A 57671-nucleotide genomic window follows, 5' to 3' on the forward strand; every position below is an offset into this window, starting at 1 on the left:
TCGCCGCGGACCTCGGTGCGCGCAAGATCCGCGAGGAGCTCGACGCGATGATGGTGCTGGGCATCGACCCGATCCAGCGCCTCGTCGTGCCCCGGGTGCTGGCCTGCATGCTGATCGCGGTCTTCCTCAACGGCATGGTCAGCGTCGTGGGCGTGGCCGGCGGCTACGTCTTCAACGTCGTGCTGCAAGACGGTACGCCCGGCGCCTACGTCGCGAGCTTCACCGCTCTCGCCCAGCTGCCGGACCTGTGGATCGGCCTGTTCAAGGCCCTGGTCTTCGGGCTGATCGCCGCGGTCGTCGCCTGCTACAAGGGCATGAACGCCGCCGGCGGGCCGAAGGGCGTGGGCGACGCGGTGAACGAGTCGGTGGTCATCACCTTCATGCTCCTGTTCGTCACCAACTTCGTCCTGAGCACGATCTACCTCCAGATCGTCCCGTCGAAGACGGGCTGAGGCGACGACGTGGCCAACCTCCGCAGCATCTACCAGCGGCCGATGGGCTCCCTGGAGTCCCTGGGCGACCAGCTCGCGTTCTACCTGCGCGTCCTCCAGGCGATGCCGCGCTCGCTGGTGCGCTACCCCCGCGAGATCATGCGCATCCTCGCCGAGGTCACCCTCGGCTCCGGCGCGCTGGCGGTCATCGGTGGCACCGTCGGGGTCATCCTCGGCATGACGTTCTTCACCGGCGCCCAGGTCGGCCTCTCCGGCTACGCCTCGCTCAACCAGCTCGGCACCGCGGCGTTCTCCGGGTTCATCTCCGCCTACTTCAACACCCGCGAGATCGCGCCGCTGGTCGCCGGCATCGCGCTGGCGGCCACCGTCGGGTGCGGCTTCACCGCTCAGCTCGGCGCGATGCGCATCTCCGAGGAGGTCGACGCCCTCGAGGTGATGGCGATCCCCTCGATGCCGTTCCTCGTCGCCACCCGCGTGATCGGCGGGATGATCGCGATCGTCCCGCTCTACGTCGTGGGCCTGCTGTCCTCCTACGTCGCCAGCCGGACGGTGGTCACCCAGTTCTACGGGCAGTCGACGGGCACCTACGACCACTACTTCAACACCTTCCTGCCACCCGAGGACGTGCTCTGGTCCTTCGGCAAGGTGCTGGTCTTCGCCGTGGTCGTGATCCTGATCCACTGCTACCACGGCTACAACGCCTCGGGCGGGCCGGCCGGCGTCGGCGTCGCGGTCGGCCGGGCGGTGCGGACCAGCATCGTGGCGGTCAACGTCATCGACCTGATGCTGTCCATGGCCATCTGGGGCACCAGCGCGACCGTGCGGTTGGCGGGGTAGCGGCGATGATCCTGCGTCAGACCAAGCTGCTCGGCGTCATCTTCCTCGCCCTGCTCCTCGTCGCGGTCTATCTGACCTACGCGATCTTCACCAAGAAGTTCGCCGAGTACGACGAGGTCACGCTGCGCACCTCCAGCATCGGCCTGCAGCTCCCGCAGCGCGCCGACGTCAAGATCCGCGGGGTGATCGTGGGGGAGGTGCTCGCCACCGAGGTCACCGCGGACGGCGCCGAGCTCACCTTGGGCCTCCACCCGGACGAGCGCGAGACGATCCCGGCCAACGTCACCGGGTCGATCGTGCCCAAGACCCTGTTCGGCGAGAAGTACGTCGCCCTCGAGGTGCCGCCGCGCCCGGCAGCCGAGCCGATCGCCCCGGCCGCCGTCATCGAGCGCACCGAGGTGGCCACCGAGGTCGAGGAGGTCCTCTCCGACCTCTACCCGCTGCTGCGCACGGTGCAGCCGGCGCGGCTCAACGCCACCCTCAACGCGCTGGCGACCGCTCTCGAGGGGCGCGGCGACCAGGTGGGGCAGAGCCTGGAGACCCTCGACGCCTATCTCACCCGGCTGAACCCGCAGATCCCGGCGCTGATCGAGGACCTGCGCCTCACCGCCGAGGTCTCCGACGTCTACACCGACGTGATTCCGGAGGTGGCGCAGATCCTGGAGGACACGATCACCACCACCGGCACCCTCGAGGACCGCGAGACCGAGGTCGCGCGCTTGTTCACCGAGGTCACGGCGTTCTCCGGCACCGCTCGCACGTTCCTGCAGCAGAACGGCGACAACCTGATCCGGCTCGGGGACGTCAGCAAGGACGTCGTGGGGCTGCTCGCCAAGTACGCACCCGGCTTCCCCTGCCTGATCAACGGCATCGTGGGCGCGGGCGGGCGCCAGGCCGAGGCGTTCCGCGGCTACACCCTGCACATCGTGCTGGAGCTGCTCCCCAACCAGCCGCGGGCCTACACCCCCGAGGACGCGCCGCGCTTCGGGGAGAAACGGGGCCCGTCCTGCCTGAGCCTGCCGGACTCCGACAACAGCCAGGACAACCCGATGCGCAGCCAGCCCGACATGGACGACGGCGTCGACGAGCCGACCGGCAAGGGCACCATGCGCGCCCCGACCGGCTTCGGCGGTGACGGCGTCAGCGGCACTCTCGAGGAGGGCGCCCTGCTGCGCGAGCTGCTCGCCACCACCACCGGCACCACGCCCGAGGACGTCGACGACCTCGGCGTGCTGCTGCTGGCCCCGATGGCGCGGGGCGCGGAGGTGACCCTGCGATGAAGCTGTTGGACCGCCGTACCAGCGGGGACCTGCTCAAGCTGACGGTCTTCATGGTCGTCACCGCGCTGGCCACCTCGGTGCTGATCGTGATGGTCGGCAACCTCTCCTTCGCGGCCACCAAGGAGTACCGCGCGGTGTTCTCCGACGTCACCGGCGTCAACGAGGGCGACGACGTGCGCATCGCCGGGGTCAAGGTCGGCACCGTCAAGGACGTCGCGGTCGAGGACCGCTCGCGCGCCCGGGTCACGTTCACCGTGCAGGAGGACGCCGTCGTCAGCGGGTCGACCCACGCCACTGTCCGCTACCGCAATCTGGTCGGGCAGCGCTACCTGGCCCTCGACGACCGGGTGGGGGACACCGAGCCGCTCGAGGAGGGCGCCACCATCCCCATCGAGCGCACCAGCCCGGCGCTCGACCTCACGGTGCTGTTCAACGGCTTCAAGCCGCTCTTCCAGGCGCTCTCGCCCTCCGACGTGAACACGCTGTCGTATGAGATCGTCCAGGTCTTCCAGGGCGAGGGGGGCACGCTGGAGAGCCTCCTGGGCCACACCGCCTCGGTCACGAGCACGCTCGCCGAGCGCGACGACGTGATCACCTCGCTGATCACCAACCTCAACCAGGTCCTCGACCACCTCGGCGACCGCGACGAGGAGCTCTCGAAGCTCATCGTCAACTTCCGCACCCTCGTCGGCGGCCTCAAGAACGACCGACGCGCGATCCTGGACTCCCTGGACCAGATCTCGGCGCTGTCGGTGGAGACCGCCGGCCTGGTCACCGGCATCGAGGCGCCGCTGGCCGAGGACATCACCCAGCTGCGTCGCCTCACCGGCAACATCACCCGCAACAAGGGCGAGCTCGACCGGGCGCTGCAGGTGATGCCGATCAAGCTGGAGAAGATCGGTCGTACCGCGATCTACGGCTCCTGGTTCAACTTCTACCTGTGCCACCTCGAGGGCCGCGTCCGGCTGCCCGGCGGCATCGCTCCGCACGTCAACTACCACGTCGGCTCGGAGAGGTGTGATCTGGGATGAAGCCGTTCCGTGAGCGCAACCCCGTCGTCATCGGCGCGGTGAGCCTCGTCGTGCTGGCCGCGCTCCTGCTCGGCGCCTTCCGCGCCCAGGACCTCCCCCTGATCGGTGGCGGCACCACCTACTACGCCACGTTCGCGGAGTCCGGCGGGCTCAAGGCGGCCGACGAGGTCCGCATCGCCGGCGTCCGGGTCGGCAAGGTCGAGTCCGTCGAGCTCGACGAGGGTCGGGTCAAGGTCGCCTTCCGCATCGAGGAGAGCGCGGAGTTCGGGCCGCAGACCCGGGCCTCGATCCGGGTGAAGACGCTGCTCGGGGCGATGTACCTCGCCCTCGAGCCGGAGGGGAAGGGCCAGCTCGAGGCCGGCGGGGTGATCCCGGTCGAGCGCACGACCTCGCCGTACGACGTGGTGGACGCCTTCGAGGGACTCGCGGAGACCTCCGCGAAGATCGACACCGACCAGCTCGCGGCCGCGCTGACCACGCTGTCGGACCTGACCCGCAACACCCCCGAGGAGTTCCGGGCCGCGCTCGCGGGCGTCTCGGCCCTGTCGACCAACGTGGCGGCCAAGAACGACCAGATCAACGAGCTGCTCGGCAACCTCAAGCGGGTCTCCTCGGTGCTCGACGACCGTGACGAGGACCTGGTGGCGCTGATGCGCGACGCCGACGTGCTGTTCGCCTCGCTGGTCGGGCGCCGCGAGGCGATCCACGACCTCCTGGTCTCCACCACCGAGCTCTCCCGCTCGCTGAGCAGCCTGGTCCGCAGCACCCGCGCCGACCTCAAGCCGGCCCTCGCGCAGCTGGAGGAGGTCGTGACCGTGCTGACCCGCAACGAGGAGAACATCGACAACAGCCTGCGGCTGATGGCGCCGTTCTACCGGGTCTTCGCCAGCACGCTCGGCACCGGCCCGTGGTTCGACACCTACATCCAGAACCTCCCGCCGATCCCGGACCTGGCCAACGGCGGCGGCGTCGGGGGTGGTCTGCGATGAGCGTGCTGCGCCGCGTGATCGTGCCGCTCGTGGTCGCGGCCCTGGCCCTGGCCTTCGCGCTGACCGTCCTGGACGGCGGGGAGACCCGCACCCTGACCGCGAAGTTCCCCCGCACCGTCTCGGTCTACGAGGGCAGCGACGTGCGGGTGCTCGGGGTGCCGATCGGCAAGGTCGACTCGGTCACGCCCACGGGGACCGAGGTCGAGGTGCGCATGCACTACGACGCCGACGTCTCGCTGCCGAAGAACGCCCAGGCGCTGATCGTCGCGCCCTCGGTGGTGGGCGACCGCTACATCCAGATCACCCCCGTCCACGACGGCGGGCCGGTGCTGGAGGACGGCGCGACCCTGGAGGCCGACCGCACCGGCGTACCGATCGAGCTGGACCAGATCTACGCCAGCATCGACGACCTCACGGTCGCGCTCGGCCCGACCGGGGCCAACTCCGAGGGCGCCCTGAGCGACCTGCTGCGCACCACCGCGGAGAACTTCGGCGGCCAGGGCGCCCAGCTCAACCGCACCATCCGCGACTTCGGCAAGCTCAGCCAGACCCTCGACGACAACAAGGAGGAGCTCTTCGGCTCGGCGGCGGAGCTGGAGTCCTTCATCGGCACCCTGGCCCGCAACGACAAGACCGTACGGCGCTTCAACTCCTCCCTGGGCGAGGTCTCCACGATGCTGGAGGGGGAGCGCGAGGAGCTGGCCGCGGCGCTGGGGAACCTCTCCACCGCCCTCGGCCGGGTCTCGACGTTCGTGAGGGAGAACCGCGAGAGCCTGGGCCGCAACGTGGCCGGGCTCAACCGGGTGGCCAAGGTCCTGGTCAAGCAGCGCGACGCACTCGACGAGGTGCTCCGTGCCGGCCCGCTGGCGCTGAACAACCTGTTCCTCGCCTACAACCCGCAGACCGGCACCCTCGACACCAACGCCAACATCGGCAACCTCGCCAACGAGATCGTCTCCGACCCCGGCCTGCTGCTGTGCAGCTTCGTGGCCCAGATCGACAAGACCGGCACCCTGTGCGACCTGATCGACTCGGTGCTGCCCCGGGCCGGGGCGCTGTCGAAGGGCGCGGCATCCGGCGCCGCCCGCGAGGAGCGCGTCGACCCGAGCTTCGGCGGCCTCGTGGAGGTGACCCGATGACCCGCCTGCTGCGACGGGTCCTGCGCCCGCTGACCGGCGCCGTGCTCGGCGCGCTGCTGCTCACCGGCTGCGACGCCGACATCTACGACCTGCCGCTGCCCGGCGGCACCGACGTCGGGGCGGATCCGATCACGGTGACCATCATGTTCCGCGACGTGCTCGACCTGGTGCCGAAGTCGACGGTGAAGGTCAACGACGTCAGCGTGGGCCAGGTCAAGGAAATCGAGCTCGAGGACTACACCGCGCGCGTGGTCGTGGAGCTGCGCGGTGACACCGAGCTGCCCGACGACACGGTCGCGGAGATCCGCCAGACCAGCCTGCTCGGCGAGAAGTTCGTCTCGCTGCGGGCACCGGAGGGCGGCGGGAGCGACGAGCCGTTGGAGTCCGGCGACACCATCGGCCTGGAGCGCTCGGGACGCAACCCGGAGGTCGAGGAGGTGCTCGGCGCGCTCAGCCTGGTGCTGAACGGCGGCGGGGTCGCCCAGCTCAAGACCATCGCGCAGGAGCTCAACCTCGCCCTCGAGGGACGCGAGGACGCCGCGCGCTCGGTGCTCACTCAGGTCGACGACTTCGCCGGCGAGCTCGACGACAACAAGGCCGAGATCGTGCGCGCCATCGAGTCCCTGGACCGGCTGGCCCGCGAGGTCCGCTCCCAGCAGGACACGATCGACGCGGCCCTGGAGGAGCTGCCGAGCGCGCTCACCTCCATCGACTCCCAGCGCGGCGACCTGGTGCGGATGCTCCGGGCCCTCGACCGGCTCGGCGACGTCGGGGTCGACGTCATCTCGGCGTCGAAGGAGGACACGATCGCGACCGTGCGCCGGTTGCAGCCCGTGCTCACCCAGCTGGCCAACTCCGGTGACGGCCTCGTCGACGCCTTCCACGTGTTCTTGACCTATCCCTTCGTCGACGAGGTGGTCGGGCGCGACCCCCAGGTCGCACGCAACCTGCACCTCGGCGACTACACCAACCTGTCGGTCCAGCTCGACATCGACCTGAGCCTCGGGCTCGACGGCACCGGGACGCCGCCGCCGCTGCTGCCGAGCGATGCGAACCCCGTCAACATCGTCAGCAACGTCGTGAAGTGCATCGCCTCGGGCCGCCTCGACAGCCCGGCGTGCGAGGAGGTCCGCACCAACATCGGTGGCGTCTTGAAGCTCAAGCAGGAGTGCTTGAAGCCGAAGAACGAGAAGACGGTCGTGTGCCGGCTGCTCAACCAGGTGCCGGGCCTGCCCGACACCGGGATCGGCCCGCTCGACGACCTGCTCGGCGCCATCGGCCTGAGCCGCACGGTCACCGGCGACGCAGGATCCGTGGACCCGCGCCGCAGCGACCTCACCGTGGGCGACCTGCGCGGCGCCTTCGACCCCGGGCTGGTGGACCTGCTGGTGCCGGGACTGGTCGCCGACGACCTGGCCGACACCGCCGGCCCGGCCCAGCAGAGGAGCGCACGGTGATCACCCGTCGTACCAAGATCCAGCTGCTGGTCTTCGTGATCATCACGCTGGTCGGCGTCACCTTCGTCGGCGCCCGCTACGCGCGCCTGGACCGGCTGATCATCGACGACACCTACACCGTGGTCGCGCACTTCACGACCTCCGGCGGCATCTTCGCCGGAGCGGAGGTGACCTACCGCGGCGTCCAGGTCGGCTCGGTCGACAAGCTCGAGCTGACCGACGACGGCGTCGAGGTGCACCTCTCGGTGGACAAGGACCAGGACGAGATCCCCGCCGACGCGCTGGCCGTCGTCGGCAACCGCTCCGCGGTCGGCGAGCAGTACGTCGAGCTCCAGCCACAGGTCGACGAGGGCCCCTACCTCACCGAGCAGTCCCGCATCGAGGCCGAGGACACCCGCACCCCGATCGCCACCGAGACGCTGCTCGCCGACCTCTCGCGCACGGTCTCCTCGGTGGACCGCCAGGCGCTGCGCACCACCGTCGACGAGCTGGGCCTCGCCTTCGAGGGCACCGGTCGCGACCTGCAGCGCATCATCGACACGGGCACCTCGTTCATCGAGACCGCCGATGCGAACTTCGAGATCACCACCAATCTCATCCGCGACGCCAACACGGTGCTGCAGGGGCAGGCCGACTCCGAGAGCGCGTTGCGCACCTTCGCCCGCGACCTCTCGAAGTTCAGCGGCACGCTGGCCGGCGCCGACCGCGACCTGCGCGGCGTCATCGACTCCGGCCCGGTCGCGGCCCGCGAGCTGCGCACGTTCTTAGAGGACAACGGCGTGGCGCTGGGGGAGCTGATCAACGACGTGCGGACCACCGGCGACGTGGTCCGGGCCAACCTGCCCGGTATCGAGCAGCTGCTCGTCGTCTACCCCTACGTCGTCGAGGGTGGGTTCACCGTCGTGTCGAAGTCGCCCGACACCGGCCTGTACGACGCCCACTTCGGGCTGGTGCTGACCACCAAGCCGGCCTGTCGCCAGGGCTATGAGAGCACCGACCGGCGCATCCCCCAGGACGGCAGCAACCGCCCGATGAACATGGAGGCGGGCTGCACCGAGCCGGCCACCCGCACCAACGCCCGCGGCCCGCAGAACCTCGCGCCGCGCGCACCGGCGGCGTTCGACCGCGCACCCCTCGCGGCGTACGACCCGGAGACCGGCCGGACCGTCTGGGGTGCGCGTGCCGCACGCCTCGACGGCGGTGGCACGGTAGCGCCCGAATCCCTAGGAGAGGAGTCGTGGAAGTGGCTGTTCCTCCAGCCCCTGACCCGGGACTGACGACTGACCCGAGCCACCCCGCGCACGCCCCGTCGGGGCGCCTGCGGCTCGTGCTGCTCGCGGTGCTCGTCGTGGTCCTGCTCATCGGCGGCGCGCTCAGCGCGTGGCTGCTGGCCGACCGACCCGGTGCCCTGCCGGGGCGCGACAGCGCCGCCGACACGGTGCAGCACGAGCGCGAGCGGGTGATGGCCCAGGCCAGGCAGTTCATGCTGCGGGGGCAGACCTACGGCCCCGACGCCCTCGACGACGACGGCAAGCTGGGTGAGTACCGCGGCCTGGTCGAGGAGGTCGTCACCCCCAAGTTCATGACCGAGTTCGACCAGACCGTCACCGTCGCCGAGCAGCTGGTCTCCCAGCAGGGGGTCTCGCGCAGCGCGGAGGTGCTCGGCGTCGGCGTCGAGACCATCGACGACGACTCCGCGGTCGCCCTGGTGACCGGCCAGATCACCTCCACCCTGCGCAACGCCAAGGGCAAGGAGGTCCCGGCCCGCTCGGACCTGTTCCGGGTGGTCGTCGACCTCGTCGAGGTCGACGGCGACTGGCTGGTCGACGGCTTCGAGCAGGCATCGGAGGCCGCGCAGTGAGCGCCCAGATGAGCACCCCGTCGTGGTACGACCTGCTCGACGTCGACCCCACGGCCAGCACCGCCGAGGTCCGCGCCGCCTGGAAGGCCGCGGTCGCCGACCTCGACCCGACCGATCGTCGCTTCCGCGCCTACAACCAGGCCGCGGAGGTGCTGCTCGACCCCGACCGGCGCGAGGCGTACGACGCCGTGCGGGTCGCCGAGCTGGCCGAGCAGGAGCCGGACACCGCAGACCCCGCCGCGCCCGCGCCCGCGCCCGCGCCGGAGGCTGACGCGCCGCAGGCCCCCGCCACGCGGATCGTGCCCACCTGGCTGCTCGCGGGCGTCGGCGTGCTGGCGGCGCTGGCCGTCGCCATCGCGGCCTGGCTGGCGTTCGTCGTCCCGGCCGACTCCGAGGTCGAGGACGCCACCCGGGCCGCGCGCGCGGCGGCAGAGACCGCGGTCGTGCCGATCCTGTCCTACGACGCCGCGGACCTTGAGGCCTCGCGGGCCGCAGCGACCTCCTACCTGACGTCCGGCTACCGCGCCGAGTACGAGAAGTTCTTCGAGGGCGTGATGGAGAAGAACGCCCCGCGCACCGGCACCGTGGTGGAGACCAGCGTGGTGCGCTCCGGCGTGGTGCGCTCGGGGGAGGACCGCGTGGAGGTCTTCGTCCTGCTCGACCAGGCCACCACCAACGCCCGGCGCAAGCAGCCCTCGACGATCAAGTACTGGGTCACGGTCACGATGGAGCGGACCGACGAGGAGTGGCTGGTAGCGGGCCTGAAGACCCGCGCCTGAGGGCGGCCGGAGCGCGACACGGGACGCGCTTGGGGACAGCCTGCTTGACCTTCGCGACCCAGCCCCGCATGATCTTCGTCAGGATCATGCGACAGGTGGCTGCTGGCGTTGCCGCGAGCCCATTTGTGCGGTAGTGTAGCGCTTTGCGCCTGCCCTCAAATGCTTGTCTCCTGCCCGGTTGGATGACCTAGTGGTGGGTGGCGCGTCTCACCGTGCGATTCCGTCGAAGGACACCTGTTGGCCACGCGCAGCACCTCCGGTAACCCCCGCCGCATCTCTTTCAACAAGATCCAGGACCCCATCGAGGTCCCGCAACTCCTCTCCCTGCAGACCGACAGCTTCGACTGGCTGATCGGCAACGAGCGTCACCAGGCTGCCCTCGAGCGCCGGCGTGCCGAGGGCGAGGACGTGTCGGAGAAGTCCGGCCTGCAGGAGATCTTCGAAGAGATCTCCCCGATCGAGGACTTCTCCGAGACGATGTCGCTCTCGTTCGAGAACCCGGTCTTCTACGACCCCAAGTACACGGTCGCGGAGTGCAAGGAGAAGGACTTCACCTACTCCGCTCCGCTCTACGTCTCGGCGGAGTTCACCAACAACGACACCGGCGAGATCAAGGGCCAGACGGTCTTCATGGGCGACTTCCCGCTCATGAGCGACAAGGGCACCTTCATCATCAACGGCACCGAGCGTGTCGTGGTCAGCCAGCTGGTCCGCAGCCCGGGCGTCTACTTCGAGCGCTCGGTCGACAAGACCTCCGACAAGGACATCTACACCGGCAAGCTCATCCCGAGCCGCGGTGCCTGGCTGGAGTTCGAGATCGACAAGCGCGACCTGGTCGGCGTGCGCCTGGACCGCAAGCGCAAGCAGAACGTCACGGTGCTCCTGAAGGCCCTCGGCTGGACGAACGAGCAGATCCGCGAGGAGTTCGGCCAGTACGAGTCGATGATGCTCACGCTGGAGAAGGACAACACCGAGACCCAGCGTGACGCGCTCCTCGACATCTACCGCAAGCTGCGCCCGGGCGAGCCGCCGACGGAGGAGGCCGCTCAGACGCTGCTGAACAACTACTACTTCAACCCCAAGCGCTACGACCTCGCCAAGGTCGGTCGCTACAAGATCAACAAGAAGCTCGGCCTGCTCGAGGCCTTCGACCAGCAGACGCTGACGATCGACGACATCGTCGCCGCGATCCGCTACATCGTCGCGCTGCACGACGGCCAGAAGCAGCTCGAGACGCCCCAGGGCACCCTCGACATCTCCTCCGACGACATCGACCACTTCGGCAACCGCCGCATGCGCACGGTGGGCGAGCTGATCCAGAACCAGCTGCGTACCGGCCTGGCCCGCATGGAGCGCGTCGTGCGCGAGCGGATGACGACCCAGGACGTCGAGGCGATCACGCCGCAGTCGCTGATCAACATCCGTCCGGTCGTCGCGGCGCTGAAGGAGTTCTTCGGAACCTCCCAGCTCTCGCAGTTCATGGACCAGACCAACCCGATCGCGGGCCTGACGCACAAGCGCCGCCTCTCCGCGCTGGGCCCGGGCGGTCTGTCCCGTGACCGCGCCGGCATGGAGGTCCGTGACGTCCACCCCTCGCACTACGGCCGCATGTGCCCGATCGAGACGCCGGAAGGCCCGAACATCGGTCTGATCGGCTCGCTGGCCTCCTACGGCCGGATCAACCCGTTCGGCTTCGTCGAGACGCCGTACCGCAAGGTCGAGAACGGCCGGGTCACCGACCACATCGACTACCTCACCGCTGACGACGAGGACCGCTACGTCATCGCGCAGGCCAACGCCGCGATGGACGACGACGGCAACTTCGTCGAGGAGCGGGTGCTGGTGCGCCAGCGCGACGGCGAGGTCTCTGAGATCCTGGCCGACGAGGTCGACTACATGGACGTCTCGCCGCGCCAGATGGTCTCCGTCGCGACCGCGCTGATCCCCTTCCTCGAGCACGACGACGCCAACCGCGCGCTCATGGGCGCCAACATGCAGCGTCAGGCCGTCCCGCTGATCAAGTCCGACAGCCCGCTGGTCGGCACCGGCATCGAGTACCGCGCCGCGGTCGACGCCGGCGACGTGGTCACCGCGACGAAGGCCGGTGTGGTCAAGGAGGTGTCCGCCGACGCCGTCGAGGTGATGAACGACGACGGCACCTACTCCACCTACCGCCTGGCGAAGTTCCGCCGCTCCAACCAGGGCACCTGCATCAACCAGCGCCCGCTGGTCGACGAGGGCGCTCGCCTGGAGGTCGGCAGCCCGATCGCCGACGGCCCGTGCACCGACAACGCCGAGATGGCGCTGGGCACCAACCTCCTCGTGGCCTTCATGCCGTGGCAGGGCCACAACTACGAGGACGCCATCATCCTGAGCCAGCGTCTGGTCCAGGAGGACGTCCTCACCTCGATCCACATCGAGGAGCACGAGGTCGACGCCCGCGACACCAAGCTGGGCCCCGAGGAGATCACCCGGGACATCCCGAACGTCTCCGAGGAGATGCTGGCCGACCTCGACGAGCGCGGCATCATCCGCATCGGCGCCGAGGTCACCACCGGTGACATCCTCGTCGGCAAGGTCACGCCCAAGGGCGAGACCGAGCTGACCCCCGAGGAGCGCCTGCTCCGCGCGATCTTCGGTGAGAAGGCGCGCGAGGTGCGCGACACCTCGATGAAGGTCCCGCACGGCGAGTCCGGCACCGTCATCGGCGTCCGGGTCTTCGACCGCGAGGACGGCGACGAGCTGCCCCCGGGCGTCAACCAGCTGGTCCGCGTCTACGTCGCCCAGAAGCGCAAGATCTCCGTCGGTGACAAGCTCGCCGGCCGCCACGGCAACAAGGGCGTCATCGCCAAGATCCTGCCGGTCGAGGACATGCCGTTCATGGAGGACGGCAGCCCGGTCGACGTGATCCTGAACCCGCTCGGTGTGCCGCGACGCATGAACATCGGCCAGATCCTCGAGCTCCACCTCGGCTGGCTGGCCAAGCAGGGCTGGGACATCAACCTCTCCGGTGACCCTGAGGACTCGGCCTGGAAGCAGCGCCTGATCAAGATCCAGGCCGACAAGGCCGAGCCGAACACCAAGGTCGCGACCCCGGTGTTCGACGGTGCGCGCGAGGACGAGATCACCGGCCTGCTGGGCGCGACGATCCCGACGCGTGACGGTGAGCGCCTGATCGACGAGACCGGCAAGGCGCGGCTCTTCGACGGCCGCTCCGGCGAGCCGTTCCCGGAGCCGGTCTCGGTCGGCTACATGTACATCCTCAAGCTGCACCACCTCGTGGACGACAAGATCCACGCGCGCAGCACCGGCCCGTACTCGATGATCACGCAGCAGCCCCTGGGCGGTAAGGCCCAGTTCGGTGGCCAGCGGTTCGGCGAGATGGAGGTCTGGGCGATGGAGGCGTACGGCGCCGCCTACGCCCTGCAGGAGCTGCTCACGATCAAGTCCGACGACGTGCCCGGTCGCGTCAAGGTCTACGAGGCGATCGTCAAGGGCGAGAACATCCCCGACTCGGGTATCCCGGAGTCGTTCAAGGTGCTCGTCAAGGAGATGCAGTCGCTCTGCCTCAACGTGGAGGTGCTCAGCCAGGACGGCTCGCGCATCGAGCTCCGCGACGCGGAGGAGGACGTCTTCCGTGCTGCCGAGGAGCTCGGGATCGACCTGTCTCGCCGCGAGCCCAACAGCGTCGAAGAAGTCTGATCGAGCGCCCGGGCCGGCGGCCACCGCCGCCGGCCCGGGCCGATCAGTCCTCAGCTTTGATTTCGAGAACTAACGAAGGACAACAGCCACCGTGCTCGATGTGAACTTCTTCGACCAGCTTAAGATCGGCCTGGCCACCGCGGACGACATCCGTACCTGGAGCCACGGCGAGGTCAAGAAGCCGGAGACCATCAACTACCGCACGCTCAAGCCCGAGCGTGACGGCCTCTTCTGCGAGAAGATCTTCGGTCCCACCCGGGACTGGGAGTGCTACTGCGGCAAGTACAAGCGCGTGCGCTTCAAGGGCATCATCTGCGAGCGCTGCGGCGTCGAGGTGACCCGTTCCAAGGTGCGTCGTGAGCGCATGGGCCACATCGAGCTGGCCGCGCCTGTCACCCACATCTGGTACTTCAAGGGTGTCCCGAGCCGTCTGGGCTACCTGCTGGACCTGGCGCCGAAGGACCTCGAGAAGGTCATCTACTTCGCCGCCTACATGATCACCTCGGTCGACGAGGACGCCCGCCACAACGACCTGTCCTCCCTCGAGGGCAAGGTCGGCATGGAGCGTGAGCGTCTCGAGAAGCGCCGCGACCAGGCGCTCGAGGACCGCAGCCGCAAGCTGGAGGAGGACCTCGCCCAGCTCGAGGCCGAGGGTGCCAAGGCCGACCAGCGCCGCAAGGTGCGCGACGGCGCCGAGCGCGAGATGAAGCAGCTGCGTGACCGCTCGCAGCGCGAGATCGACCGCCTCGACGAGGTCTGGAACACCTTCAAGAACCTGAAGGTCCAGGACCTCATGGGCGACGAGATGCTGTACCGGGAGATGAAGACCTGGTTCGGCAAGTACTTCGAGGGCCACATGGGCGCGACCGCGATCCAGAAGCGCCTCCAGGACTTCGACATCCCTGCCGAGATCGAGTCGCTGCGCGACACCATCGCCAACGGCAAGGGCCAGAAGAAGGTCCGCGCCCTCAAGCGCCTCAAGGTCGTCGACGCCTTCCGCAAGACCGGCAACAAGCCCGAGGGCATGGTCCTCGACGCCGTCCCGGTCATCCCGCCGGACCTGCGTCCGATGGTGCAGCTCGACGGTGGCCGCTTCGCGACCTCTGACCTCAACGACCTGTACCGCCGCGTGATCAACCGCAACAACCGCCTCAAGCGGCTGCTCGACCTCGGCGCCCCCGAGATCATCGTCAACAACGAGAAGCGGATGCTCCAGGAGGCCGTCGACTCGCTGTTCGACAACGGCCGTCGTGGTCGCCCCGTCACCGGCCCGGGCAACCGGCCGCTGAAGTCGCTCTCCGACATGCTCAAGGGCAAGCAGGGTCGCTTCCGTCAGAACCTGCTCGGCAAGCGCGTGGACTACTCGGGCCGTTCGGTCATCGTGTCGGGTCCGCAGCTGAAGCTGCACCAGTGCGGTCTGCCCAAGCAGATGGCCCTGGAGCTCTTCAAGCCGTTCGTGATGAAGCGCCTGGTGGACCTCAGCCACGCGCAGAACATCAAGTCCGCCAAGCGCATGGTCGAGCGTGCCCGCCCGGTCGTGTGGGACGTCCTCGAAGAGGTCATCACCGAGCACCCGGTGCTGCTGAACCGTGCGCCCACGCTGCACCGTCTCGGCATCCAGGCCTTCGAGCCCCAGCTGATCGAGGGCAAGGCCATCCAGCTGCACCCGCTGGTCTGCACGGCCTTCAACGCCGACTTCGACGGTGACCAGATGGCGGTGCACCTGCCGCTGTCCGCCGAGGCGCAGGCCGAGGCTCGCATCCTGATGCTCTCGACCAACAACATCCTCAAGCCCTCGGACGGCCGTCCGGTGACCATGCCTACCCAGGACATGATCATCGGCCTGTTCTTCCTGACCCAGGACCGCGAGGGCCAGCCCGGCGAGGGCCGTTCCTTCGGCTCGCAGGCCGAGGCGATCATGGCGTTCGACCGCCGCGAGATCACGCTGCAGTCGAAGGTCAACATCCGGCTCGCCGACGTCGTGCCGCCGATCGGCTTCGAGACCCCCGAGGACTGGGAGCCGGGTCAGCCGCTGCTGATCCCGACCACGCTGGGCCGCACGATCTTCAACGACAGCCTCCCGGCCGACTACGCCTACGTGAACAACAAGGTCGGCAAGAAGGAGCTCGGCGCGATCGTCAACGACCTCGCGGAGCGCTACACCAAGGTCGAGGTCGCCGCCTCGCTCGACGCCCTCAAGGACAACGGCTTCCACTGGGCCACCCGCTCGGGTGTCACGGTCTCCATCGACGACGTCACCACGCCGTCGGACAAGAAGGAGATCCTGTCCGGCTACGAGGCCCAGGCCGCGAAGGTGCAGAAGCAGTTCGAGCGCGGTCTGGTCACCGACGACGAGCGTCGCCAGGAGCTCGTCGAGATCTGGACCGAGGCCGGCAAGCGCGTCGGTGAGGCCATGGAGAAGGCGTTCGTCGACACGAACCCGATCCACATGATGGTGAACTCGGGCGCGTCCGGTAACTACAACCAGATCCGCCAGGTCGGCGCCATGCGTGGCCTCGTGGCCAACCCGAAGGGCGAGATCATCCCGCGCCCGATCAAGGCGAACTTCCGTGAGGGCCTCTCGGTCCTGGAGTACTTCATCTCCACCCACGGTGCTCGCAAGGGTCTGGCCGACACCGCGCTGCGTACCGCCGACTCGGGCTACCTGACCCGTCGTCTGGTGGACGTCTCGCAGGACGTCATCATCCGCGAGGACGACTGCGGCACCGAGCGCGGTCTGCCCAAGCGGATCGGTGAGCGCCTCGAGAACGGCACCGTGGTCAAGCACGAGAACGCCGAGACCGCGGCGTACGCCCGTGCCGCCGCCGTCGACGTGGCCCACCCGGAGACCGGCGAGATCCTCGCCGCCGCCGGCGACGACCTCGGCGACGTCAAGATCGCCGAGCTGATCGCGGCCGGCATCGAGGAGGTCAAGGTCCGCTCCGTGCTGACCTGTGACGCCCGCACCGGCACCTGCGCCAAGTGCTACGGCCGCTCGCTGGCGACCGGCAAGCTGGTCGACATCGGTGAGGCGGTCGGCATCATCGCCGCCCAGTCCATCGGTGAGCCCGGCACGCAGCTGACCATGCGTACCTTCCACACCGGTGGTGTGGCCTCCGCGGACGACATCACCCAGGGTCTGCCCCGCGTGGTCGAGCTCTTCGAGGCCCGCTCCCCGAAGGGTCGTACGCCGATCGCCGAGGCCGCTGGTCGCGTCGAGATCGAGGACTCCGACAAGGCCCGCAAGGTCATCCTCACCCCCGACGACGGCTCCGAGGTCCAGGAGTACCCCGTCTCGAAGCGCTCGCGCCTCAACATCGAGGACGGCCAGCACGTCGAGGTCGGTCACCACCTGACCTCGGGTACCCCGGACCCGCAGGACGTCCTGCGGATCCTGGGTGTGCGCAAGGCACAGGAGCACCTCGTGGACGAGGTCCAGGAGGTCTACCGCAGCCAGGGCGTGGCGATCCACGACAAGCACATCGAGATCATCGTCCGGCAGATGCTGCGCCGGGTGACGGTCATCGAGTCGGGTGAGACCAACCTGCTGCCCTCCGACCTCGTGGATCGCGTGATCTTCGAGGAGGAGAACCGCCGCGTGGTCTCCGAGGGCGGCAAGCCGGCCTCGGGTCGTCCGGTGCTCATGGGCATCACCAAGGCCTCGCTGGCCACCGAGTCGTGGCTGTCGGCCGCCTCCTTCCAGGAGACGACCCGCGTCCTCACCGACGCCGCCATCAACGGCAAGTCGGACTCGCTGCGCGGTCTGAAGGAGAACGTGATCATCGGCAAGCTGATCCCGGCGGGTACCGGTCTCGAGCGGTACCGCAACATCCGGGTGGAGCCCACCGAGGAGGCCCGCGCCGCGGCGTACTCCGTCACCGGCTACGACTCCTACGACTACGAGTTCGGCGGCACCGCCGGCGCCGCCGTCGCTCTGGACGACTTCGACTTCGGGTCCTACCAGAACTGACGCACGCGCTCGTCGCAGTCGACGAACGGCCCCGTTCCCTCCTGGGAGCGGGGCCGTTCGGCGTCCCGGGAGCGGGCGGGGCGCGAGCCGGGGCGAGGTGGCTTGGTCGCCCCTGTGGTGCCCTGCGAGAATCGCGGGGTGAGCACCCCTGTCAAGACCGACGTCCTCGTGGTCGGCGCCGGTCCCGCCGGCGCCGCCGCTGCGGCCTGGGCCGCGACCTCCGGCGCGGACGTCGTGCTCGCCGACGCGGCGATCTTCCCCCGCGACAAGACCTGCGGCGACGGCCTCACGCCGCGCGCGATCGCCGAGCTCGACCGGCTCGGCCTCACCGACTGGGTGCGCTCGCACACCGTCAACCGCGGCCTGCGCGCCCATGGGTGGGGCCAGGTGCAGGAGCTGCCCTGGCCGGGCGGTGAGCACCCCAGCTGGGGCTCCGCCGTCGCCCGCACCGAGCTCGACGACCACCTGCGCACCGCGGCGCTCAAGCGGGGCGCCGTCGGCGTCGAGAACGCGCGGGCCGTGGACGTGCGGATGGACGGCGACCGGGTGGCCGCCGTCGTGTTCCGCCGCGCGGGCGAGACCTTCGAGATCGGGTGCGAGCGGCTGGTGGTCGCCGACGGGGTGCGCTCGCCGCTGGGCAAGGTGCTGGGCCGCGAGTGGCACCGCGACACCGTGTACGGCGTCGCCGGTCGCTCCTACATCGCCTCCACGCGCAGCGACGACCCGTGGATCAGCTCCCACCTGGAGCTGCGCGACCAGGAGGGCACCGTGCTCTCCGGCTACGGCTGGATCTTCCCGCTCGGCACCGGCGAGGTGAACATCGGCGTGGGCGCCTTGGCGACCGCCGCGCGTCCGGCCAACATCGCGGTGCGTCCGCTGATGAGCCACTACGCCGACCTGCGCCGCGCGGAGTTCGGGCTCTCCGGTGAGCTGCGCGCCCCGGCCTCCGCGCTGCTGCCGATGGGCGGCGCCGTGAGCGGCGTGGCCGGCGCGAACTGGGCGCTGGTCGGTGACGCGGCTGCCTGTGTGAACCCGCTCAACGGCGAGGGCATCGACTACGGCATGGAGACCGGCCGACTGGTCGCCGAGCTGCTCGCGGACGGCGCCGATCTGGCGACCGCGTGGCCCGCCGTGCTGCGCGAGCACTACGGCGAGGCGTTCTCGATCGCCCGCCGGCTGGCCGGGATCGCGACGCTGCCGCGCCTGGTCGCGACCCTGGGTCCCGCCGGCATGCGCAGCGACCTGCTGATGACTCTCGCGCTGCGCTGGATGGGCAACCTGGTCACCGAGGAGGACCGCGACCGCGCCGCCCGCATCTGGCGCTGGGCCGGTCGCCGCTCGATCGCACGCGACGCCCGACCGCCGTTCTCGTGAGCCGCCAGGCGCAGGTCCAGCGGGTCGCGGCGTACGCCGTCATCGTGCGCGGCGAGCAGATCCTGCTCAGCCGGATCGCGGAGCGGATCGCCCAGGGCGAGATGTGGACCCTGCCCGGCGGTGGCCTGGAGCGCGGGGAGGAGCCGCGCGCAGCGGTGGTCCGCGAGGTGTACGAGGAGACCGGGCTGCCGGTCATCGTGGGCGAGAGCGCCCGCGTCTACACCTTCCACCAGCCCTCCGCCTGGCGCGACGGGCGGCGCGTGGACGTCTGGTCCGTGCGGATGGTCTACGACGCGTGGGTGCCGGTTGACGCGCCCGAGCCGCGGGTGGTCGAGGTCGACGGCTCCACCGTCGAGGCCGCCTGGCAGCCGCTGAGCACGGTGCTCGAGGGCAGGCTCCCGGTGACGGCGCTGGTGCGCGAGGCGCTCGCCGACCACGCGGCCGCCCGGCACCAGCGGGTCGCCGCCTATGCCCTGGCCCGCCGCGGCGACGCGGTGCTGCTGACCCGGATCTCCGCCCGCGGCGCGCACCCGGGCAGCTGGACACTGCCCGGCGGCGGCATCGACCACGGCGAGGAGCCCCGCGCCGCGCTGCGGCGTGAGCTGCTCGAGGAGTGCGGGGTCGTCGCGGAGGTGGGGGAGGTGCTCGAGGTCCACGACGTGCACTTCACCGGCACCGCGCCGACCGGGCGCCGCGAGGACTTCCACGGCGTGCACCTCATCTTCTCGGGCTCGGTGCCGCCCGGGGCGCAGCCCCGTGTCGCGGAGGTGGACGGCACCACCGACGCCGCCGCCTGGGTGCCGCTCGCCGACATCGAGTCCGGCACGGTCCAGGTGCTCGACGTGGTGCGCGCCGCCCTGGCCGCGGCCGAGCGTCGGGCCTGAGCGACGCGCCGGTCGGCGTACGTCTCACCGGTCCCGGGCGGCATGCGCGCCACCGGTGCCGGGTGGGAGACTGGGCCGGTGCGGTTCGCGTTCATCCTGACCACGGCGGCGTACGCCGTGCTGCTGGGCGCGGCCGCGACCCGTCTGCCCGAGCGGGTGCCGGTGCACCTGGGCTTCATGGAGCATCCGGAGAGCTGGGGCTCGCGCGCCGAGGCCGTCGCGCTGTTCGGCGTCGCCGGGCTCGCGCTGGCCCTCGCCACCGCCTGGGTCGCCCGGGTGCTGCCGAGGCAGCCGCTGTCCTCGCCGTGGGTCGACGTCCCGCACCACGAGTGGTGGAGCGCCACGCCCGCGCGTGAGGCAGAGGCCCAGCGCCGCATGGTCGGCGACCTGTACGGCGTCGGCGCGGCGGCGATGCTGCTGCTGGGCGGCGTGCTGGTCTCCGTCATGATCACGGCGCGCGCCGGGGAGCCCACCCTGGGCTCGCCGTTGCTCACCGTGCTCGGCGGGGGAGTCATCGGCCTCATCGTGTGGTCGCTGTGGATGTCGCTGTTCCGTTACCGACCCGAGGAGGGGCGATGAGCGCCGAGACCATCACCGCAGGCGCAGGCGCCGCGGGCGCACCCGCGACCGGGGACCTGAAGGCCGAGCTGCGCCGCCGCGGGCTCACCGACGTCGATGACACCACGCTCACCCGCGCGATGTACTCCACCGACGCCTCGATCTATCGCGTGGTGCCGCAGATCGTGGCCCGCCCGCGCCACGTCGACGAGCTCGACGCCCTGCTCGACGCCGCCCGCACCCTCGGCGTACCGCTGACGATGCGCGGCGCCGGCACCTCGATCGCCGGCAACGCCGTCGGCACCGGCATCGTGGTCGACACCGTGCGCCACCTCAACAAGGTGCTGGAGATCGACCCGGAGACCCGCACCGCGCTGGTCGAGCCGGGCCTGATCCACGCCAACCTGCAGAAGGCCGCGGCCCCGCACGGGCTGCGCTTCGGCCCCGACCCCTCGACCCACCCGCGCTGCACCATCGGCGGGATGATCGGCAACAACGCCTGCGGCTCGCGCGCCCTGGGCTACGGCCGCACCGCCGACAACGTGGTCGACCTCGACGTGGCCTACGCCGCCGACGGCGACGTGCCCGCCCAGCTGGCCGCGCTGGTCGAGGCCCACCTCGGACACGTGCGCACCAGCTTCGGGCGCTTCTCGCGCCAGGTCAGCGGCTACTCCCTGGAGCACCTGCTGCCCGAGCGCCGCTCGCTCGACAAGTTCCTGGTCGGCTCCGAGGGCACCCTCGCGGTGGTCCGCCGCGCCCGGGTGCGGCTGGTCCCGGAGGTGGCGCGCCACCTGGTCGTGCTCGGCTACGCCGACATGTTCGAGGCCGCGGACGCGGTGCCCGGGCTGCTCGCCGCGGTCGGCCAGCAGGACGTCTCCACCGAGGGCTCTGCCCTGGTCGCCTGCGAGGGCATGGACGCCCGGATCGCCGATCTGGTCCGCGCCCGCGGCGGCGCGGTGCCGCAGCTGCCGCGCGGTGCCGGCTGGCTGATGGTCGAGGTCGTCGACCCCGCACTGCTCGCCACCGTGGTCGCGGCCGCCGGCGCCCTGGACCACCGCGTGGTCACCGACGCCGCCGAGGCCGCCGCGCTGTGGCGCATCCGCGAGGACGGCGCCGGACTCGCCAGCCGCAGCCTGCCCACCCCGGCGTACTCCGGCTGGGAGGACGCCGCCGTCCCGCCGGCCCAGCTCGGCTCCTGGCTGCGCGACTTCGACGCGCTGCTGCGCGAGCACGACCTCGACGGGGTGCCCTACGGCCACTTCGGCGACGGCTGCGTGCACGTGCGCATCGACTTCAAGTTCGACGACGGCGGGGCGTCCTTCCGCGACTTCATGACCGCCTCGGCCCACAAGCTCGCCGAGTACGGCGGGTCGCTGTCCGGCGAGCACGGCGACGGCCGGGCCCGCTCGGAGCTGCTGTCGATCATGTATCCCGAGGAGTCGGTGCGGCTCTTCGGCGCGGTCAAGGCGATCTGCGACCCCGCCAACGTGCTCAACCCCGGCGTCCTGGTCGACCCCGCCCCGCTGGACGCCGACCTGCGCCCGGCGCGCCCGCGCACCCGTGAGGGCGTCCCCGCGCTGCGCTTCCTGCACGACGAGGGCTCCTTCGGCAACGCCGTGCACCGCTGCACCGGCGTCGGCAAGTGCGTCGCGGCCACCAGCGCCGGCGTCATGTGCCCGTCGTACCAGGCCACCCGCGAGGAGAAGGACTCCACCCGCGGCCGCGCCCGGGTGCTCCAGGAGGCGCTCGACGGCGCGCTGGTGCAGGGCGTGCAGGACCCGGCCGTGCACGAGGCGCTCGACCTGTGCCTGTCGTGCAAGGGCTGCTCCTCGGACTGCCCGACCGGCATCGACATGGCGACCTACAAGTCCGAGGTGCTGCACCAGACCTACTCCGGCAAGGTGCGCCCGCGCACCCACTACCTGCTCGGCCGGCTGCCGCAGTGGGTGCGGATGAGCGCCCCGGTCGCGCCGCTGGCCAACGCGGTGATGCGGATCAAGCCGCTCGCCTCGCTCGCGCGCGCCACCGCCGGCATCGACCAGCGCCGCTCGATCCCCACGTTCGCCACCACCACGCTGCGCCGCAGCCAGCGCGCCGCGAAGGGCGCCGGCCGGGCCACCGGCGCGGAGCAGGCGCCGGACGTGTGGGTGTGGGCGGACTCCTTCACCGACCACTTCTTCCCGCGCAGCGGGCACGCCGCGATCAAGGTGCTGGAGGCCGCCGGCCTGCGGGTGCGGGTGATCGAGGAGTCCGCGTGCTGCGGGCTGACCTGGGTCACCACCGGCCAGCTGGACCAGGCGCGCTCGATCATGGAGCGCACCGTGCGCACGCTCGCGCCGTACGTCGACTCCGGCGTGCCGGTCATCGGGCTGGAGCCGTCGTGCCTGGCCACCCTGCGCAGCGACGCCACCGAGCTCACCGCCGACCCGGCCGCGGCGCGGGTCGCCGCCGGGGTGCGGACCTTCGCCGAGCTGCTCACCGACCTGGTGCGCGACGGGCGGGTGCGGATGCCCGACCTCACCGGCACCGAGATCGTGGCGCAGCCGCACTGCCACCACTCCTCGGTGCTCGGCTGGTCCGCCGACGAGAAGCTGCTGCGCGACGCCGGGGCCACCCTGACCAAGGTCGCCGGCTGCTGCGGGCTCGCCGGCAACTTCGGCATGGAGAAGGGCCACTACGAGGTGTCGGTGGCGGTCGCGGAGACGCACCTGATGCCGGCCGTCCGGGCCCACCCCGAGGCGGTCGTGCTGGCCGACGGCATGTCGTGCCGGGTGCAGCTCGCCGACCTCGCCGAGGTCGAGACGATGCACCTCGCCGAGCTGCTCGCCGCGCGCCTCGAGGGCTGAGGCGGGGGCTCCCAGCGATGCCGGTCCGCGGGGACAGCGCTCCTAGAATGGAGCGGTGAACCCACGCCACCGCCGCTTCATCATCCCGGCCTTCCTGGGGCTGCTGCTGGTCATCGTGGTGGTCGCGGCGGTGACCCGATGAGCGAGCCGCTGCTGCGGGTGCTGACCCAGATGCGCAGCCACCTGCTCGACCCCGACAGCCTGGTCCGCGCCGTCGCCTCGGGGCGTCAGAAGGGCTCCCAGCCGCGCTGGCGCCGCGTCGAGCTGCGCTACGTCGACCTCAAGGCCGGCCGGCACCTCCAGATCACCTCCTACGACCAGACCCAGGCCCACACGGCGAACCACCCGGTGGGCCCCGACGGCGTGAGCGACGCGGCCCGCGCCGCCGTCGACGAGCTCATCGACGAGCCGTTCGGCAACTGGCACGTCGAGACGACCACCCAGAGCCACCAGGTCCGGGTCACCAAGAAGCTCGAGGCGCTGCTGCACACCACCGACCGGGAGACCCCGGTCGCCGTCGAGCGCGGCCACGACCGCGACAAGCAGCGGCTGCTGGCCGAGGACGACCCGCTGTTCCGGGCGCTCGGCCTCACCGACGCCCAGGGCCGGCTCAAGCCGAGCCGGCAGGCGAAGTACCGCCAGGTGGAGGAGTTCCTGCGCCTGCTCGACTCCTCGATCAGCGACGCGCTCGCCAAGGGCCAGCTGCGCCGCCCCACCACCGAGGACCCGCTGCGCATCGTCGACCTCGGCTGCGGCAACGCCTACCTCACCTTCGCCGCCCAGCGCTTCCTCTCCTCCGTGCGCGACCTGCCGGTCGTGGTGACCGGCGTGGACGTCAAGGAGCAGTCGCGCGAGCACAACACCGCGGTGGCGCGTGAGCTCGGCGTGGACGCCGAGTTCGTGGTCGGCAGCATCGACGGGGTCCAGCTGGACCAGGCGCCCGACGTGGTGCTGGCCCTGCACGCCTGCGACACCGCCACCGACGAGGCCCTCGCGCGCGCGGTCGAGTGGGGCGCCCAGCTGGTGCTGGCCGCGCCCTGTTGCCACCACGACCTCGCCGCGCAGCTGCGCCGGGCGCCCACCCCCGCGCCGTACGCGCAGCTGACCCGGCACGGCATCCTGCGCGAACGGCTGGCCGACACGCTGACCGACGGGCTGCGCGCCACGCTGATGCGGCTGCAGGGCTACCGCGTCGACGTCGTGCAGTTCGTCGAGAGCCAGCACACCCCGCGCAACACCCTCCTGCGTGCGGTGCGCGCGGGCTCGCCGGTCAAGGGCGGCAGCCTGCGCAACGAGTACGACGAGCTGGTGCGCACCTGGGCGGTGCGCCCGCGCCTGGCGGTGCTGCTCGGGGAGCTGCCCGCCGAGGAGACGAGCGAGGATGCCCCGGCCCCGGCCTGAGCGGGCCGTCGCCCTCCTGGTCGCGGTCCCGTTCGCCCTCGGGGCCGCGGCGGCGCCGGAGACCGAGCGCGACGTCGTGGTCGAGATCGCCGACCCCGCGATCACCGAGGCCAGCGGTCTCGTCGTGGCGGACGGCGACCTGGTGGTCGTCAACGACTCCGGCGACGGCGGGCGGGTGTTCGTGGTCGACCCCGAGAGCGGGCGGACCGTCGGGACCACCAGCTGGGCCGAGGCGCCGCGCGACACCGAGGCGCTCGCGCCCGCCGGTCCCGGTCACGTCTGGGTCGGCGACATCGGCGACAACCGCGCGGTCCGTGAGTCCGTGACCCTCCTGCGGGTGCCGGTGGGGCGTGGGGACCGGACCGTCGAGCCGCAGGCCTACGAGCTGGTCTACCCCGACGGGGCCCGCGACGCCGAGACGCTGGTGGCCCACCCGGACACCGGGCAGCTGCTCGTGGTGTCCAAGGAGATCCTCGGCGGCAGCGCGTACGCCGTGCCGCGCCGGCTCGACGCGGAGCGACCGAACCGGCTGCGCCGTCTCGCCCCGGCACCGGCCTTCGCCACCGACGGCGCGTTCTGGGCCGACGGGCGGCACCTGCTGGTGCGTGGCTACAGCGGCGCGACGCTGCTGAGCTGGCCGACCCTGGAGCGCGTCGCCAGCGTGGAGCTGCCGCCCCAACGGCAGGGCGAGACGATCGCGGTGGACGAGGACGGCGAGGTGCTGGTGCTCTCCGAGGGCCTCCACGAGCCGGTGCTGCGCGTCGCGCTGTCACCGGAGGTGCGCGCCGCGCTGGCCCCGGAGCCGTCGACCGCCTCCGCCGCCCCCGAGCCCACCCGCGCCGACACCGAGAACCGGCCGACGTGGCCGTGGTTCCTCGGCGGCTGGGTCGGCTTGGGCGTGCTGGTGCTCCTGCTGCGCTGGCTGTGGGGCCGTCCCCGCCGCTGACCCTTCCCCGAGTCGGCGCTCATGGTGCGGCGAGTCGGCGCCAATGGTGCGCCGAGTCGGCGCCAATGGTGCGCGGCGTCGGCGCCAATGGTGCGCGGCGTACCGACTCGACGGTCGAAAGTCTCGATTCAACGCGCACAAACTCTCGACTCGACCGGCAGAGCTCTCGACTCGACGCGAGGGGCGGGGGTTTGTCCGGGTTGCGCTGCGGCTACTTCGAGGCGTGCCTCGACTGCGCCGTACCTCCCCCGACCAGCCGGGCTGGACCCGGCGGCGGGCCGGGCGCGGCTTCGTCTACCTCGACCAGCACGGCGCGCGGCTCGAGGAAGACGACGCCGAGCGGGTGCGGGACCTGGTGATCCCGCCCGCCTGGACCGACGTGTGGGTCACGCCGCACCCGAACGGCCACCTGCAGGCGGTCGGCACCGACGCGGCCGGGCGGCGCCAGTACCTCTACCACCCGGCCTGGCGCGAGCGCCGCGACGCGGAGAAGTTCGACCGGATGCTGGCCTTCGGCGCCGCGCTGGCCTCAGCCCGCGAGGTCGTGGTGAGCGACCTCGGGGTGACCGGGATGCCGCTGGAGCGGGCCTGCGCGGCCGCCGTACGGCTGCTCGACCTGGGCTACTTCCGCATCGGCAACGACGTCTACGCCGACACCAACGGCAGCTTCGGGCTGACCACGCTGGAGCGCCGCCACGTCCGCCGGCGCTCGGACCGGCTGGTCTTCGGGTTCGTCGGGAAATCCGGGGTCGAGCACCGCATCGAGATCGACGACAAGGTCGTCGTGCAGACCATCGAGGAGATGCGCCGGCGTCGCGGGGCCGGGCGGCTGCTGTCCTACCGCGAGGGGCGCAGCTGGCGCGACCTGCTGCCCGCGCTGGTCAACGAGTACATCCGCAGCACCACCGGCATCGAGGCCACCGCGAAGGACTTCCGCACCTGGCACGCCACGGTGCTCGCCGCGGCGGCGCTGGCCGAGACCGAGGAGCACGGCGAGTCGCAGGCGTCGCGGCGCCGCGCGGTGAGTGCCGCGATGAAGGAGGTGTCGAGCTTCCTCGGCAACACCCCGACCCTGGCGCGCTCCTCCTACGTCGACCCGCGCGTCGTCGAGGCCTACGAGCAGGGCCGCACGCTCGACCGCGCGACCGCGGGGGACTACGACACACCCGACGAGCGGCAGGCGGCCCTGGAGGCCGCGACGCTCGAGCTGCTGAGGGAGGAGTGAGGATGCAGGTCACCGCTGTCGAGGGCGACATCACCATGCAGGAGGTCGACGCGGTCGTCAACGCCGCCAACCGCGGCATGCGCGGCGGCGGGGGAGTGGACGGGGCGATCCACCGGGTCGGGGGACCGGAGGTGCTCGCCGACTGCGTGCGCCGCTTCCCCGACGGGCTGGCGACCGGCGACGCCGGCTGGACGACGGCCGGGGTGCTTCCGGCGCGGTGGGTGGTGCACGTCGTGGGCCCGGACCGGCACGCCGGCGAGACCGACCGCGCCCGGCTGGTCTCCTGCTACGTGCGGGCGCTGGAGGTCGCCGACGAGCTCGGCGTGCGCAGCATCGCGTTCCCGCTCGTGGGCGCCGGCGTCTACGGCTGGTCGGCCGAGGAGTCCGTCGACGCGGCCCTGGAGGGGGTCGCGACCGCCGAGGCGCGTGGCAGCGGCGTCGAGGAGGTGCGGATCGTGGCCTTCGGCCCCGCGGCGTACGACGTGGTGCGGGCGCGGCTGGCGAGCGGTCAGAGCCGCTCGACGACGTAGTCGATGCAGGCGGTGAGCGCCTCGACGTCGGCCGGGTCGACCGCGGGGTACATCGCGATGCGCAGCTGGTTGCGCCCGAGCTTGCGGTAGGGCTCGGTGTCGCTGATGCCGTTGGCACGCAGCGCGGCCGCCAGCGCCTTCGCGTCGACGTCCTCGGTGAAGTCGATGGTGCCGATCACCAGGGAGCGCTCGGCGGGCTCGGCGACGTAGGGGAAGGCGTACGGCGTGCGCTCGGCCCACGCGTAGAGCGCCGAGGAGGAGCGGGTGGTGCGCTCGACCATGCCCGGCAGCGAGCCGTGGGCGTTCATCCAGTCCAGCTGCTCGGCCATCAAGAACAGCGTGGCGATGGCCGGGGTGTTGAGCGTCTGGTTCTTGCGCGACTGCTCGATCGCGCTCGGCAGGTCGAGGAACGCCGGCACGTAGCGACCGCTCGCCGCGATCCGCTCGGCGCGCTCGAGCGCGGCCGGCGACATCGTGGCCAGCCACAGGCCGCCGTCGGAGGCGAACGACTTCTGCGGGGCGAAGTAGTAGACGTCGGTCTCGGTCAGGTCGACCGGCAGGCCGCCCGCGCCCGAGGTGGCGTCGATGAGCACCAGCGCGCCGTCGTCGGCACCGACGGGGCGCACGACGGGTGCCATCACGCCGGTCGAGGTCTCGTTGTGCGGCCAGGCGTAGACGTCGATCCCGGCCTCGGCGACCGGCTCCGCACGGGTGCCGGGCTCGGCGGCGATCACCGAGGGGTCGGCCAGCCACGGAGCCCGGGTCGCGGCCTGGGCGAACTTCGCGGAGAACTCACCGAACGTGAGGTGCTGGCTGCGCTCCTCGATCAGGCCGAACGTCGCGACGTCCCAGAACGCCGTCGCGCCGCCGTTGCCGAGCACGATTTCATAACCCTCGGGCAGCGAGAAGAAGCTCGCCAGCCCGTCCTTGACCCGCCCGACCAGCTCGCGCACCGGCGCCTGGCGGTGGGAGGTGCCCAGCAGGGACGTCCCGGTCGCGGCGAGCGCGTCGAGGTGGGCGGCCTCGATCTTCGAGGGGCCGGCGCCGAAGCGTCCGTCCGCGGGAAGGAGGTCGGCGGGGATCTTCGGGGCGGGGCTCATGGACTGCCTTTTCGGGAGAGGGCGGCGAGGCTCAACCTGACCGCGCTGTCAGCCCCTCCATTGTGTCAGCCCGGCCGGGGGCGCGATGAATCGCGGGCCGGGTGATCATGGGGGCGTGAGCGGAGCAGAGGGACGGGCGACCGCGCCCGACGAGCGGGTGCCCGGCGGGCTGGAGATCGTGCGCGTCGGCTACGACGACCCCGACGCGCGGCGGCTGGTCGAGGAGGTCCAGGAGGAGTACGTCCGCCGCTACGGCGGGCGCGACGAGAGCCCGGTGGAGCCGGCGGAGTTCCTGCCCCCGGGCGGGAGCTTCTTCGTGGGCTACGCCGACGGCGTCGCGGTGGCCACCGGCGCGTGGCGCCGCTCCGGCGTCGAGGCCTGCGGCACCCGCGCCACCGCCGAGGTCAAGCGGATGTACGTCGTCCCGGCCGCCCAGCGCCGCGGGCACGCCCGCCGGATGCTCGCGCACCTGGAGGCCAGCGCGGCGGCGACCGGCTACGAGGCGCTCGTGCTGGAGACCGGCGACCGCCAGCCGGAGGCCATCGAGCTCTATCTCTCCGCCGGTTATGAGGAGATCCCCGGCTTCGGGCACTACCGGGACTCACCGATCAACCGCTCCTTCGCCAAGCGGATCGGCTGAGGGTCCCGACGGGCGGGGTGGTCGGGGGCCGGGCGGCACGTACTTTTCGGCGCAATTGCTAGGAAAAACACCGGTCTCGGCCGCCGCTCGGAGGTGCCAAACCCAGCAATTGCGCCGAAAAGCACCGGCCCCGGGCCCGAGCGGCAAGGGCGCACGGACACGCTGCTCGCCGGGTGGGCGGAGGAGCTCAGCGCACCGCGCGGGCGGCGCGGGCGGCCTGCAACCGGCGCTGGCGGCCCACGAAGCCGATCGAGGAGCGGGCGACCAGCGCGGGGGAGAGGCGCCCGAGGCGCCAGGCGAGCCGCGCCTGCAGTGGGGTGACCAGGAGCGGCCGGTCGGCGGCCACCGCCGCGAGCACCCGGTCGGCGAGCACGTCGGGGTCGAGCGGGCGGCGTACGCCCTGGCCCTTGAGGTAGTAGTCACGACCGCGGAACCGGCCGAGCTCGCCCTTCTCCAGCAGCGGGGTCTCCACGGCGGAGGGGCAGATCGCGGTCACGCCGACGCCCTTCGCGGCGGCCTCCGAGCGCAGCGCGAGCGAGAGCCCGACGACCGCGTGCTTGGTCGCGACGTAGGAGGTGATCAGCCCGGCCGCCATCAGCCCGCCCATCGAGGCGGTGTTGACGATGTGCCCGCCCCGCCCGCCGACCGCGCCCTGGCGCACCATCAGCGGGTACGCCGCGTGCACGCCGTGCACCACCCCGCGCAGGTTGACGTCGATGATCGCGTTCCACTGCTCGAGGGTGAGGTCCTCGGTCTCTCCGCCGAAGGTGATCCCCGCGTTGTTGAACAGCAGGTCGAGGCGCCCGTGCTCGTCGGCGACCTCGTGCACGAGTGCGGCCACCGCGGCGGCGTCGGTGACGTCGAGCCGCGCGGGCCGCGCGGTGCCCGGCCCGGCCTCGGGATCGGCGAGGGTGGCGGCCACCCGGGTCGCCGCCTCCTCGTCGAGGTCGGCCAGCCAGACGTGCGCTCCGGCGCCCACCAGCGCGCGGGCCAGCGCCGCGCCGACCCCGGAGCCGGCCCCGGTGACGATCGCGCTGCACCCGGCGTACCGGCCGGCGTGGGGGAGGGCGGACTCGGAGCCGGATGTGCGCTGGGTCACAGACATGCGTGGAGTGTGCCAGCCCCCGCGCCGGCGCGGGAGGGGTTCGGCGCAGGCGCCCGTGCGGCAGGCGTGGCTAGGGTCGAAGCATGAGCCGCGAGTCGTCCCTGCCCGACCTCGCCGCCCTGCGCGAGGAGTACGCCGCGGGCGGTCTCACCGAGAGCGACCTCGCCGCGGACCCGATGACGATGTTCCGGGGCTGGCTGGCCGAGGCGATCGCTGCCGGGCTCTACGAGCCGACTGCGATGGTCGTCTCCTCCGTCGGTCCCGACGGCGCGCCGTCGTCGCGGATGGTCCTGCTCAAGGGCATGCACGCCGAGGCCGGGCCGCAGGGGCCGGGCTTCGTCTTCTTCACCAACCGCGAGTCGCGCAAGGGCACCGAGCTGAGCGCCGAGCCGCGGTGCTCGCTGCTCTTCCCCTGGCACCCGCTGGAGCGCCAGGTCCGCATCGACGGGGTGGCCGAGCCGCTGGGTCGCGCCGAGGTCGAGGCGTACTTCTCGGGTCGTCCGCGCGGCTCCCAGCTCGGCGCCTGGGCCTCGCCGCAGTCGCGTGTCGTCGCCGGCCGCGGGGCCCTCGCCGCGGCGTACGACGAGGTCAGCACGCGCTTCGAGGATCGCGACGTGCCGACGCCCGAGCACTGGGGCGGGTTCGTCGTGCGCCCGGCGGCGGTGGAGTTCTGGCAGGGCCGGCCCGGGCGCATGCACGACCGGCTCGTCTATCGCCGCGCCGGCGCGGGCTGGCGCACCGAGCGACTCGCGCCGTAAGGCGAGGAACCGGATGTGAGTGAGCGCTCACTCACTTAACATGGAACCCATGTCACCACGTGCCGCGCCGATGTCGCCCGAGCAGCGGCGAGCCGCGCTCGTCGAGGCGACCCTCGAGCTGCTGCGCCGCCACGGGCGCGGGGTCACCACCCGCCAGATCGCCGCGGCCGCGGGGGTCGCGGAGGGCACGATCTTCCGTGTCTTCGACTCCAAGGACGACCTGGTCGACGCCGCCATCGCGCGGGCGTTCGTGCCCGGCGCCGTCGCCGAGCGGCTGGCCGGGATCGACCGCAGCCGCCCGTTCGAGGAACGGATGGTGGCAGTCGCGGAGATCCTCCAGCAGCGCTACCGCTCCACCTTCGAGCTGATGGGCCAGCTCGGGCTGGTCACCCCGCCCCCGGGGGCCGAGGGGGACGGCGAGCGGCACCGCCTCGAGGAGCTGCTCGCGCTCGTCGTCGACGTCATCGGCCCCGACGCCGCCGATCTCGTGGTCCCCGCCGACGAGCTCGCCCACCGCCTGCGGCTGCTGGTCTTCGTCGGCAGCCACCCCGCCCTCTCCGACGGCCGGCTGCTCACCCCCGAGCAGGCCGTCGACACCGTGCTCCACGGGCTCCACCGCCCCGGAAGGTCGTGACCCCATGCTGATCCGGCTCCTGCGCGAGCACCTCGCGCCGTACCGCCGCTGGCTGCTCGCCGTCGTCCTGCTCCAGGGCCTCGGCGTCGTCGCCGCGCTCTACCTGCCCAGCCTCAACGCCGACATCATCGACCGCGGCGTCGTGAGCGGCGACACCGGCTACATCGTGCGCGTCGGCGCCGTGATGCTGGCCGTCTCGTTCGTGCAGCTGCTCGCCTCCGTCGGCTCGGCCTGGTACGGCGCGCGCGCCGCGATGAGCCTGGGCCGCGACCTGCGCGGCGCGCTGTTCCACCGCGTGCAGACGTTCTCGGCGCGCGAGGTCAACCAGCTCGGCGCCCCGTCGCTGATCACCCGCACCACCAACGACGTCCAGCAGGTGCAGATGCTGGTGGCGATGGCCTCGATCATCGCGGTGACCTCGCCGATCATGATGGTCGGCGGCATCGTGATGGCGCTGCGCGAGGACGCCGGGCTGGGCTGGCTGCTGGCGGTCGTCGTACCGGCGCTGTTCGTCGCCGTCGGGTTCGTGGTCAGCCGGATGGTGCCGAGCTTCCGGCTGATGCAGGTGCGCATCGACGCGGTCAACCGGATCCTGCGCGAGCAGGTGGCCGGCATCCGGGTGGTGCGCGCATTCGTGCGCGAGCCCTACGAGACCCGCCGCTTCGGGCGCGCCAACGATGAGCTCACCGACGTGGCGCTGCGCGCCGGGCGCTGGATGGCCAGCCTGTTCCCGATCGTGATCCTGCTGGTCAACCTCGGCAGCGTCGCGGTCATCTGGTTCGGCGGGCACCGGGTGGACTCCGGGGAGACCGGCGTCGGCTCGCTCACCGCCTTCCTCAGCTATCTGATGCTGATCATGATGAGCGTGATGATGGCGACCTTCATGCTGATGCAGGTCCCGCGCTCCGCGGTCTGCGCGGACCGGATCGCCGAGGTGCTCGACACCCGCACCTCCGTCACGCCGCCGGCCGACCCGGTGCCGCTCGATCCCGCCCGTCGCGGCTGGCTCGACGTGGAGAGCGTCTCCTTCGCCTACCCCGGTGCCGCGGACCCCGTCGTGTGCGACGTGTCGTTCTCCGCGCGCCCCGGCCAGACCATCGCGGTGGTCGGGTCCACCGGCTCCGGCAAGACCACCCTGCTCAACCTGCTGGCCCGCCTCGTCGACGCCACCTCCGGCACGGTGCGCGTCGCCGGCACCGACGTGCGGGAGCTGGACCCCGACGAGCTGTGGTCCGACCTCGGCCTGGTGCCGCAGAAGGCCTGGCTGTTCAGCGGCACGGTGCGCGCCAACCTGCTGCACGGGCGCCCGGACGCGACCGAGACCGACCTCTGGGCCGCCCTCGAGGTGGCCCAGGCCCGCGACTTCGTCGAGGCCATGCCCGAGGGCCTCGACGCCCCGGTCAGCCAGGGCGGGTCGAACTTCTCCGGCGGGCAGCGCCAGCGGCTCGCCATCGCGCGCGCCGTCGTACGACGTCCCTCGCTGTACCTGTTCGACGACTCGTTCTCGGCACTCGACGTGGCCACCGACGCGCGGCTGCGCGCCGCGCTGCGCCCGGTGACCACCGAGGCCACCGTGGTGGTCGTCGCGCAGCGGGTCTCCACGATCCTCGAGGCCGACCTGATCGTCGTGCTCGACGACGGCCGCGTCGTGGGGCTGGGCACCCACGACGACCTGGTCCTCGACTGCCCCACCTACCGCGAGATCGTCGCCAGCCAGCTGGGCGTCGAGGAGGGAGACGCCGCATGAGCACCCCCCGCAAGCCCGCAGGACTGCGCGAGACCGAGCGGATCGAGGCGCCCCCGGGCGGCCCCGGTCGCGGCCCCGGCGGCGGCATGGTCGCGCAGAAGGCGATGACGTTCGGGCCCTCGGCGAAGCGGCTCGTCGCTCGGCTGCGCCCCGAGCGGGGCACCGCGATCGCGGTGGTCGTGCTCGCCGTCGCCTCGGTCGCACTGGTCTCGATCGGCCCGACGATCCTCGGCCGCGCCACCGACCTGGTCTTCAACGGGCTGCTGGCCGGCGACCTCCCGGCGGGCACCCCGCAGTCGGAGCTGCCCGAGGCGATCCGCGGCCAGGACGTCGTCCCGGGCCAGGGCGTGGACTTCGGCGCCGTGGGCCGGGTGCTGGGCCTGGCGATCGGTGTCTACCTGCTCGCCTCGCTGTTCTCCTGGCTCCAGGGCCTGCTGGTCAACACGATCGTGCAGAGCACCGTGCGCCGCATGCGCGGCGACGTCGAGGACAAGATCCACCGGCTGCCGCTGGCGGCCGTGGACCGCTCCTCGCGCGGGGAGCTGCTCAGCCGGGTCACCAACGACATCGACAACATCAGCCAGACCCTCCAGCAGACGATGAGCCAGCTGCTCACCGCGATCCTGACCGTCGTCGGCGTGCTGTCGATGATGCTGTGGATCTCCCCGGCGCTCGCGCTCGTCTCGCTGGTCTCGGTGCCGCTGTCGCTGATCGTCACCCGGGCCATCATGAAGCGCTCCCAGGGCCGGTTCGTGGCCCAGTGGCGGCGCACCGGCGCGCTGAACTCCCAGGTCGAGGAGGCCTACTCCGGGCACACGCTGGTCAAGGTGCTCGGGCGCCGCGAGGAGGTCGAGCAGACCTTCGCCGAGGAGAACGAGGGGCTGTTCCGCGACAGCTTCGCCGCGCAGTTCATCAGCGGTCTGATCATGCCGGCGATGATGTTCGTCGGGAACCTCGGCTACGTCGTGATCGCCGTCGTCGGCGCGCTGCGGGTCTCCAGCGGGTCGCTGTCGATCGGCGAGGTGCAGGCGTTCGTGCAGTACGCGCGCCAGTTCAACCAGCCGGTCACCCAGCTGGCCTCGATGGTCAACCTGCTGCAGTCCGGCGTCGCCTCGGCCGAGCGGGTCTTCGAGCTGCTCGACGCCCCGGAGGAGCCGGCCGACCCGCCGGCCGGCAGCGGCGGGGAGATCACCCGCGGTGAGGTGGCCTTCGAGCACGTGTCGTTCGCCTACGACCCCGAGCGGCCGCTCATCGAGGACCTCTCGCTGGTCGCCCGGCCCGGCCAGACCGTGGCGATCGTCGGGCCGACCGGCGCCGGCAAGACCACGCTGGTCAACCTGATCATGCGCTTCTACGACCTGGACTCGGGACGCATCACCATCGACGGCCACGACATCGTCGGCATGTCCCGCGCCGACCTGCGCGGCCGGATCGGGATGGTCCTGCAGGACGCCTGGCTCTTCGGCGGCACGATCCGCGACAACATCGCCTACGGGCGTCCGGGCGCCAGCGAGGAGGAGGTGCTCGCCGCGGCGCGGGCGACCTTCGTGGACCGCTTCGTGCACTCGCTGCCCGAGGGCTACGACACGGTGGTCGACGAGGACGGCTCCAACCTGTCTGCGGGGGAGCGGCAGCTGATCACGATCGCCCGGGCCTTCCTCACCGACCCGGCGCTGCTGATCCTCGACGAGGCGACCTCCTCGGTGGACACCCGCACCGAGCTGCTGGTGCAACAGGCGATGGCCGCGCTGCGCAGCGACCGGACCTCGTTCGTGATCGCCCACCGGCTCTCCACGATCCGCGACGCCGACCTGATCCTGGTGATGGAGGACGGCGCGATCGTCGAGCAGGGCCCGCATGCCGAGCTGCTCGAGGCCGAGGGCGCCTACGCGCGCCTGCACCGCGCGCAGTTCGAGGCCGCGCCGGTGGCCGACTGAGGCAGCGGCAAAACTCGTTGTCGCGTCCCGGCGCGCGACGTACCGTGGAAGGACACGGGAAAGGAGGTGGTCCGAACAGTGAAGAGCTTCAGGACGCGTGAGGTGGCTGCCCGCTAGCAGCCGCGCCGCTGCGGCGAATCCACCGCAGCCACCCGACCCGCAGGCGCGCCGGACTCCGTCCCCCCGGCCCGGCTCCCGGAATCCCCGGGGCCACGCCTGCGGGTCGCCCCATTTCGCGCCATTGGCGCCGACTCGCGCCGCCATTGGCGCCGACTCGCGCCGCCATTGGCGCCGACTCGCGCCGCCATTGGCGCCGACTCGCGCCGCCATTCGCGCCGACTCGCGCCGCCATTCGCGCCGACTCGCGCCGCCATTCGCGCCGACTCGGGAATAAGGTTGATCCAGGCAACCTTGGCTCCGATGTGAAGCGAGACACTGTGATCCAGCAGACATCCGCGGGCGAGACGGCGATGAGTCACCGCCAGATCCTCGAGGCGCTCTCGGGCCTCCTGCTCGCGATGTTCGTGGCGATGCTGTCGAGCACCGTGGTCAGCAACGCGCTGCCGCGCATCGTGGCCGACCTCGACGGCAGCCAGACCGGCTACACCTGGGTGGTCGTCGCGACGCTGCTCTCGATGACCGCCACCACCCCGATCTGGGGCAAGCTCGCCGACCTGTTCAGCAAGAAGATGCTGGTGCAGACCGCGCTGGTGATCTTCTCGGTCGGCTCGGTCATCGCCACCTTCGCGCACAGCATGGAGCTGCTGATCGGCGCCCGGGTCGTGCAGGGCCTCGGCATCGGCGGCCTGACCGCCCTGGTGCAGGTCGTGATCGCCACGATGGTGAGCCCGCGGGAGCGCGGCCGCTACTCGGGCTACATCGGCGCGGTGTTCGCGGTGGCCACGGTCAGCGGGCCGCTGATCGGCGGCGTCATCGTGGACAGCCCGCTGGGCTGGCGCGGCTGCTTCGCGATCGGCCTGCCGGTCGCGCTCGCGGCGTTCGTGCTGCTGCAGAAGACGCTGCACCTGCCGGTGGTCAAGCGTGAGGTCCGCATCGACTACCTCGGCGCCACCTTGATCATGGCGGGCGTCTCGATCCTGCTGGTCTGGGTCTCGCTCGCGGGCAACCAGTTCGCCTGGGCCTCCACCACGACCGCGGCGCTCGTCGCCGCCGGAGTGGTGGTGCTCGCCGCCGCGGTGTACGTCGAGATCAAGGTCGCCGCGGAGCCGGTGGTCCCGATGACGCTGTTCAAGGACCGCACGATCACGCTGTCCACGATCGCCTCGACCCTGGTGGGCGTGGCGATGTTCGGCTCGACGGTCTACCTCAGCCAGTACTTCCAGCTCGCCCGCGGCATGACCCCCACGAAGGCGGGGCTGATGACGATCGCGCTGGTGGTCCCGCTGATGGTCTCCAGCCTGGTCAGCGGCCGGGTGATCACCCGCACCGGGCGCTGGAAGCGGTGGCTGGTGGGCGGCATGGCGCTGGTCGTCGCCGGCCTGGCGCTGCTCGGCACCATCGACGAGAGCACCCACCTGGTCGCGGTCTGCGTCTGGATGGGGATCCTCGGCCTGGGCATGGGCTCGACGATGCAGAACCTCGTCCTCGCGGTGCAGAACAACGTCGCGGTCTCCGAGCTCGGCGCCGCCAGCTCGGTGGTCGCGTTCTTCCGCAGCCTGGGCGGCTCGGCCGGCGTCTCGGTGCTCGGCGCGGTGCTCGGCACCCAGGTCGCGGACCGGGTGGTCGCCGGCTACCGCGAGGCCCAGCTCGTGCCGAGCGTCGAATCCGGTGGCCACGCGATCCCGGACCTGCGCACCCTGCCGGGCGCGGAGGCGGCGATCTGGGAGCACGCGTACGGCGCGTCGATCGGCGAGCTCTACCTGATCGCGGTGCCCGCGGCGATCCTGGCGTTCGTGTGCGTCGTGCTGATCAAGGAGGTGCCGCTGCGCACGACCGTGGGCGGGGTGCCGGAGGCGACTGGCCAACCGGCGGTGGAGTCCGCGACCGGGACAGGGGAGAATCGGCGGTGATGACCACCACGAGCCGCCAGGATGCCCTGCAGACCGTCGAGCGCGAGATCGGCGTGCTGATCCGACGGGTCCGCAAGGTGATCGGCGTGCGGGCGCGGATGATCGACCCGCAGCTGCAGTCGGCGTCGTACCTCATGCTCGGCCACCTGGTGCAGCGTGGCCCGATGCGGTCCTCCGCGCTGGCCGAGGTCTTCAACGTCGACAAGGGCGCGATCAGCAGGCAGGTCCAGCACCTCGTCGACCTGGGCCTGGTCGACCGCACCCCGGACCCGGAGGACGGGCGGGCCTCGCTCGTCGAGGCGACGCCGGAGGCCGTGCGCCGCTTCGAGGCGGTCTCCCGGCAGCGCCTGGACTGGCTCGACCGACGCCTGGAGGAGTGGTCCGACGACGACCTCGCCGGGTTCGCCGGCCAGCTCACCCGCTACAACGCGATCCTCAGCGAGACCGAGGGACTCGAACCCACACCGCACAGTCCGTCGGAAGACCCCGCCTGACGCCCATGCCGGTGGAGTCCGCGCCGGAGTTGTCGAGCGCGACCAGCTCCGCGCTGCTCACCAGCACCTCGCCCTCGGGCAGCTCGACCACCTCGGGGCCGCAGTTGAGCACCACCAGCAGCGGTCCGCGGCGGAAGCGCAGCACGTCGCCCTCGACGAGGAGGTCGCTCACCCGCTCGCCAGCGGTCGCGGCCCAGGTGCGCCGTGCGCGCAGCGCCTCGCGGTAGAACTCCAGCGTGGAGGCCGGGTCGTCGGTCTGGGCCGCCACCGTGTGCGCCTGCCACGACGTCGGCTGGGGGATCCAGGACAGCTCCGCGGCGCCCGGCCCGAAACCGTACGGCGGGTGGGTGCCCTCCCAGGGCAGCGGCACCCGCGAGCCGTCGCGGCCCGGGTCGCCGCTCTGCGGGCCGCTGCGCAGCCAGGCCGGGTCCTGACGGTGCTCGGGCGCGACGTCGACCTGCTCCAGGCCGAGCTCCTCGCCCTGGTAGAGGTACGCCGAGCCGGGCAGCGCGAGCATCGTGAGCGTGGCTGCCCTGGCGCGGGCCAGCCCCGTGGGGCCGGCGCCGTAGCGCGTGGGGTGGCGCACGACGTCATGGTTGCTGAGCACCCAGGTCGGCGAGGCGCCGACCGACTCCACCGCGGCGAAGGTGCCCTCGATGACGTCGGCGAAGGAGCGGGCCGACCAGGGCGCGAGGAGCCAGGCGAAGTTGAAGGCCTGGTGCATCTCGTCGGGCCGCACGAACCGGGCCATCGACTCCGGGGTCTGGGTCCACGCCTCGGCCACCAGCATCCGGTCGCCGTCGTACTCCTCCAGCACGCGGCGCCAGCGGCGGTAGACGTCGTGCACCTCGGGCTGGTCCCACATCGGCTCGTCGCGCAGGGTGCGCTCGACCATCGCGTGCGGGTGGTCGGGCTCGGCGTCCCCGCCCAGCTGGTCGCGCAGGGTGGCCTCCTTGAGCAGCCCGTGGGCGACATCGATGCGGAAGCCGTCGACCCCGCGGTCGAGCCAGAAGCGCAGCACCTGCTCGAACATGTCGCCGACCTCCGGGTGGCGCCAGTCGAGGTCGGGCTGGGTGGAGTCGAACAGGTGGAGGTACCACTGCCCGTCCGGCACCCGGGTCCACGCAGGACCGCCGAAGACCGAGCGCCAGTTGTTCGGCGGCTCGCTGCCGTCCGGGCCGCGGCCGTCGCGGAACAGGTAGCGCGCCCGCTCCGGGCTGCCCGGGCCCGCGGCGAGGGCCGCGCGGAACCACTCGTGCTCCGCGGAGGTGTGGTTGGGCACCAGGTCGACGATGATGCGCAGCCCCAGGTCGTGGGCGCGGGCGATCAGCTCGTCGGCGTCCTGGAGGGTGCCGAACAGCGGGTCGACGTCGGTGTAGTCGGCGACGTCGTAGCCGTGGTCGTGCTGGGGGGAGGTGTAGAACGGCGTGATCCACAGCGCGTCCACGCCCAGGTCACGCAGGTGCGGCAGCCGCGCGGTGATGCCGGGCAGGTCGCCGATGCCGTCACCGTTGCTGTCGGCGAAGCTGCGGACGTAGACCTGGTAGGTCACCGCGTGGCGCCACCAGGGCTGCTCGCCGGCGTCGGGCCGCTCGGCGTGGTCCGCGGCGCTCATCGGGCGGCGGGGGCGGGCTCAAGGACGATCCAGACCTGCTCCGCGGTGGCCAGGAGCGCGCCGGAGGCGTCGTACAGCGAGGTCGCGGCGTGGACCTTGCGACCGTCCTGGCCGCGGGCCTCGGCGACGACGACGTGCTCCTCGCCGATGGCGGGCAGCGTGTCGACCCGGGCGGTCATCCGGCCCAGCACCATGGTGCGCTCGACGAGGTCGCCGGCCCAGCCGCCGATGCAGTCCAGCGCCGCCCAGGTCACGGGTAGCGACGCGCGGGCTGGCTGTCCGCCGGCCGCGGCCCCCTCCTGCACCGAGGCGTCGGGGGTCCAGGTCGCGGCCCACCAGTGCGGGCCGGGTCGGACCACCGGGCCCGGGAAGATCCGCAGGCCGTGCTCGTGCTCGGGACCGCACACGAAGCACCCGGGGAAGGGGTGCACGACGTGGCCGGGGTACGCCGCGGACGCCTCGCGGGCCCGGGCGGGCGACACCGGCGGCACCGCGACGAGGTCGTCGGTGACGGTTCGGCCACGCGCGACCACCGTGTCGTCGTGGCGGACCACCACGACGCCGTCCTCCTCGGTGCCGGACAGGGCGACGTCCAGCGGGGGCGGTGCGGTCAGGGTGACCTCGACGGCGCGCCAGCTGCGCGCGCCGTTGACGTGGGGGCGCACGAGCTGGGCGACGGCGCCCGCGGTCCAGCCCCCGTTGCCCGAGTCGGGCGGGCCGCAGAAGCGGCCAGGGACGACCAGCTCGGTCGCTGCGAGGGGGTGGGTGCTGCCTGCTGCGGCGCTGTTCGCCACGGTGGGTGTGCTGCTCACCGTCTGATCGTCTCCCATCGGTCCAGTGCCTCGCGCCGCTCGGTGCCGTGGTCGAGGATCGCGAGCGGGTAGCCGACCCGCTGGCGCACCTCGGTGGAGGGGTCGTGGGCGTCGGGGACCCGCTCGGGGTCGGCCAGCTCAGGTACCCAGCGCCGCACGTAGGCACCGTCGGGGTCGAAGCGACGACCCTGGGCGGTGGGGTTGAAGACGCGGAAGAACGGCGCCGCGTCGGTGCCGCAGCCCGCGGTCCACTGCCAGCCGTGGTTGTTCGAGGCCAGGTCGCCGTCGACCAGCCAGTGCAGGAAGTGCCGGGCACCGTGCTGCCACTCGATGTGCAGGTCCTTGACCAGGAAGCTCGCCACGACCATCCGCATCCGGTTGTGCATCCAGCCGGCGGCGCGCAGCTGACGCATCGCGGCGTCCACCACCGGGAACCCGGTGCGGCCCTCGCGCCAGGCCTCGACTCGCTCGTCGGGCTGGTCGTAGGGCATCCGGGCGAACTCCGGGCGCAGGTAGTCGCGCGCGGTGTCGGGCCGGCGGTCCAGCACGTCGGCGTAGAACTCCCGCCACGCGAGCTCGATGCGGTAGGCGCGGGCCCCGCCGCCGCGCAGCCGGGCCAGGTCGGCGAGCAGGGTGCGCGGGTGGATCTCGCCCCACTTCAGGTGGTGCGACATCCGCGAGGTGCCGGGCAGGTCGGGGCGGTCGCGCAGCTCGTCGTAGTCGGCGACGCCGTCGTCGAGGAAGTCCGCCCACCGGCGCCGCGCCGCGTCCTCGCCGGCCTCGGGCAGCTCCAGGCCGGCGGGCAGCCGGGGCCGGGGGAGCTCGGTCGTGCCCTCGTCGAGGTGCTGCCACGCGACCCCGGAGGGGGCCTCGACCGGGCCACGCCAGCCGTGCTCGGCCCAGGCGTGGGAGAACGGCGTGAAGACCTGGTACGCCGACCCGTCGGCCTTGCGGACCCGACCCGGCGACACGGCGTACGCCGAACCGGTCCGGACCAGTGCGACCCCCCTCGCGGCGAGCGCGGCCTCCACCTCCCGGTCGCGTCGGGCGCCGTACGGACCGTGGTCGGCGGCGATGTGCACCTCGCTGGCGCCGACGGCCTCGGCGGCCCGGGGGACCTGAGCTGCCGGGTCGCCGCGGACCACCGTGAGCCGACCGCCCTCGGCGCGCAGGGACGCGTCCAGCGCGCTCAGGGAGGCGAGGAGATAGGCGCGCCGGCTGGGACCGGCCGGTCCCCACAGCGCGGGGTCCAGGACGAACAGCGCCAGCACCGGGCCGGAGGCGCACGCCGCCCGGAGCGCGGGGTTGTCACCCAGTCGCAGGTCGCGGCGGAACCAGAAGACGGCGGTCATCGTCGCTCCACGATGACAGCGCCGGGGTGACCTGGGTCAAATCTGGAACAAGTCAAATGTGCGGGGGTATCGCCCATAGGACAGAATGGCCGGGTGAGCGACCTGATCGACACCACCGAGATGTACCTCCGGACCATCTATGAGCTGGTCGAGGAGGGGATCGTCCCGCTGCGTGCGCGGATCGCCGAGCGCCTGCACCAGAGCGGCCCGACGGTCTCCCAGACCGTGGCCCGCATGGAGCGCGACGGTCTGCTGACCGTCGAGGGCGACCGCCACCTCGAGCTCACCGCGGAAGGCCAGCGCCTCGCCACCCGGGTGATGCGCAAGCACCGCCTCGCCGAGCGGCTCCTGACCGACGTGATCGGGCTGGACTGGGAGCTCGTGCACGAGGAGGCCTGCCGCTGGGAGCACGTGATGTCCGAGACCGTCGAGCGACGCCTCCTCGAGCTGCTGGGCCAGCCCACCGAGTCGCCGTACGGCAACCCGATCCCGGGCCTGGCGGAGCTGGGCCAGACCGCCGTCGCCGAGGACTTCATGGACGGCGTCGAGCCGCTCTCGCGGGTCGCCAGCCAAGCCGAGGGCCGGGTGCTGGTGCGCCGCATCTCCGAGGAGATGCAGAAGGACGAGGTCCTGATGAGCGCCCTGCGGCGGGTGGGCGCGACGCCGGACAAGAACATCACTGTGATCACGACCGGCGACGGCGTGCTTCTCGGCTCCGGCGGCGAGACCGCCGAGATCGTGCCCGAGGCGGCCGACCACATCTTCGTCAAGCGGCTCTGAGGTCGCGCGCCTCGACGAGCGCGGTGAGGAACTCGCTGCACCCGACGTCGAGGCGGTACGTCGCGAGCGGGTCGCCCCGGGTGGCGCCACGGTTGGCGATCACCACCGGGGTGCCCGCCTGGGCGGCGCGCTTGACGAAGCGCAGTCCGCTCATGACCGTGAGGCTGGAGCCGGCGACCAGCAGCGCGCCGTCGGTGTCCGCGAGCGCGTCGACGGCGTCGTAGCAGCGCTGCACCCGCGCGGGCGGGACGTTCTCGCCGAAGAACACCACGTCCGGCTTGAGGATGCCGCCGCACCCCGCGCAGTCCGGCACCACGAAGCCGTCGGTCTCCTCCAGCGCGACGTCGCCGTCGGGGCGCACCTCCACCTCGACGTGGCGCTCGGCCCAGCCGGGGTTGAGCTCGGAGAGCCGCCGGTGCAGCTCGGCGCGGGTGGTGGTCGCGCGACAGCCCAGGCACACGACCTCGGCGATGCGCCCGTGCAGGGCCACCATCCGCCGGGTGCCGACCGCCTCGTGCAGGCCGTCGACGTTCTGGGTGATCAGCAGCTCGGCGTCGAGCCGGGCCACCGCGTGGTGGCCGGGGTTGGGGTCCGCACGTCGCATCCGGCCCCAGCCGACGTGGCTGCGCGCCCAGTAGCGACGCCGAGCCTCGGGGCCCGAGACGAACTCGCCGTACGTCATCGGCATCCGGGCCGGGGCGTGCGGGCCGCGGTAGTCCGGGATGCCGGAGTCGGTGGACAGGCCGGCGCCGGTGAGCACCACCAGCGGGCGGTCCGCGAGCAGGTCGAGGGCGTGGTCCATCAGGCGTAGCGGGCGGCCGAGCGGGCGCGCGCCTTGGCCGCCTCCACCTCGCGGTCCTTGGGCGGCGCGGTGGTGACCAGCTCGGCGAGCAGGTGCTGGGTCGCGTGCGCGACCTCCGCGACCGCCCGGTCGAAGGCCGCCTGGTTGGCCTGCGAGGGCTTGGCGGCCCCGCTGACCTTGCGGACGTACTGCAGCGCCGCGGCGTGCACCTCCTCGGAGGTGGCCGGCGGCTCGAAGTTGTGGAGCTGGCGGATGTTGCGGCACATGCCTCCAGCGTACGGCGGGGCGCCGGTGGTGCGCCCTGGCTCACACGCCGAGCAGCCGGGCGCCCTCGTCGGTGCTGAGCACGAGCCGTCCGTCGGGCAGCGGCACGGTGCGCACGCGCGCGGTCGGGGTGTCCAGGTCGGCCAGCGTCCGCTCGGTGAACCGGCCGTCCTCGACGTGCAGGGCGACGATCCGTCCCTGCTCACCGCTCCATCCGCGCTCGACGACGGCGACCAGGGTCCGCTGCTCGGGCAGCCAGGTCAGCTGGCGGGGGTCCTCGGCGGCGGCGAAGCGGGTGCCGCGGCCGAGGGACAGGGCGTCGGTGCGGCGCAGATCGCTCAGGTCGGTGACGTCGAACAGGCCCGCCTGGGCGCCCCAGCCCTTGTCGGTCGGTCCCTCCCCGAGGCCGATCACCCGGCGCGGCCCGAGCGGGTGGAGGTAGGCGGAGAAGCCGGGGACCTCCAGCTCGCCGAGGTCGCGGGGGGCCGCGGGGTCGCGGAGGTAGATCGCGTGCACCGGGTCGATGCGGCGGAAGGTCACCAGCAGGGCCAGATGGTCGAACCAGCGCACGGCGGTGAGGTCCTGGCGCACCCCGATCGCCTCGACCCGGCCGATCTCGACCAGCGTGTCCCCCCGCTGGGCGAGGGTGACCACGGAGGTGGCGTCGTCGGTGCGCCGCGAGCGCTCCACGGCCAGTCGCAGCACGCCGTCGTGCTCGTCCATCGACCACCGGTCGGCGAGGGTGCCGTCCACGTGCCCGCTGGCGACGTACGTCGTGGCGGTGTCGGCGAGCTCGAAGGCGTGCACGGTGGCCCGCCCATCGGGGATCTTGATGCCGGTGACCGGGCCCGTGCTCCGGTCGACGGACCACAGCCCGCCGCCGACGTCGTGCTCGGCGGTGGCGAGGTAGAGCCGGTCCTCGGAGAGGTAGGCGAGGTCGGCGGACGCGGCGAGGGTGGTGACGGAGCGGGCGCTTTGGTCACGGGGGTCCAGGCCGACGACGCTGACCGTGCCGAGTCCGTCGGGGCGGCTCGGCACGGCGACCCCGGAGCAGTCCACGAGCGGCTCGGTGCGGCCCTCGACGGTGACCGTGGGCAGCCAGTCCTCGAGGGTGGTGCGCCGCACGAGCGCGCGGTTGTGCTCGACGGCCACGGCGCGCTTGCGTCCCCACCGGACCATGAAGTCGAGGTCGGGCAGTGGTGCGGCCAGCACCAGCCGCACGGTGTCGTCGTGCTGGCGGGCCTCGATGAGCGCTCCGTCGAAGCGGGTCGTGCCGATGATCTCCGGGATCCCGGGGTCGCTCAGGTCGACGCTCGTGGCTTCCACCTCGCCGTCAAAGCCGGTCAGGGCCAGCGCGGTGTCCCCGACCAGGAGCAGCTCCCCGCTGCCGAAGCGGGCGCCCAGATCGATCTCGCCCCGGGGGACCGCGTCGGCGCCCGTGACGTCGAGGACGCGGAGCACCCCGGTGTCGGTGAGGCGCACGAGCAGCTCGCCGTCGGTCTTCACGAGGTCCGGCTCGTCCACGCCGCTCTCCTGCACGTTGGTCCCGGTCGCGCTGCCGGGGGCGCGCTGCGCGCTCGGCGCAGCGGCGTGCACCATGGCGAGCCCGGATGCGTCGCGGTAGACGACGTCGGGGCGGTGCCGCCAGCCGGTGGGCCCGACGTGCTCGAGGCCGCGGGCGACGTAGAAGTCGAGCAGCTCGGCGCACGAGGACGCCGCGCGCAGCTCGCCGCTCGCCGGGGCGATGACCGGAGTGCCGACCGGGAGGCGAGCGGCACCCGGTTGCGTCGTGGGGTCCTCATCGACGGTGCCGAGGAGGACCACGGCACCGGCGCCGAGCGCCGCCGCGAGCAGTGCGGTGGCGGCGAGCACGAGGCGGGGCTGGGTGCGAGGGCTCATGGCAGGTGTGACGGCGCCCGCGCGGGTGTGGTTCCGCCTGTCAGAGTGTCGCCATGGCCGACCACGAGAGCGCACCCGCACCCGACCGTCCCGAGCGCGACCTCGACCTGGTGCTGTTCGGCGCCACCGGTTTCACCGGCGAGCTCGCCGCCGACTACCTGGCCCGCAACGCCCCGCACGGCCTGCGCTGGGCGCTCGCCGGACGCAGCGAGGAGCGCCTGGCGGCGGTCCGCGACCGGCTCGCCGCGACCGACGCCGACCTCGGCGAGCTCGAGCTGATCCGCGCCGACGTCACCGACCCCGCGTCGCTCGCGGCCGTCGCGGGCCGGGCGCGGGTCGTGATCACGACGGTCGGGCCCTACCTCACCCACGGCGAGCCGCTGGTCGCGGCGTGCGCGGCCGCCGGCACCGACTACGTCGACCTCACCGGCGAGCCCGAGTTCGTCGACCGGATGTACCTCGCCCACCACGCCACCGCCGAGCGGACCGGCGCCCGGCTCGTGCACGCCTGCGGCTTCGACTCGGTGCCGCACGACCTCGGGGCGCTCTACACGGTCCAGGAGCTGCAGGCAGCCGGCCCGGTGTCGGTGCGCGGCGTCGTACGGGCCGGCGCGACGTTCTCCGGCGGGACCTTCCACTCGGCGCTGACCGCCGTGTCCCGGGCGCGGCAGATGCGGGAGGCGGCCGCGGAGCGTCGCCGGGTCGAGCCCCGTCCCGACGGCCGCTCCTCGCGCGCCGTGGCCGGGCGCCCCCACCGGGACCCGCTGCTCGGCTGGTGGCTGCTGCCGCTGCCCACCATCGACCCGCTCGTGGTCGCGCGCAGCGGGGCCGCGCTCGAGGCGTACGGCCCGAAGTTCACCTACTCCCACTACGCCGGCACCCGGTCCCTGCCGTACGCCGTGGGCGGGGCGCTCGGCGTGGGCGCGCTCGCGCTCGGCGCCCAGGTCGGTCCGCTGCGCCGGGCGATGCTGAGCCGGGTCAAGCAGGGCGAGGGTCCCTCGCCGGAGCGTCGGGAGAAGTCCTGGTTCAGCGTGGACTTCGTCGGCGAGGGCGGCGGACGCACGGTGCGCACCCGGGTCTCGGGCGGCGACCCGGGCTACGACGAGACCGCGAAGATGCTCGCGGAGTCGGCGCTGTGCCTCGCCTTCGACGACAACCCGCACACCGCCGGGCAGGTGACCACCGCGCAGGCAATGGGGGCCAACCTGACCGCGCGGCTGCGGGCGGCGGGGATGCGCTTCGAGACCCTGGACTGAGCGCTCAGGCCCAGATCGCTCAGGCCCAGATCGCTCAGGCCCAGATCGCGCCGGGCCGGCCGCCGTCGACGGTGACCACCGATCCGTTGGCGACCCGGCCGCGCGGCGAGGCGAGGAACGCCACGACATCGGCCACCTCCTCGGCGCTGATCGCGCGGCCGAGGGCGTTGAGGCCGGCGGCCTTCGCGGCGTACTCGGGGTCGTCGGCGTTGCGCTCGGTGACGGTCAGGCCGGGGTGCACGCACACGACGCTGATCCCGTGCGGGCCGAGCTCGTCGGCGAGGTTCTTGCTGAGCGCGACCACGGCGATGTTGCGCACCGACCCGGCGATGGCGCCGGTCGAGCGGGCATTCATGCCGCTGATGTTGACCACCGATCCGCCGCCCGCGGCGAGCAGGTGGGGCAGCGCGGCGCGCACGACGCGCAGATAGCCCAGCGCCTTGGTGTCGACCTGGCGCAGGAAGTCCGCCTCGTCCAGGCCGGCCAGCCCGGTCGGCTGGGCGCCGGTCGCGCGCGGCGCCGCGGCGTTCACCACCACGTCGAGGCGGCCCAGCTGACCGGCCGCGGCGTCCACCGCACGGCGTACCTGCGCGTCGTCGGTGGTGTCGGCGACCACCGTCACCGTCTCCGGCCCGAGCGTCTCGCGCGCCACCGCCAGCGCCTCGGTGTCGCGCCCGAGCAGCGCGACCCGCGCCCCCTCGGCCACGAGAGCCCTGGCGGTGGCCAGGCCGATGCCCCGGTTGCCGCCGGTCACGAGCGCGGCGCTGCCGCGAAGTCCCAGATCCACAGTGATGTCCTCGGTCTCGGTGCACCCGTTGGTCGTCGTACGGCGCGGACGCGCCCGGCCCGAGGCTAGGACGAGGGCGCCGCTCCGGGTGGTGGGGTTCACTCCTCGGATGTGCGGCGGAGCGGCGCGGCGATGGCGCAGCGCCGGCGCGACCTGCGCCGCCACGCGGTCGGGCTGCTTCGTCCGGCCCGGCCCGGTCCTGACATGATGTGACGGTCGTCGTGGGTCCTCAGCGTGAGCGCCCGTGACCAGGCCCCAGTAGCTCAGCGGATAGAGCAGCCGCCTCCTAAGCGAAAGGTCGCAGGTTCGATTCCTGCCTGGGGCACCACCTCGGCCTCGCTACTGTCTGGCCCATGGCGGACCTCTTCGGGCAGGGATCCTTCGGTCTCCGCATGGACTGGGGGCCGGTCGGTGCACGTGCAGCGCGCGCCGACGTGTCGGTCGTGGTCGACGTCCTGAGCTTCTCCACCTCGGTCTGCATCGCTGTCGAGCGCGGCATGCGCGTCTATCCGTACCGCTGGAAGGACGCCGAGGCGGCCGAGTTCGCCCGGGAGAACGCGGCCGTGCTCGCGGTCGGCCGGCTCGAGGCGACGAAGGAGGGTGGGATCCCGGCCCCGTCGCTGTCGCCCGCTGGCCTCCTCGAGTGCGAGGTGGTGCCACGACTCGTCCTGCCCTCGCCGAACGGATCGACGATCGCCGAGGCGCTGCGGGAGACAGGGGCCGAGGTGGTGGCCGGCTGCTTGCGCAACGCCGGGGCGGTCGCTGAGTGGCTGGCGCCGGCTCTGGAGAGGGGGCTGTCGGTCGCGGTCATCGCTGCGGGTGAGCGGTGGAGCAGCGACGACTCGTTGCGGCCCGCGCTGGAGGACCACCTCGGCGCGGGCGCCATCCTCTGGTCGCTGGCGCGGCTGGGCCACGGGGACCTGATGAGCCCGGAGGCCGCAGCGGCGGTGGACCTCTTCGCAGCCGCCCAGGACGATCTCGGGGAACGGATGGCGAGGTGCGTCGGAGGACGGGAGCTCGCGAGCAAGGGCTTCGCGGCAGACGTGAGTGCGGCGGCGGCCCTGAGCGTCTCCGACATTGTCCCGGTGCTGGCGGGCGGTTCGTTCGGCCCCGCCGGGTAGCCGCAAGCGGCTACTGGTCGGGTGGGTGTGCGGTGACGAGGCGGGTGGTGCCGCGTTCCTTGATCAGGTGCAGCCCGTGTGGGGATCGCCAGAGGTACGTCGCGGCGTCGGTCTTGTCGTAGGTCCACGCGGTGTGGGTCTTGGCCCGATGGTGGCGCCGGCAGAGCGGGGCGAGGTTGCAGCTGCACGTCGGGCCGCCGGTGCCGTGGGCGACCACATGGTCGGTGTCGCAACGCCGCGCAGGGCGTTCGCACCACGGGAACGCGCACACCGGCTGGGCCAGACGGGTTTGCTCGGCGAGCCGGTCAGGGATCGCGTAGGCGTCGGTGTGGTGGTGGGCCTCGAGGTCGATCACCGGCTTGACCGTCACCTGGGCGTCGCCGCTGCACCAGTCGCGGACCTGGTCGGTCGACACGATGGACCGGGTCTCCTCGACGTGCGCGATACCTGCCTCATCGCGGGAGATCGCCGCGTGGGAGAGGTGCGCGTGGATGACCGCCTGGCGGGGCTTCACCACCGACGCGGCGCCCTAGCCCGCCTCGGCCCGGAGGTCGAAGGCCAGCTGGCGCCGGGCGAGCTCGCCCACAGCGATGGATCGGCGCACGTCCAACGACTCGGTGGAGCCAAGGGCCGCGAGCTCCTCCGCGCCCTGGCGGACCGCGGCGTCCAGGTCGATCGCGTCGCCGAGGTCGAGAACCCCCTCGACGTGGACGGTGCCGTCGTGGGTGGCCTCGTCGGTGTGGACGTCGAAGCGGCGACCGTCAGCAGCCTCGCGGCGCTGCTTCTCCGCACCCTCGGGATCGAACATCACGCGGGCCTGGTCGACGAGCCGCTCGATCCCGGCCCAGCTGATCTTCCCGACGAACCCGGCCACCTGGCGGTCCACGAACTCCGCGCCGTCCAACGGCAGGGTGGTGGTCAGCTGCGCCAACCGCCGGGCCTTCCAGAGCGGGACCTTGCCGGCCCGGACCAGCTTCCAGGTCTGCTTCAGCCGGTGCGCCAACTCCAGCGCGTCACCGACCAAGGACCGCGCGGAGTCGGTGGACATGCCGATCGCCGCGCCGAACTCCATGGGTGCGAACTCCGCCACCAGCGGCGTCCCCTCGCTGGGCGGCAGCCCGGCGGCGTTGCGCGAACGCCAGCACGGCGGCTGGGGTGTCGCAGTCGGGGAGCTCGTGGTCGGCCATGCCTCATCTTGCTCGAACGCACGTTCGACGACAAGGGTTTCTCCACCGCTGTTTCAGGTTCCTCGGCCGTGGGCTCGACGAGCTCGACCGGTGGGGTGCGCCCGGCGATGGGGTGGCACTCGGTCCCGATCATCGGCAGCGATCTGGAACCTGTTCCACCGCGGTGCGCTAGCGTCCGCGCCATGAGCAGCGAGCAGCAGACGCAGCGCGTCGTGGTGGTCACCGGCGCCGCCTCCGGGGTCGGGTTCGCGACCGCCGAGATGTTCCGTGATGCCGGTGAGATCGTCTTCGGTCTCGACCGCGCCGCGACCGTGCCCGAGGGCGTGACGTACGTCGAGTGCGACGTCTCGAGCAAGGCGGCGGTCGACGCGGCGGTCGCGGTGTGCGGGCAGCACGGCCGTATCGACGTGCTCGCCAACGTGGCCGGCATCGTGCAGTTCGGCCGCTTCGAGCGGATCGACGAGGCCGAGCTGGACCGGGTGCTGGCGGTCAACCTCAAGGGCCCGTTCCTGCTGACCCAGGCGGCGCTGCCGCTGCTGGAGGTCGGTCCCGGCTGTGTGGTCAACGTGGCGTCGGTGGCCGGTCGCGTCCCGCAGCCGTACGCCGCGGCGTACGGTGCCTCGAAGGGCGGGCTGGTCCAGCTGACCAAGAACCTCGCCCTCGAGCTGGCCTCGCGCCGCATCCGCGTCAACGCCGTGTGCCCCGGCACCATCGACACTCCGATGGTGGCCCAGGTGGCCTCGACGTACCCCACCGACCTGGACCCGAAGGTCGCCGAGCGACTGCACATGCAGTTCCCCGGGACGATCTCGCCGCAGGAGGTGGCGGAGTCGATCCGCTACCTGTCCTCGCCGCAGGCCCGATTCGTCACGGGTGAGGTGCTGGCGATCGACGGGTTCATGAGCTGAGCACAGGACAGACGAGCGAGGGAGCAGGTATGGGAGTGCTGGACGGCAAGGTCGCGCTGGTGACCGGCGCCGCGCGTGGCGTGGGTGCGGGGATCGCGCGGGCGTTCGCCAAGGAGGGGGCCCGGGTCGCGGTCCTGGACCTCGACGCCGCAGGCGCCGAGGCGATGGCGGCGGAGCTGGAGCAGCATGCGCCGGCGTTCGGGCTGGGCTGCGACATCCGCGACTCCGGGCAGGTCGACGCCAGTGTGGCCCAGGTGGTGGAGCGCTTCGGCACCGTCGACATCCTGGTCAACAACGCGATGGCCTCGGCCCAGAGCCGCTTCGAGGACGCCACCGACGCCGACATCGACCTCGCGCTCGACACGGGTCCGAAGGCGACGTACTACTTCATGCGCGCCTGCTTCCCGCACCTCAAGGGGACCCTGGAGGAGGGCGGCGGCCGCATCATCAACCTGCGCTCCGCCTCCGACCCGGGCGGTCTCGCGGGCTACGGCGCGTACGTCGCGGCGAAGGCCGGCGTGGGCGGCCTGACTCGGGTCGCGGCGCGGGAGTGGGGGCGCCACGGGATCACTGTGAACAATCTGGCGCCGTTCGTGCTGACCGAGGGCGCGAAGGCCCACTACGACGAGCGTCCCGACGAGCTCAAGGGCGTCCTGCGCCGCCTCTCGCTGCCGCGCGCCGGCGACGCCGAGGCCGACGTCGGGCGGGCGGCGGTCTTCCTCGCCGGGCCGGACGCCGGCTATGTCACCGGCTGCACGATCAACGTCGACGGTGGGGGCACCTTCTTCTCCTAGGGCTGCTCCGGGGCGCCCGTCGTCCCACGCAGCAGCGCCCGACGCCGCGCCGACGAGCCGTGCTGGCTAGCATGGCCGTCGGCCCGGATCGGGCCGCGCCGGTGTAGCTCAGTTGGTAGAGCGCCTCATTTGTAATGAGGATGTCGCGGGTTCGACCCCTGTCACCGGCTCCACAGTCCCGCTCGATGATCCGAGCGGGTGATCCGAGCGGTCCGCTCAGCGGACCCGCTCGACCTCGAACTCCTCGGCCGGATGCGCGATGTGCTCCTGGCCGGCGACGATCTGCAGCTCGCGCTCGCCGCTCTCCAGGGTCGTGCGCAGCACGCCGAAGACCGAGGAGGCGGTGCGGCCCAGGGCCACCGCCGGGTCGCCGGTGGTGTGCAGGTGGGCGGTGAAGAGCGCCGAGGTGATGTCGCCGGAGCCGTTGGCCTTCATCGGGAGGTACGGCGTGCGCACCAGCCAGGCGCCGTCGCCGTTGACCACCATCATCTCGATGGTGTCCTCGGGACGGTCGGACCGCTCGACGCTGGTGATCAGCACCGTGCTCGGGCCCATCGCCCGGGCCGCGTCGGCCGAGGCCAGGATGTCGTCGAGGGTGCGCGGCTCGGTGTCGGTGAGGTAGCCGAGCTCGAACTGGTTGGGCGTGATGATGTCGGCGACCGGCACGACCTTCTCGCGCAGCAGGACTGGGATCGCGGGGTTCACGAAGCAGCCCGAGCGGGCGTTGCCCATCACCGGGTCGCAGGTGTACGTCGCCGCCGGGTTGGCCGCCTTGACCCGCGCCACGGCGTCGATGATCACCTCGCCGATGTCCTCGCCGCCCTGGTAGCCGGACAGGATCGCGTCGACGTCGGGGAACGCGCCGCGCTCCTCCACGCCGATCACGACGTCGCGCACATCGGAGGCCGGGAGCATCGGGCCGCGCCACGCGCCGTACCCGGTGTGGTTGGAGAAGTGCACGGTGTTGACCGCCCACACCTCGTGCCCGAGCCGCTGGAGCGGGAAGACGGCAGCGGAGTTGCCGACGTGGCCGTAGGCGACCGAGGACTGGATGGACAGCAGCTTCATGGCGCCATTGTGTCCCCCGCGACCTACGGATTCTCGGAACAGCCGAAGGTCGGGCAGAACTAGAACTCGTTCCAGTCGTTGGCGTAGTGTGACCACGCATACATTCCGTCAGTATGTGACCGCCCGTCGGCCCGAACGAGGTAACTGAGATGGCCAAGACTCCCTACTCGAACGAGGCCGACTACGTCGTCGTCGGTTCCGGCAGCGCGGGTGCCGCGATGGCCGGCCGGCTGGCGCAGTCCGGCGCGAGCGTGATCGTGCTCGAGGCCGGGCGCAGCGACAACCAGCTGCTCACCAAGAAGCCCGGGATGATCGGGCCGATGCACGCCGAGCCGCGGATCAAGCGGATCAATGACTGGGGCTACTACACGGTGCCGCAGCAGCACATCCTCGGGCGCCGGATGCCCGCCCCGCGGGGCAAGGTGCTCGGCGGCTCCAGCTCGGTCAACGGGATGGTCTACGTGCGCGGCAACCGCGCCAACTACGACTCCTGGGCCGCCGAGGGCTGCACCGGCTGGGACGCCGACAGTGTCAACGCGGCGTACCAGCGCATGGAGGACTACGAGGGCGGCGCCGACGCCTACCGCGGTGCCGGCGGCCCGATCCGGGTCGGGGTCAACCCGCGCCCGCAGGAGGGCACGCTGCAGTTCATCCAGGCCACCTCCGAGACCCTGGGCGTCAAGGTCCTCGACGACTACAACGGAGCCTCCCAGGAGGGCGTCGGGCGGATGCAGCAGAACGCCGCGGACGGGCTGCGCTACAGCGCCTCGCGCGGCTACATCCATCACCTCGCCCCGCGCACCCTCGAGGTGCAGACCCGGGTGCTCGTGACCAAGGTCGTGATCGAGAACGGACGCGCGGTCGGTGTGCGGGTGCGCGACAAGGACGGCGGCAGTCGGGTGGTGCGCGCGGGCAAGGAGGTCATCCTCTCGGCCGGCTTCATCGGCACGCCGCAGATCCTGATGCTCTCCGGCATCGGCCCGGCCGCGCACCTCGCGCAGCACGGCATCACCTGCGTCGCTGACCTCCCGGTCGGCGACAACCTGCACGACCACATGTTCCACGCGCTGACCTTCCACGCGACCTCCTCGACGCTGCGCGGCAGCGCGCTGTTCTTCGCCAAGGGCCTGGCCAAGGAGCTCACTCGCGGCGGCACCTTCCTGGCCAACTCGGTCTTCGAGTCGGTGGGCTTCGTGCGCACCTCCCAGGCCGCCGACGTGCCCGATCTCCAGCTGCACCTGCTGCCCTGGGCCTACGTCTCGCCCAACCAGGACGCGCCGGTGCGCCACGACGTCGACCAGCGCCCGGCGCTGACGGTGCTCACCACGCTGATCTATCCGCGCAGCCGGGGCACCCTGCGCCTGGCCTCCGCGGACCCGACCGCGACGCCCCTGATCGACCCCAACTACCTGGCCGACTCCCGGGACCTCGACACCCTCGTCGAGGGCACCGAGATGGTGCGCGAGATCTTCGGCTCCGCGGCGTTCGGGGGAGCGGTCAAGAGCGAGATCCATCCCGGCGACGGCGTACGCGGCCCGCAGCTGCGCAGCGAGATCCTGAACCGGGCCACCTCGGTCTACCACGGGGTGGGCACCGCGCGGATGGGCACCGACGAGCGCGCGGTGGTCACCCCCGACCTCAAGGTCCGCGGCATCGAGGGCCTGCGGGTCGCCGACGCCTCGATCATGCCGTCGATCACCGGCGGCAACACCAACGCTCCCGCGATCATGATCGGCGAGCGCGGTGCCGCCCTCGTCCTCGGAAAGGCCTGAGCCATGGACATCGCCAGCGCCACCGCCAGCGCCACCGGGCTAACCGACGCCGCAGCCGCTGCGACCCCGCTGCGCCCGACCCGCCCGGCCTCGCTCACCGACGCCTTCCTGCGCGGGCTCGTGGCACGGGTGCCCTCCTCGGGCGCCGCACCATGGCCGCTGACCGAGGTCTACACCGGCGAGAAGCTCATCGACCTCCCGCAGTCGAGCCCGGCCGACATCGAGGAGGCGTTCGTCCGGGCCCGCGAGGCGCAGCGGATCTGGGCTGCGTGGCCGGTGCGCAAGCGGCTGCGGGTCTTCCGCACCGCGCACCGCCTGCTGCTGGAGAGCACCCACACGACGGCGGACCTGATCCAGGCCGAGAGCGGCAAGAACCGGCGGATGGCGGTCGAGGAGACCTGCGACCCGCCGATGGTGATCAGCCACTACCTCAAGCGCGCGCCCCGGCTGCTGCGCCGGACCACCCGCGGCGGCCCGGTCCCGCTGGTGTCCACCTCGACCGAGATCCGCCGGCCCAAGGGCGTCGTCGCGATCATCGCGCCGTGGAACTTCCCGTTCGCCACCGGCCTCTCCGACGCGATCCCCGCGCTGATGGCCGGCAACGCCGTGGTGCTCAAGCCGGACAACAAGACCGCGCTGTCCCCGCTGCACGGCATCGCGCTGCTGGAGCGCGCCGGGCTGCCGAAGGGGCTGTTCCAGGTGGTCTGCGGCGAGGGCCCCGACGTGGGCCCGACGCTCATCGACCGCGCCAACTACGTGATGTTCACCGGCTCGACCGCGACCGGTCGGGTGATCGGCGAGCGCGCCGGGCGCAACCTGATCGGCTGCTGCCTCGAGCTCGGCGGCAAGAACCCGATGGTCGTGCTCGACGACGTCGACGCCGCGGAGTGGGTCAACGGCGCGCTGTTCGGGGTCTTCGGCAACACCGGGCAGATCTGCATGCACATCGAGCGCATCTACCTGCCCGACAGCCGGTACGACGAGCTGAAGGCCGCCTTCGTCACCGCCACGCAGGCGCTCGAGCTCGGCGCGGCGTACGACTTCGGGCCGGACGTCGGGTCGCTGATCTCACCCGACCACATGGCGCGGGTCTACGCCCACGTCGAGGACGCGGTCGCCAAGGGCGCCCACGTGGTCACCGGCGGACGGGCGCGCCCCGACCTCGGCCCGGCGTTCTTCGAGCCCACGATCCTCGAGGGGGTCACCTCGGAGATGGAGTGCGGGGTCACCGAGACCTTTGGGCCCGTGGTCGCGCTGCACCGCTACCGCACCGTGGAGGAGGCGATCGCGCTGGCCAACGACACCGACTACGGGCTCAACGCGTCGGTGTGGGGCAGCGACGTCGCCCGCGCCGAGCGGGTCGCGCGCCGCATCGAGGCCGGCAACGTCAACGTCAACGACGCCCTCGCCACGGCGTACGCCTCGAAGGGGACGCCGTCCGGCGGGATCAAGCAGTCCGGCGTCGGCGCCCGGCACGGCGACCAGGGCCTGCTGAAGTACACCGACGTGCAGAACCTTGCGGTGCTGAAGAAGCAGGTGATGGGCATCCGCCCGGGCCAGGACTACGACGCCTACGTCGAGCAGATGCTGTCCGGGCTGCGGATGATGCGGCGCTTCCGGATCCGGTGAGCGTCTGTCGGCCCGATCGGTGGGTGCCGTCGCGCTAGCCTCCGGCCCATGACGGACATGACCTACCGACCGCTCGGTGACTCCGGGCTGATGGTGAGCACCGTGGGGGTCGGCTGCAACGCCTTCAGCGGACGCGTGGACCTCGACGGGGTGCGGGACATCCTCGCCGCGGCCCGCGACACCGGAGTGACGCTGCTCGACACCGCCGACGTGTACGGCGGGCGGCCCGGCGGCAGCGAGGAGCTGCTCGGCGAGGCGCTGCGCGGGCAGCGCGAGCACTTCGTGGTGGCCACCAAGTTCGGCATGGACATGCGCGGCGCGAACGGTCCCGACCACGGCGCGCGGGCCTCGCGGCGCTACGTGCGCCGCGCGGTCGAGGCGAGCCTGCGCCGCCTCGGCACCGACCACCTCGACCTCTACCAGCTGCACCGCCCCGACGGCGTGACCCCGGTCGAGGAGACGCTGTCGGCGCTCACCGACCTGGTCCGCGAGGGCAAGGTCCGCTACATCGGCTGCTCCAACTTCGCCGCCTGGCAGGTCGCCGACGCCGACTGGACCGCCCGCTCCGCTGGCCTGGAGCGGTTCGTGTCGGCGCAGAACCGCTACTCGCTCCTCGACCGCCGCCTCGAGGAGGAGGTCGTGCCCGCCTGCGAGACCTTCGGGCTCGGCGTACTGCCGTTCTTCCCCCTCGAGTTCGGCCTGCTCACCGGCAAGTACCGCCGTGGCGAGCAGGCGCCGGCTGGCTCGCGCGCCCAGCTCGAGCCCAGCCGCGCCAGCTGGCTGGCCGGCGCCGACTGGGACCGCATCGAGGCCCTCGAGCAGTACGCCGCGGAGCGCGACCTCAGCGTGCTCGACGTGGCGATCGCGGGCCTGGCGGCCCAGCCCGCTGTCGCCTCGGTGATCTCGGGAGCCACCTCGGGCGAGCAGGTCCGCGCCAACGCGGCGGTGCTGCGCTGGCAGCCCACCCGCGCCGACCTGGTGGTCCTCGACGACCTCACCGCGCGCTGAGCGGGCGGGCGACCGCCCCGCGGCCCGCAGCCATTGGCGCCGACTCGCGCAACCATTCGCGCCGACTCGCGCCGCCATTCGCGCCGACTCGGCGTCGGGTCAGGCGAGCTGCAGGCTGCGCTTGGACAGGCCCATCCAGAAGCCGTCGATGATCTGCTCGGCCGGGGTCTCGGGGGCGGTGCCGGCGCCGAGCGCGACGAACAGCGGCGTGTAGTGCTCCACGGTGGGGTGGGCGTAGGGCATCCCGGGCGCGCGGTCGCGGTACGCCGCGAGCTCGTCGACGTCCCCGCGCGCGAGCGCCTCGGCCGCCCACGCGTCGAACTCGCGCGACCAGCCCGGCGCCGCGGCGTCGATGCGGAACTCGGTGAGGAACGGCAGGCCGTGGGTGAGGAACCCCGAGCCGATCACCAGCACGCCCTCGTCGCGTAGCGGGCGCAGGCGCGCGCCCAGGCGCATCAGCCGCTCCGAGTCGTGGGTCGGCAGCGACATCTGCAGCACCGGGATGTCGGCCTCGGGATACATGATCTTCAGCGGCACCCAGGCGCCGTGGTCGAGCCCGCGGCTGACGTGCTGGTGGACCGGCTCGGTGTCGGGCATCATCGCCGCGACCCGCTGCGCGAGCGCGGTGCTGTCCGGGGTCGCGTAGGTCATCCGGTAGTACTTCGGGTCGAAGCCGCCGAAGTCGTAGACCAGCGGGGCACCGTTGCCGGTGAGGCTCAGCGGGGCGGACTCCCAGTGGGCGCTGACGATCAGGATCGCCTTCGGGCGCGGCAGGTCGCGGGCGAGGGCGGCGAGCTGGCCCGACCACACCGGGTCGTCGAGCAGCGGGGGAGCGCCGTGCCCGAGGTAGAGGGCCGGCATCCGGTCGGTGCTGCGGGGCGAGGGGCCGGTGCTGCTCGGGGACGTCACGT

Annotated in this window: 48 protein-coding genes and 2 tRNA genes (2 of these 50 running past the window's edge); 37 read left to right on the forward strand and 13 right to left on the reverse strand. The window is 72.2% G+C overall.

Features of this window, described 5'->3' with window-relative positions:
- The 20 genes from GFH29_RS03020 to GFH29_RS03115 all read left to right on the forward strand — a co-directional run.
- Window positions 1–452, forward strand: the 3' portion of a protein-coding gene (locus GFH29_RS03020; RefSeq protein WP_153321987.1) for an MlaE family ABC transporter permease. It extends 334 nt beyond the left edge of the window; only the last 452 of its 786 coding nucleotides appear in the window; its start codon lies off the left edge, out of view; it ends in the stop codon at window positions 450–452.
- A 42-nt stretch (window positions 453–494) separates the two neighbouring features.
- Window positions 495–1289, forward strand: a complete 795-nt coding sequence (locus GFH29_RS03025) for an MlaE family ABC transporter permease (protein WP_153325601.1) — start codon at window positions 495–497, stop codon at window positions 1287–1289.
- Between the two features lie 5 nt (window positions 1290–1294).
- Window positions 1295–2569, forward strand: coding sequence for an MCE family protein (locus GFH29_RS03030; RefSeq protein ID WP_153321988.1), 1275 nt, complete (start codon window positions 1295–1297; stop codon window positions 2567–2569).
- Window positions 2566–3600, forward strand: coding sequence for an MCE family protein (locus GFH29_RS03035; protein WP_153321989.1), 1035 nt, complete (start codon window positions 2566–2568; stop codon window positions 3598–3600). Before GFH29_RS03030 ends, GFH29_RS03035 begins: the two co-directional genes overlap by 4 nt.
- Window positions 3597–4589, forward strand: coding sequence for an MCE family protein (locus GFH29_RS03040; RefSeq protein WP_153321990.1), 993 nt, complete (start codon window positions 3597–3599; stop codon window positions 4587–4589). Before GFH29_RS03035 ends, GFH29_RS03040 begins: the two co-directional genes overlap by 4 nt.
- On the forward strand, window positions 4586–5728 hold the full coding sequence (locus GFH29_RS03045) for an MCE family protein (RefSeq protein ID WP_153321991.1): 1143 nt from the start codon (window positions 4586–4588) through the stop codon (window positions 5726–5728). The genes GFH29_RS03040 and GFH29_RS03045 overlap by 4 nt, the downstream gene beginning before the upstream one ends.
- A complete protein-coding gene (locus tag GFH29_RS03050; RefSeq protein WP_153321992.1) occupies window positions 5725–7185 on the forward strand; it encodes an MCE family protein in 1461 nt (486 codons plus the stop codon). Before GFH29_RS03045 ends, GFH29_RS03050 begins: the two co-directional genes overlap by 4 nt.
- On the forward strand, window positions 7182–8462 hold the full coding sequence (locus tag GFH29_RS03055; RefSeq protein ID WP_153321993.1) for an MCE family protein: 1281 nt from the start codon (window positions 7182–7184) through the stop codon (window positions 8460–8462). Before GFH29_RS03050 ends, GFH29_RS03055 begins: the two co-directional genes overlap by 4 nt.
- Window positions 8429–9046, forward strand: coding sequence for a hypothetical protein (locus GFH29_RS03060; RefSeq protein ID WP_153321994.1), 618 nt, complete (start codon window positions 8429–8431; stop codon window positions 9044–9046). Before GFH29_RS03055 ends, GFH29_RS03060 begins: the two co-directional genes overlap by 34 nt.
- An 8-nt stretch (window positions 9047–9054) precedes the next feature.
- Window positions 9055–9825 carry a J domain-containing protein gene (locus GFH29_RS03065; RefSeq protein ID WP_153321995.1) on the forward strand — a complete coding sequence of 257 codons (771 nt, stop codon included), beginning with the start codon at window positions 9055–9057 and terminating at the stop codon, window positions 9823–9825.
- 234 nt (window positions 9826–10059) lie between these two features.
- Window positions 10060–13527: a DNA-directed RNA polymerase subunit beta gene (locus GFH29_RS03070; RefSeq protein ID WP_416224761.1), complete on the forward strand. Its 3468-nt coding sequence runs from the start codon at window positions 10060–10062 to the stop codon at window positions 13525–13527.
- Window positions 13528–13618: 91 nt separating this feature from the next.
- The gene (locus tag GFH29_RS03075) at window positions 13619–17497 is read left to right on the forward strand and encodes a DNA-directed RNA polymerase subunit beta' (RefSeq protein WP_153321997.1); all 3879 of its coding nucleotides are present in this window, start codon (window positions 13619–13621) and stop codon (window positions 17495–17497) included.
- A gap of 138 nt (window positions 17498–17635) precedes the next feature.
- Complete coding sequence (locus GFH29_RS03080) at window positions 17636–18871, forward strand: geranylgeranyl reductase family protein (protein WP_153321998.1); 1236 nt, start codon at window positions 17636–17638, stop codon at window positions 18869–18871.
- Window positions 18868–19755, forward strand: coding sequence for an NUDIX domain-containing protein (locus GFH29_RS03085; RefSeq protein WP_228387729.1), 888 nt, complete (start codon window positions 18868–18870; stop codon window positions 19753–19755). The genes GFH29_RS03080 and GFH29_RS03085 overlap by 4 nt, the downstream gene beginning before the upstream one ends.
- 78 nt (window positions 19756–19833) lie before the next feature.
- The gene (locus GFH29_RS03090) at window positions 19834–20334 is read left to right on the forward strand and encodes a hypothetical protein (protein ID WP_153321999.1); all 501 of its coding nucleotides are present in this window, start codon (window positions 19834–19836) and stop codon (window positions 20332–20334) included.
- Complete coding sequence (locus GFH29_RS03095; protein WP_153322000.1) at window positions 20331–23159, forward strand: FAD-binding and (Fe-S)-binding domain-containing protein; 2829 nt, start codon at window positions 20331–20333, stop codon at window positions 23157–23159. Before GFH29_RS03090 ends, GFH29_RS03095 begins: the two co-directional genes overlap by 4 nt.
- Before the next feature lie 138 nt (window positions 23160–23297).
- Window positions 23298–24560 carry a class I SAM-dependent methyltransferase gene (locus GFH29_RS03100; protein WP_153322001.1) on the forward strand — a complete coding sequence of 421 codons (1263 nt, stop codon included), beginning with the start codon at window positions 23298–23300 and terminating at the stop codon, window positions 24558–24560.
- Entirely contained in the window at window positions 24541–25506 is a 966-nt protein-coding gene (locus tag GFH29_RS03105; RefSeq protein WP_153322002.1) for a hypothetical protein, read from the forward strand. The genes GFH29_RS03100 and GFH29_RS03105 overlap by 20 nt, the downstream gene beginning before the upstream one ends.
- A gap of 223 nt (window positions 25507–25729) precedes the next feature.
- Complete coding sequence (locus GFH29_RS03110; RefSeq protein WP_153322003.1) at window positions 25730–26731, forward strand: DNA topoisomerase IB; 1002 nt, start codon at window positions 25730–25732, stop codon at window positions 26729–26731.
- A gap of 2 nt (window positions 26732–26733) precedes the next feature.
- Window positions 26734–27261 carry a macro domain-containing protein gene (locus GFH29_RS03115; RefSeq protein ID WP_153322004.1) on the forward strand — a complete coding sequence of 176 codons (528 nt, stop codon included), beginning with the start codon at window positions 26734–26736 and terminating at the stop codon, window positions 27259–27261.
- Here the strand turns inward: GFH29_RS03115 and serC are convergent.
- The gene (gene serC, locus GFH29_RS03120) at window positions 27240–28361 is read right to left on the reverse strand and encodes a phosphoserine transaminase (protein WP_153322005.1); all 1122 of its coding nucleotides are present in this window, start codon (window positions 28359–28361) and stop codon (window positions 27240–27242) included. The two genes, GFH29_RS03115 and serC, sit on opposite strands and share 22 nt — an antisense overlap.
- A gap of 115 nt (window positions 28362–28476) precedes the next feature.
- On the opposite strand from serC, the gene GFH29_RS03125 reads away from it, so the two are divergent.
- Entirely contained in the window at window positions 28477–29001 is a 525-nt protein-coding gene (locus GFH29_RS03125; RefSeq protein ID WP_228387730.1) for a GNAT family N-acetyltransferase, read from the forward strand.
- Window positions 29002–29188: 187 nt separating this feature from the next.
- On the opposite strand, the gene GFH29_RS03130 is transcribed toward GFH29_RS03125, so the two are convergent.
- Window positions 29189–30106, reverse strand: coding sequence for an SDR family NAD(P)-dependent oxidoreductase (locus tag GFH29_RS03130; RefSeq protein ID WP_153322006.1), 918 nt, complete (start codon window positions 30104–30106; stop codon window positions 29189–29191).
- An 83-nt stretch (window positions 30107–30189) separates the two neighbouring features.
- Between GFH29_RS03130 and pdxH the strand changes: the two genes are divergently transcribed.
- From pdxH to GFH29_RS03160, 6 genes are all read left to right on the forward strand, one after another.
- Window positions 30190–30864, forward strand: a complete 675-nt coding sequence (gene pdxH / locus GFH29_RS03135; RefSeq protein ID WP_153322007.1) for a pyridoxamine 5'-phosphate oxidase — start codon at window positions 30190–30192, stop codon at window positions 30862–30864.
- A 49-nt stretch (window positions 30865–30913) separates the two neighbouring features.
- On the forward strand, window positions 30914–31498 hold the full coding sequence (locus GFH29_RS03140) for a TetR/AcrR family transcriptional regulator (protein ID WP_228387731.1): 585 nt from the start codon (window positions 30914–30916) through the stop codon (window positions 31496–31498).
- A 4-nt stretch (window positions 31499–31502) separates the two neighbouring features.
- Window positions 31503–33245, forward strand: a complete 1743-nt coding sequence (locus GFH29_RS03145) for an ABC transporter ATP-binding protein (protein ID WP_153322009.1) — start codon at window positions 31503–31505, stop codon at window positions 33243–33245.
- Window positions 33242–35182 carry an ABC transporter ATP-binding protein gene (locus tag GFH29_RS03150; protein WP_153322010.1) on the forward strand — a complete coding sequence of 647 codons (1941 nt, stop codon included), beginning with the start codon at window positions 33242–33244 and terminating at the stop codon, window positions 35180–35182. Before GFH29_RS03145 ends, GFH29_RS03150 begins: the two co-directional genes overlap by 4 nt.
- Before the next feature lie 470 nt (window positions 35183–35652).
- A complete protein-coding gene (locus tag GFH29_RS03155) occupies window positions 35653–37212 on the forward strand; it encodes an MDR family MFS transporter (protein WP_153322011.1) in 1560 nt (519 codons plus the stop codon).
- Complete coding sequence (locus GFH29_RS03160; protein ID WP_153322012.1) at window positions 37212–37706, forward strand: MarR family winged helix-turn-helix transcriptional regulator; 495 nt, start codon at window positions 37212–37214, stop codon at window positions 37704–37706. Before GFH29_RS03155 ends, GFH29_RS03160 begins: the two co-directional genes overlap by 1 nt.
- Here the strand turns inward: GFH29_RS03160 and GFH29_RS03165 are convergent.
- From GFH29_RS03165 to GFH29_RS03175, 3 genes are read right to left on the reverse strand one after another with little or no spacing between them, the layout of a single operon-like run.
- Window positions 37648–39321, reverse strand: coding sequence for a glycoside hydrolase family 13 protein (locus GFH29_RS03165; protein WP_153322013.1), 1674 nt, complete (start codon window positions 39319–39321; stop codon window positions 37648–37650). The two genes, GFH29_RS03160 and GFH29_RS03165, sit on opposite strands and share 59 nt — an antisense overlap.
- Window positions 39318–40133 carry a hypothetical protein gene (locus tag GFH29_RS03170; protein ID WP_228387732.1) on the reverse strand — a complete coding sequence of 272 codons (816 nt, stop codon included), beginning with the start codon at window positions 40131–40133 and terminating at the stop codon, window positions 39318–39320. The genes GFH29_RS03165 and GFH29_RS03170 overlap by 4 nt, the downstream gene beginning before the upstream one ends.
- Window positions 40130–41485 carry a cryptochrome/photolyase family protein gene (locus GFH29_RS03175; protein ID WP_153322014.1) on the reverse strand — a complete coding sequence of 452 codons (1356 nt, stop codon included), beginning with the start codon at window positions 41483–41485 and terminating at the stop codon, window positions 40130–40132. The genes GFH29_RS03170 and GFH29_RS03175 overlap by 4 nt, the downstream gene beginning before the upstream one ends.
- 93 nt (window positions 41486–41578) lie before the next feature.
- On the opposite strand from GFH29_RS03175, the gene GFH29_RS03180 reads away from it, so the two are divergent.
- Window positions 41579–42265 (forward strand): metal-dependent transcriptional regulator, encoded by a 687-nt coding sequence (locus GFH29_RS03180; RefSeq protein WP_153322015.1) that lies wholly within the window; start codon window positions 41579–41581, stop codon window positions 42263–42265.
- Here GFH29_RS03180 and GFH29_RS03185 read toward each other — a convergent pair.
- From GFH29_RS03185 to GFH29_RS03195, 3 genes are read right to left on the reverse strand one after another with little or no spacing between them, the layout of a single operon-like run.
- Window positions 42252–43067 carry a Sir2 family NAD-dependent protein deacetylase gene (locus GFH29_RS03185; protein ID WP_153322016.1) on the reverse strand — a complete coding sequence of 272 codons (816 nt, stop codon included), beginning with the start codon at window positions 43065–43067 and terminating at the stop codon, window positions 42252–42254. The two genes, GFH29_RS03180 and GFH29_RS03185, sit on opposite strands and share 14 nt — an antisense overlap.
- Window positions 43067–43333 carry a DUF2277 domain-containing protein gene (locus GFH29_RS03190; RefSeq protein WP_153322017.1) on the reverse strand — a complete coding sequence of 89 codons (267 nt, stop codon included), beginning with the start codon at window positions 43331–43333 and terminating at the stop codon, window positions 43067–43069. The genes GFH29_RS03185 and GFH29_RS03190 overlap by 1 nt, the downstream gene beginning before the upstream one ends.
- Before the next feature lie 40 nt (window positions 43334–43373).
- A complete protein-coding gene (locus tag GFH29_RS03195) occupies window positions 43374–45230 on the reverse strand; it encodes a beta-propeller domain-containing protein (protein WP_153322018.1) in 1857 nt (618 codons plus the stop codon).
- 53 nt (window positions 45231–45283) lie between these two features.
- Between GFH29_RS03195 and GFH29_RS03200 the strand changes: the two genes are divergently transcribed.
- Window positions 45284–46486 carry a saccharopine dehydrogenase family protein gene (locus GFH29_RS03200; RefSeq protein WP_153322019.1) on the forward strand — a complete coding sequence of 401 codons (1203 nt, stop codon included), beginning with the start codon at window positions 45284–45286 and terminating at the stop codon, window positions 46484–46486.
- Window positions 46487–46520: 34 nt separating this feature from the next.
- Here GFH29_RS03200 and GFH29_RS03205 read toward each other — a convergent pair whose 3' ends face one another.
- Window positions 46521–47273: an SDR family NAD(P)-dependent oxidoreductase gene (locus tag GFH29_RS03205; RefSeq protein ID WP_194288904.1), complete on the reverse strand. Its 753-nt coding sequence runs from the start codon at window positions 47271–47273 to the stop codon at window positions 46521–46523.
- A 252-nt stretch (window positions 47274–47525) separates the two neighbouring features.
- On the opposite strand from GFH29_RS03205, the gene GFH29_RS03210 reads away from it, so the two are divergent.
- Window positions 47526–47601: transfer RNA gene (locus tag GFH29_RS03210), tRNA-Arg, on the forward strand.
- A 25-nt stretch (window positions 47602–47626) separates the two neighbouring features.
- A complete protein-coding gene (locus GFH29_RS03215; protein WP_153322021.1) occupies window positions 47627–48394 on the forward strand; it encodes a 2-phosphosulfolactate phosphatase in 768 nt (255 codons plus the stop codon).
- Between the two features lie 10 nt (window positions 48395–48404).
- Here GFH29_RS03215 and GFH29_RS03220 read toward each other — a convergent pair whose 3' ends face one another.
- Window positions 48405–48911, reverse strand: coding sequence for an HNH endonuclease signature motif containing protein (locus GFH29_RS03220; protein WP_153322022.1), 507 nt, complete (start codon window positions 48909–48911; stop codon window positions 48405–48407).
- Between the two features lie 12 nt (window positions 48912–48923).
- Entirely contained in the window at window positions 48924–49484 is a 561-nt protein-coding gene (locus GFH29_RS03225) for a DUF222 domain-containing protein (protein WP_153322023.1), read from the reverse strand.
- A 279-nt stretch (window positions 49485–49763) separates the two neighbouring features.
- Here GFH29_RS03225 and GFH29_RS03230 point away from each other — a divergent pair, with 279 nt between their 5' ends.
- From GFH29_RS03230 to GFH29_RS03240, 3 genes are all read left to right on the forward strand, one after another.
- Window positions 49764–50489 (forward strand): SDR family NAD(P)-dependent oxidoreductase, encoded by a 726-nt coding sequence (locus GFH29_RS03230; RefSeq protein WP_194288905.1) that lies wholly within the window; start codon window positions 49764–49766, stop codon window positions 50487–50489.
- A 29-nt stretch (window positions 50490–50518) separates the two neighbouring features.
- Complete coding sequence (locus GFH29_RS03235; RefSeq protein ID WP_153322025.1) at window positions 50519–51283, forward strand: SDR family NAD(P)-dependent oxidoreductase; 765 nt, start codon at window positions 50519–50521, stop codon at window positions 51281–51283.
- A gap of 97 nt (window positions 51284–51380) precedes the next feature.
- Window positions 51381–51456: transfer RNA gene (locus GFH29_RS03240), tRNA-Thr, on the forward strand.
- A gap of 43 nt (window positions 51457–51499) precedes the next feature.
- Here GFH29_RS03240 and pdxY read toward each other — a convergent pair.
- Window positions 51500–52351 (reverse strand): pyridoxal kinase PdxY, encoded by an 852-nt coding sequence (gene pdxY / locus GFH29_RS03245; RefSeq protein ID WP_153322026.1) that lies wholly within the window; start codon window positions 52349–52351, stop codon window positions 51500–51502.
- Window positions 52352–52500: 149 nt separating this feature from the next.
- Between pdxY and GFH29_RS03250 the strand changes: the two genes are divergently transcribed.
- The 3 genes from GFH29_RS03250 to GFH29_RS03260 are packed head-to-tail and all read left to right on the forward strand — an operon-like array spanning window position 52501 to window position 56760.
- Window positions 52501–54123 carry a GMC family oxidoreductase gene (locus tag GFH29_RS03250; protein ID WP_153322027.1) on the forward strand — a complete coding sequence of 541 codons (1623 nt, stop codon included), beginning with the start codon at window positions 52501–52503 and terminating at the stop codon, window positions 54121–54123.
- 3 nt (window positions 54124–54126) lie between these two features.
- Window positions 54127–55752, forward strand: coding sequence for a succinic semialdehyde dehydrogenase (locus tag GFH29_RS03255; RefSeq protein WP_153322028.1), 1626 nt, complete (start codon window positions 54127–54129; stop codon window positions 55750–55752).
- Window positions 55753–55800: 48 nt separating this feature from the next.
- Window positions 55801–56760, forward strand: coding sequence for an aldo/keto reductase (locus tag GFH29_RS03260; protein ID WP_228387733.1), 960 nt, complete (start codon window positions 55801–55803; stop codon window positions 56758–56760).
- 99 nt (window positions 56761–56859) lie between these two features.
- On the opposite strand, the gene GFH29_RS03265 is transcribed toward GFH29_RS03260, so the two are convergent.
- On the reverse strand, window positions 56860–57671 hold the 3' portion of the coding sequence (locus GFH29_RS03265; protein WP_228387734.1) for a dioxygenase. It continues 4 nt past the right edge of the window; 812 of the gene's 816 nt are visible here — the last part of the coding sequence; the start codon falls outside the window, past its right edge — the gene reads right to left on this strand; the stop codon is at window positions 56860–56862.

It is taken from the genome of Nocardioides sp. dk884, assembly GCF_009557055.1.
Taxonomy (GTDB): domain Bacteria; phylum Actinomycetota; class Actinomycetes; order Propionibacteriales; family Nocardioidaceae; genus Nocardioides.

Bases quoted from the DNA above. Each gene is read 5' to 3' on its own strand.
- GFH29_RS03260 (WP_228387733.1), top strand. From the start codon at position 55,801: ATGACGGACATGACCTACCGACCGCTCGGTGACTCCGGGCTGATGGTG.
- GFH29_RS03190 (WP_153322017.1), bottom strand. From the start codon at position 43,333: ATGTGCCGCAACATCCGCCAGCTCCACAACTTCGAGCCGCCGGCCACC.
- GFH29_RS03150 (WP_153322010.1), top strand. From the start codon at position 33,242: ATGAGCACCCCCCGCAAGCCCGCAGGACTGCGCGAGACCGAGCGGATC.
- pdxH (WP_153322007.1), top strand. From the start codon at position 30,190: ATGAGCCGCGAGTCGTCCCTGCCCGACCTCGCCGCCCTGCGCGAGGAG.
- GFH29_RS03145 (WP_153322009.1), top strand. From the start codon at position 31,503: ATGCTGATCCGGCTCCTGCGCGAGCACCTCGCGCCGTACCGCCGCTGG.
- GFH29_RS03185 (WP_153322016.1), bottom strand. From the start codon at position 43,067: ATGGACCACGCCCTCGACCTGCTCGCGGACCGCCCGCTGGTGGTGCTC.
- GFH29_RS03050 (WP_153321992.1), top strand. From the start codon at position 5,725: ATGACCCGCCTGCTGCGACGGGTCCTGCGCCCGCTGACCGGCGCCGTG.
- GFH29_RS03155 (WP_153322011.1), top strand. From the start codon at position 35,653: ATGAGTCACCGCCAGATCCTCGAGGCGCTCTCGGGCCTCCTGCTCGCG.
- pdxY (WP_153322026.1), bottom strand. From the start codon at position 52,351: ATGAAGCTGCTGTCCATCCAGTCCTCGGTCGCCTACGGCCACGTCGGC.
- GFH29_RS03095 (WP_153322000.1), top strand. From the start codon at position 20,331: ATGAGCGCCGAGACCATCACCGCAGGCGCAGGCGCCGCGGGCGCACCC.
- GFH29_RS03195 (WP_153322018.1), bottom strand. From the start codon at position 45,230: ATGAGCCCTCGCACCCAGCCCCGCCTCGTGCTCGCCGCCACCGCACTG.
- GFH29_RS03115 (WP_153322004.1), top strand. From the start codon at position 26,734: ATGCAGGTCACCGCTGTCGAGGGCGACATCACCATGCAGGAGGTCGAC.
- GFH29_RS03175 (WP_153322014.1), bottom strand. From the start codon at position 41,485: ATGACCGCCGTCTTCTGGTTCCGCCGCGACCTGCGACTGGGTGACAAC.
- GFH29_RS03215 (WP_153322021.1), top strand. From the start codon at position 47,627: ATGGCGGACCTCTTCGGGCAGGGATCCTTCGGTCTCCGCATGGACTGG.
- GFH29_RS03105 (WP_153322002.1), top strand. From the start codon at position 24,541: ATGCCCCGGCCCCGGCCTGAGCGGGCCGTCGCCCTCCTGGTCGCGGTC.
- GFH29_RS03065 (WP_153321995.1), top strand. From the start codon at position 9,055: ATGAGCACCCCGTCGTGGTACGACCTGCTCGACGTCGACCCCACGGCC.
- serC (WP_153322005.1), bottom strand. From the start codon at position 28,361: ATGAGCCCCGCCCCGAAGATCCCCGCCGACCTCCTTCCCGCGGACGGA.
- GFH29_RS03235 (WP_153322025.1), top strand. From the start codon at position 50,519: ATGGGAGTGCTGGACGGCAAGGTCGCGCTGGTGACCGGCGCCGCGCGT.
- GFH29_RS03200 (WP_153322019.1), top strand. From the start codon at position 45,284: ATGGCCGACCACGAGAGCGCACCCGCACCCGACCGTCCCGAGCGCGAC.
- GFH29_RS03250 (WP_153322027.1), top strand. From the start codon at position 52,501: ATGGCCAAGACTCCCTACTCGAACGAGGCCGACTACGTCGTCGTCGGT.
- GFH29_RS03165 (WP_153322013.1), bottom strand. From the start codon at position 39,321: ATGAGCGCCGCGGACCACGCCGAGCGGCCCGACGCCGGCGAGCAGCCC.
- GFH29_RS03160 (WP_153322012.1), top strand. From the start codon at position 37,212: ATGACCACCACGAGCCGCCAGGATGCCCTGCAGACCGTCGAGCGCGAG.
- GFH29_RS03030 (WP_153321988.1), top strand. From the start codon at position 1,295: ATGATCCTGCGTCAGACCAAGCTGCTCGGCGTCATCTTCCTCGCCCTG.
- GFH29_RS03140 (WP_228387731.1), top strand. From the start codon at position 30,914: ATGTCACCACGTGCCGCGCCGATGTCGCCCGAGCAGCGGCGAGCCGCG.
- GFH29_RS03255 (WP_153322028.1), top strand. From the start codon at position 54,127: ATGGACATCGCCAGCGCCACCGCCAGCGCCACCGGGCTAACCGACGCC.
- GFH29_RS03045 (WP_153321991.1), top strand. From the start codon at position 4,586: ATGAGCGTGCTGCGCCGCGTGATCGTGCCGCTCGTGGTCGCGGCCCTG.
- GFH29_RS03100 (WP_153322001.1), top strand. From the start codon at position 23,298: ATGAGCGAGCCGCTGCTGCGGGTGCTGACCCAGATGCGCAGCCACCTG.
- GFH29_RS03130 (WP_153322006.1), bottom strand. From the start codon at position 30,106: ATGTCTGTGACCCAGCGCACATCCGGCTCCGAGTCCGCCCTCCCCCAC.
- GFH29_RS03040 (WP_153321990.1), top strand. From the start codon at position 3,597: ATGAAGCCGTTCCGTGAGCGCAACCCCGTCGTCATCGGCGCGGTGAGC.
- GFH29_RS03230 (WP_194288905.1), top strand. From the start codon at position 49,764: ATGAGCAGCGAGCAGCAGACGCAGCGCGTCGTGGTGGTCACCGGCGCC.
- GFH29_RS03035 (WP_153321989.1), top strand. From the start codon at position 2,566: ATGAAGCTGTTGGACCGCCGTACCAGCGGGGACCTGCTCAAGCTGACG.
- GFH29_RS03025 (WP_153325601.1), top strand. From the start codon at position 495: ATGGGCTCCCTGGAGTCCCTGGGCGACCAGCTCGCGTTCTACCTGCGC.